We start from the raw sequence: 57,671 nt of genomic DNA, 5'->3' as shown, positions 1-57,671 counted from the left end.
ATACGATTATACTAAATTAAATATAGACATGAAAAATCTTATACTATTCCTAGCTATTTGCTTCTCAATAACGATATACTCTCAGGATTTAGCCAGCAAAGTGCCAAACAACGCTCCTTTTGCCTTGTGCTTTAACGGCAAAAACCTAAACGAGAAAGTAGCCATCAAAACCATTCAGGAATATCCTTGGATGCAGGAATTATTGGAAAAACAATTGAAATTTTTACCCAAAGATTTCAGTCAAACCGGAATTGATCTTACCAACAAACACTATCAATATTACATCAGCAAAGATACAGTGATGAATTATGTAGTGCTGATTCCACTGAATAATGCTTCATTGTTTGAAAAAATGGTTCAAACCAAATACGGAGACAGCCTTAAAGTAAAAAAGCAAGGATCATACAATAGCGTTGCTACTTCAAAAACACATCATTTGGCTTGGAATGACAAATTTGCTGTTTTGGTGAATGCTTCCTATTCCAAACCCAATAAATACAATTACACCGAAGAACCATACGGTGATTTAGCGAGCATGGACACAACTGGCGTTTTGGTAGATACTCTAGCAGTTACCTATGATACCGATGTTCCCGCCTATGTGCCAGAAGAAATAAAGCCAACTCCTGACCCTGATAAAAAGGAAAAAGCAACAAAAGGGAAAAGCAAAAAGGAAAAGAAAACCAAAAAAACAGTAGAAGAACCCAAAATTGTGGAACCAACTGAAGATGAAATTTATGCTGCCCAAGAAAAAGCCAATGCTGAATTGGAAGAAACTAACCGAAAACTTTTGGAACTTGAATTAAGAAAAACCGATTCCATAGAGAGTCTGAAAATCAGACCAGTTGTTGAATCGATTTTCAAGGAAGCTTTCGATTCCAAAACAGAAATAGCCGGTAGCTCTGTTATTTTCAAAAACAACAACTCTAAATCTGACTTTTATATTTTTGCCGATTTGGATGCATTAACACATCAATTGTACTCTAGTTTATCGGGAATTAATTCAGCTTTGGCGGGGATATATAAAAATGGTCTTTTGGACAGTAATTACCACATTAATGGTTATTTTGAAAAAGACAGAATTCGATTGAATCAAGTAATCACTCCCAAAAACGAAGAGACCAAAAAATCGTACCAAGAAATATGTGATTCCAAAATTGATAAAAATCTAATGAATTACATAGGTAACAATGTCTTGGGATATTACTCCATTTCGATGGATACGCAAGCGGTTATGAACTACGAATACAAGATTCTAAAAAACACTTTGAATTCGGTTTACCAATCTTACGCCAAAGAAGCAAGCGGTAACGAAGCTGATGTTTTGATTGATGCTGTTGCACTATTTTTGGACGAAAAAGCCATTGCTGATCTAATTCCCGGCAACGCAATTTTTGTGCTTCATGATCTCAAAAAAGTACAGAGGGATTTCGTGAACATCGATTATGATGAAAATTATCAGCAAATAGAAACCAAAGGCATCAAAGATGAAATACAGCCTGACTTTACTTTTCTTATGAATACCAGAAATGAATCATTCGTAAACAAATTACTGCAACTTCCTTTGAATAAAAGTAAATTTACAGCTACCGATTATCAATTGACTAACGGTTATTACACCATTCATTTTGAAAAGGATAATCTTTTTGAAAACTTATATCTTGGTTTGAAAAATGGTGTGGTGATGTTGACGACTTCAAAAATAAACATAGAAAACCTCATCCAGCAAACCGCAATGCCATTGCACGCTGATTTCAAAAAATCTATTTCTAAAAACAATGCGGCAGCTTGGTTTGACATTCAAAAAATAATTACTGCTTCCAAAACGGAATTGGACAAAGATGCCAAAAGCAATTATTATGACATTGTATTGAAAAACGCAGGCGAAATTACGGTGGAATCCAAATTCAAAAATGGCGCAATCGTTTCGGATGCTTCTTATAGTATCAAAGGAGAACACGCTAACAGTCTGCAATATTTCTTTGATGTAATCAATGAAGTGTACGCGGAAAGCAAAAAAGAAATAATCATTACGGAGTAATCCAAAATGAGTACAAAAAAAAATCTTTACAGAATTGCCATACTCCTTGTTGCCATTGGGAGTATGGCTTTTTTGTATTGGTATGGATTTCATAAAAATTTTGACGAAAAATGTGTTTCTCAAAATGCCGATGCCATTGCGATGGTTGATGTAAAAAAAACACGGAACCATTTTGTTTTTTCGTACCTAAAAAATCCTTCCGAATGGGGAACTACTCCAACAAAAAAGAAAACCGACCTTTCTGATTTTGGAATAAAAACACCTGATTATTTGGCTTTTTTTCACATTGAAAACCAACCTATAGCACAATGGTTTGTTAACCTAAAAATAAAAAACGAGGCTGCATTTGAAAAAGCAATAATCAATTCTCATTTTTCAAAAACAAAACTAAACAGTCACTTTATTGGATATTATTCCAACTCTTTAGGGATTTATATTATTAAGTTTTCCAACCAAATTCTGGTTTCGAACATTGCTGAAAAACAAAAGCAAATTGCCATAAAAACAGCCGAAGATTTGTTCTTGAAAAATCATTTTTTGGATGCCAAAAAAACAGAAAAAATAATCGCCACCTCCAATGCGGTAACGTTTTGGATCAAAAAAAACAATTTGCTGGAAGAAGATGGAATTCTGAACCTGACATTGGAAGAGAACGAAATAACAGTTGGCGGACAATTACATTTCAAATCTAAGTTTCAAAAAGAATGGCAATTTACCCAAAATCCAAATACCTTATTTGCATTGGGTTTTGATTTTGAAATGATTCGGAATCAAAAATTCATTACTGAAAATTCAGTAAAAATCAGCAAAATGATTGGTTTTGATTTGGATTCAATTTTAGCAAACAACCCAAGCAAAACAGAATTATTGCTAAATGAAATAGTTGAAAAGAAAGATTCGGCGATCAGTTACGGCTATGATGATGATTTTAATCCCATAAAAAAAGTAGTTATCCATACTAGCCGTGAACCTTCTTTTTACTTCTCAATGAAAACGACCAATTCGAAAAAGGTTTTTAATTACCTAAAAAGTCAAAATGCCATTGACGGTCATAATGTTTTTGTCAATTTTCCTTTGGCACATACAAAAGCTTTCATCAATAATAATGTTATAAACTTTCAGGCAAATCCTTTAAAAAATAGAGTTTTGAAAAGTTCGATTCCAAAAATTGGCTATTTACAAATTCATTTTGACAAACTTGGCGCTAAAGATTGGCGTTTTATTATTGCTAAAAACAACAATCTGAAGTTTATAAAATCATTCGAAACTCTAACGATTGATCTTACTGAAGAAAACAACTTAGGTCTTTTTGAAGCTCATTTGAAGACAAAAGATGGGAAAAATTTAATGGCAGTTATGGCCAAAATTGGGTTATAATTAATAATCGTAATGATTTAAAAATCAGCACAAAAATAACCCTAACTTTGGTAAAACAAATTCAAAATTATGAATTTACTTTTAAAAGAGTTTGCCAAACACATTACACTCGACCCTGAAGAGCAAGCATATATTTTGACTTTGTTGGAAATCAAAAATTATAAAGCGAAAACTTTTTTATTGAAGGAAGGGGAAACATGTCACTATTTTTATTTTGTAACCAAAGGCGCTTTGTGTGGTTTTTTTTCAGACAATAATAAAATAGAAAAGGTGATTCGATTGGCAACACCCGGTCGTTGGATTACCGACTTTAAAAGTTTTCACAATCAAGTTCCGTCCCATTTTCATTTAAAAACACTCGCTGATTCAGAAATCATGTTATTAAGTATCGAAAACTATGAGAAACTCTTTCGAGCCATTCCAAAATTAGAACGATATTTCCGATTGATGATTTGCGAAGTTTTGGCGGATGCTACAGATCGCATAAAAGACAATTTGTTGCTGACTGCAGAGGAACGTTATGATAAATTTATTACTAGTTTTCCAGATTTGGCTTATCAAATTTCTCAAAAATACATCGCCTCTTACATTACTGTTACCCCAGAGTTTCTAAGCAAAATAAAATCCCGACAGTTTAAAAAGTAACACAGTTCAGTACTGTTTATTAAACCCTAAATCTGATTACTTCTTTACTCTTTAGAATAATCCTAAAATTTTGTCTATTTCTGCCATCGTTAGGGTTGAATATTTCAGACAAACGTGAGTAAATTGGCAAAGCAATTACTCATTAACAAAACCTCCGCTTTCTTCATAAATTCTTTTGTCCTTTCAGAAAAGGAGTTTTTACTTTCATTTTACATAAAGTAGTAATAAACACATTAATTTTAATAAATAATGTATTTTGACGTATTTATTTGTCTTACAACAGATAAAAAAAACTTAATCTAGATTAATAAATGAGCTTTATTGAAGAATTTTTAGCCTAGATCATCTTATTTAAACATTAGATACCTCTACTTTTAATACATCAAATAAGTCTAAAATAAAAACAGGACCAATTTTTGACAATTAAAAAAACAATCAATTAGTTTCTCCCTTCTACCAAAAAGTGTCACTAACAATTAAAATTAAAAAATTATGAAAAAAATTATTTTATCAGCTATAATAGCTTTTAGCATTGTATCATGTTCACATGACAATAATTCTCCTGGAGATACAACAGGTTTAAAAAAAGGCTCAGTAACAGCTAAATTCGATGTAGGCAAAGATGCTTTTCCAACTACAACAAATAAAAATACAAACAGAGGAACCATTCCAACCACCATCAACCGTATTACTGTAGATGTAGTGAATACCAATCCCGGAATACCAGCAAATCAAACCGTATTTGATTTGGTAGCTTCTGGTGGTGAAACAAAATTTTTGATTGACAATGTATCTTCTGGAGCGAATGTTTTTACTGCTAAAGCAACAACAACAGGACTTCCTAAATTAACAGTAGCTCCTTATAACTATACAAATGATGCTACTACTGATGCCATGATAAAAGGAGAAAGAGATGCAGTTCCTTATGCAAAATATGAAGCTATAGTAGGAATGGACATTATATTAGGAACCCCACAAGAAATTATTTTCCCATTACTAACGAATCACGGTAGAATAATTGGTACTGTAGAAACAGAATCATTATTAACGGCTAGTGGTCGTAAGGTTGAAGTAATTGCACAACGATTTGATACTAGTAATGCTTCTCTTGCACCATCGCTAACTATTGATCTTACTGGAAATAAAAGTGTTATAGCTGTATGGAATGATGATAGTGCAGTAAAGGGAAATTACATAAAGTATATTGTAAATATTTATAATAATGCTGCTGGTACCATTTTAGAAAAAACATTTGAAAAAACCATTGCAATACTAGAATCTACAGGAATTACCGCCAAAATAACCATAACTAGTGAAGGATTAACAGAATCCATTAACTATGGTACATTTACCATACCAGCTTGGACAGAAATAAGCAACTAAAAAGTAATACTGATGAGGATTTAACATCCGAAACTACCGCTAACAAAAAGCGGTAGTCTATTACAACTTGAAAAAACAATGAAAAAGATACTGTTGATTACTGTATTTCTGACAGCATTATCATCCTGTTCAATTGAGGATGATATAAATATAGAAACCACTTTGGTATCCATTTCTACTGAAAATGAATTTACCCCTTCTACTACTGGTAAAAATGTGCAAAGAGGTTCTTTGTTTGCCTGGATTAGTGAAATGCAAATTGTGGCAGCCCATAGCGGTGGTTACATAAGCACTACTGATTTTACATTAGTTGCTAATGGAACCACTGGAGCAGACACAAAATTTTTCATGGACGCAGTAATGATCGGAAATAATTCATTTACAGCTTCTTCTAAAACCACAGAAACCGAAAGATTAGAAACGGCTCAAGTTCCCATTTCAGAGTCTTTTACAACAACAATCGCAAATCTAAAAGCTCGTAATCCTTATGCCCTTTATACCAGTACAAATCCGGTAAATTATACTATTTTACCAGGTACAGTCCAAAATGTAAGCATTCCAATGAGAACTTATAATAGCCGTTTTATTGCATTGTTTACTACAGAAGATATTGTCGGGAGTAATTCTGGAAATATAGTTACCATTACAACTTATGTAAATGGAGTATTATATGGCCCAAGCGCCTCTTGCTCTAAAAGTAAAAACGCAACATTCTATTGGTCTAATAAAAACTCAATCGCAGGCAAATCAATTTATTTCAAAATAGTGAATAATGACAGAGGTACTTTGAACACTTATTATACAAACTCAATTGTTTTGAAAGCATCAAACACGGTTAAGATTAGATATACAATAAAAGACACTTCTTTCTCTACAACTCCAATGTAAAAAGGCAAATACACTTTAAACGATACTATCTAATTATCGATACGTCTCTTATTAATATTACAGTTTTTTCTTATTACTCACGTAAAACTACGTGTTTTGTCGCATTTTGTATTCCTCTCATACCGATTTCTATATATTTGCCGTTAGTATTTTGTCATACAAAATAAAACTAAAATCAGAAATCATCTTTTATGGGAAACATTACTCTGACTCGGCGCGCTTTATTTACCAAATTATTGAAAAGGTTATTGGTAAATGCCCAAGAAAAAGATCCTTTATTCGAAAAATACTCGCGCAAAATATACAATGGACGCCGTTATTCCTCTTTGACCAACCCCAAAAAAGAAGTAACTGGAAAACCGGGCTCAGAAACCGAAAGAGTTACGAATGTAACCAGCGGTCTAGCACCTTACACAGGCACATGGTCAACTCCAGAAATCTTGCATTTATTGAGGCGAACCGGTTATGGTTTCAAAAAATCGGATGTAGATATTTTACTGGGGCTTTCAATGACGCAAGCCGTTGATCTCATCTTAAACGTTGACAACACTCCTCCTGCACCTCCAGTAAATCATTATAACAATGAAAAACCAGACGAAAATGGGCTTCCCTACGGTGCCGATTGGACCAATGATGCCTTTGCGACCAATGACTTGGGTGGTGATACCAATAGCAATCGTACTTCGGGTTTAAGTTCATGGTCATTGGGACTTGCCTTTAATCAAGACATCACCATTCGAGAAAAAATGACCCTTTTTTGGTATCATTTCATACCTGTAGATTTTGAATTTGTAAAACAATCTTCCAATGAATTTTGCAATACCAATTCGGCTCGTATTTGTTATAAATACATGAAAATGTTTCGCGATAATGCCACAGGAAATTACAAATCCTTGATTCGCAACATGGCTACCCAACCAGCGATGATGTTTTATTTGAACAATCAAGCCAATACTAAATCGGCACCCGATGAAAATTTTGCCCGAGAAATAATGGAACTTTTCACTTTGGGCAAAGAAGATGGCAGTCAATATGGAGAACCCGATGTTATCCAAGCTGCCAAAGTACTTACCGGATGGAGGGTTCAAAATTTGAATACCACTTCCGAAGCCACCAATTTTGTGGACAGACTGCACGACACAAGCACAAAAAGATTTTCATCATTCTTTAACAATACCGCGATTGCAAATACTGGTGCCGCAGAGTTGGATTTATTTATCGATATGATTTTCTCTAAGTCGAAAGTCGTTTCTGAATACATTTGCCGCAGACTCTATCGTTTCTTTGTTTACTATGATATTGATGCCAATATAGAAGCGAATGTAATAGTTCCTTTGGCACAGCATTTTGTCACCAATAATTGGAATATTTTACCGGTTTTAGACAAACTATTCAAGAGTGAACACTTTTATGACATGGCTAATCGTGGGGTTTACATCAAATCCCCGTTGGATGTTATTGTAGGAACGATGCGGACTTTCAACCTCAACTATAATGTAGCCGATGCATCCAATTATGAAGCCCAATACAATCTTTGGAATACTTTCAATTACGCCATGTACGATATGCAACAAGCTATGGGATCTATTCCAAATGTGGCAGGTTGGCAAGCTTTTTATCAGAAACCTTCTTTTCATGAATATTGGATCAATTCCAATTCAATTCAAAGACGTTATGGATTGATCGAATATCTTTTTTATGGTTTTGATATTGAAAAAAATGGATTAACCACCAGAATGGAAGTTGATGTAGTTGCCTTTGTCAAACAATTTCCAAATGCTACTTGCCAAGACCCTAATTTATTGGTGAGCGAATGCATCAGCTATTTATTGCCTATTGATTTAAGTTTAAATGCCAAAAATGCAATTAAAACACAAACGCTTTTAACTGGTCAGGATTCTGATCATTATTGGTCAAACGCATGGAAATCCTATCAAAGCAATCCCAACGAAATGAGCGAATCCATTGTAAAAACGAGAATAAGAAGTTTACTGCTAACCATTGTTGAGCTTGCCGAATATCAGTTAATGTAGCTCTAAAGTGGCTAAGAATCTAAGTTGCAAATACACTAAGATTCTTAGAAACTCCGAAGCTTAGCAACTTAGAAAATAAAAATAAAAAATGGAAAGAAGAAAATTTATAAAGACAACTGCTATTGCATCATCAATACCCTTGGTATTCAATCATATTCCTGTCATGGCTTCGTCACAAATCGAGAGCGAAAGTTTACAGTTACTCGCCAGCGCTGCTGCTGGTTGCGGAAAAATATTGGTTATTATTCAAATGAATGGTGGAAATGATGGACTAAACACTGTTTTACCTAGGGACAAATGGAGTGAATTGACCAACGCCCGTTCCAATATTTTAATGAAAGAAACCGATGTTTTGCCTTTGCATTACAATGAAACTACAGGTTTACATCCTGCCATGAAAGAAATGCAGCAGCTATACAACAACGGTAAAATGTTGATTGTACAGGGTGTTTCCTATCCCAATCCCAGTTACAGCCATTTTAGAGCCACCGACATTTGGTTCACCGCATCCGATAGTGACAAATCGCTGCAATCGGGCTGGCTAGGAAGGGCACTAGACACTGTGTACCCAAATTTCCCAACAAGTTACCCTAATGCCGATATGCCTGATCCATTGGCAATACAAATAGGTTCGACATTGCCTTTTTCGCTACAGGGTCCCAAAATAAACATGGCTTATAGCGTGCCAAAACCAGAAGATTTATTGAATGTAATCAATGAGACTTCGGATCCTGCACCCAACTCCGATTATGGTCACGAGCTCACTTTTTTGAGATTGATGAAAGACCAGAGCAACGCCTATAGAGAATCGATTCAAAAAGCGTATAATGTCCCGAAACCACAATCTCCAACCTATCCCAACAAAAATGGTTTGGCAGATCAACTGAAAATTGTTGCCAAATTAATCAATGGTGGATTGCAAACCCCTATTTATGTGGTGAATCACCCAAAAGGATTTGACAGTCACGAGAATCAGGTCTTGGATTCGGATAAAACATTAGGCAAGCAAGCCGAAAATCTAAGTATCCTGTCACAAGCTATTGGTGCTTTTCAGGAAGACCTGAAATTAATGGGAAAAGCGGATATCGTTACCGGAATGACTTTTAGCGAATTTGGACGCAGAATCAAGAGTAATGACAGCTCCGGAACCGATCATGGTTCTGCCGCCCCTGTACTCTTTTTTGGCGCAGCCTTGAACACTGGCAGAGGAACAGTTGAAGGAACGCCAAATCCTGTTTCGGGAATGATTGGAACTTCGCCAAATTTACCCCAAACGGCAACTGTCAATGATCAAATCCCTTTTCAGCATGACTTTAGACAGATCTATGCTACCATCATGCAGGATTGGCTGTGTATGACCGAAGCACAATCTGATGCCGTTTTGGGAGGCTCTTTTGAAAAACTGCCCATTTTCAAAACAGACAAATCAATTTATTATCCGAACACCGATTTCGTTAGAATTTTTCCGAATCCTGTAACTACAAGCCAGATCAATCTTCAATTTTATAATTTTATAAATAGCATCGTAACGGTGAATATCTATACCATTTTAGGTTCCAAAATTTTTGGAAGCGCTTATGCTGTTGATGGTGATATTTTGAGTTTTAATACAAATCAAATGTTATCCTCTGGAACTTATATTGTACAAGTGGTTTATAATGACACCAAGTTTAGTGCAAAAATGATTGTACTATGATTCCTTACATGTGATTTTATAAAGAAATCCTCTTTGAATTTAAATCACGATAAAAACAATTTACACTTGAAAGCAATGATAATCAGCAACTTTATAAAAGTTACCAGAAGCATATTCTGAAATATGTTTGTAAAATTCACAGAAAAAACCCTTCTTTTTGTCAAAAATAAAGAAGACACTATAATAAAACCTTAATTTTACGTTGTATTTAAAAACAAAACAAAATTTATGAAAAAACTTATTCTAATGTTTGCCTTTGGTATAATATCGACTGGGGCATTTGCACAAGCTCCGCTTGAACCAGGAGGAACACAATTAAACGCAGGTGTAGGACTTTCAGGCTGGGGAGTTCCTGTCTATATTGGTCTTGATTATGGGATTGCAAAAGATTGGACTCTTGGAGGTCAATTATCTTTTCAAACAGATGATGATCCATATAACAATAATGGAAATTCCTATAACTATGATTCCACTGCAATAGGAATTGGAGCAAACGGTAATTACCATTTCAACAGAATATTACATATGCCAAGCAAATTTGATTTCTATGCTGGAGCTAGTCTTACGTATTACATTTGGAATTATGATGACTACGACAATAATCCACACCCAGACAATACATCTTTGGGGCTTGGACTTCAAGTAGGTGGTCGTTATTTCTTTACCGATAATTTTGGTATTAATCTTGAACTAGGTGGTGGTTCAGCTACAAGTGGTGCAAAATTTGGAGTTACATTTAAACTTTAGTTTTATAAATATAATTTCAAAAAGCCATCTGAGAGATCAGGTGGCTTTTTTTGTTGGATTCCAAATAAATTTATTTGATTCTTTTGAAAGTTACGTTGTATGTTTTGTTATCGGTGCCGTCAACATAAGCTCCTATTAACAAATCTTTTTCAGCAAGATAACGCAATGACAAGCTATAACCGGGATTATCCTCTTGTCTGTAAATGACAAATAGCCGTAAAATATTCGAAGAATTTGTCCAACCCGCTTTTTCAACAAAAATAAATTTCGAATTCAGATAATTCAGTTCCAATGAACCATTATCAAAAAGTTTAGAAATGTGCAATTCAATAGCCGAATCATCCCTTTGCCAATTCCCTTTGATTACATTCTTATCTTGAATTTTTGAATAAGAATTCTTTAAAGGCTCTTTAAAAACAATCGATGAGAACGTTTTTTCTTCTTTTGCCTGAAGCGAAAAAACAAATAAAAACCCACTAATTAAAATAGTAATTTTTTGCATAGATCCATATTTATGTTAAACGATAAATCTGCATTTAGGGCAAATAAAAACAACTAGAAAAGCATTGATTTCCTAACTATAAAGATATTTATTTTTTATTTACATTATTTAAAATTAACATCACTGTATTGATTTACAGTAAAATAAATTTTAAATTTAGTCTAATTATTCAACAATACATTTAAACTAAAGCAAAACTAAAATTCAACAGACCGTAAATCATACAAAGAATATAGCCAAATCATTAACTATATTTGATGTACCAATTGAATTTTAAAATGAAAAAAAGATACTTGATTGTTTTATTGGCTATAATGATTTCGGGCTATGGCCAAAAAAACAAAAGCCAAACAAAAGATATTGCTATCCTCGAACAAAAGATGGCTAGTAAGAAAATGAACTTGAGAGTCAATCCCAACACTCAAAACTATGATGTTACCTACCACAAACTGGAATTTACCGTAGACCCTAGTAATTATTTTATTTCGGGAATGGTGACCACAACCTTCACAGCACTAACTGATCTTACAACAGTTACGTTTGACCTCACCAATCAACTCACGGTAAGCAACGTTACACAAAATGCATTAGGATTGGCATTTACGCAAAACGCTAATAACGAATTGGTCATTACTTTACCAAGCATGCTCACTTCGGGCGCTTCGGCAACTGTCGTAATCTCCTATTCTGGAGCACCTGCAACTGGCGAAGCAGCTTTCACTACTTCTACTCACAATAATTCGCCTGTTTTATATACTCTGTCTGAGCCTTATGGCGCACGTGATTGGTGGCCCTGCAAACAAGATTTGAACGACAAGGTAGATGCCATCGATATTTATATTACAGCCCCCTCACAATATGTAAGTGTTTCTAATGGTATTGAACCTGCCGCACCAGTAATTAATGGCACCGCTAAAACAACCCATTTTCATCATGACTACCCAATTCCAGCATATTTGATTGCCATAGCCGTAACCAATTATAGTGTATACAACCAAACAGGCGGAACTGCTCCCAACCAATATCCAATAATCAACTACATTTATCCCGAGACATTAGCCTCGGTACAAACACAATTGGATCAAACTCCCTTGATTTTGAATTTGTATGAAAACCTATTCGAAATCTATCCTTTCCATACCGAAAAGTATGGTCACGCACAATTTGGCTGGGGTGGCGGAATGGAGCACACCACGGTTTCCTTTATGAATAGTTTTGGCAGAGGATTAATTGCCCACGAAATGGCGCACCAATGGTTTGGAGACAAAATCACTTGTGGTAGCTGGAAAGATATTTGGCTTAACGAAGGATTTGCTACTTATGTTGCTGCTTTAGTAATCGAAAATTTTGATGGCCAATCCGCTTTTGAAACTGAAAAAAACAAAATGATTAACAACATTACTTCCCAAACTAATGGGGCAGTATATTTGACGGATACCGATCTGACCAATGTCAACAGAATTTTCGACTCCCGATTAACGTATAATAAAGGAGCTATGGTCCTGAATATGCTTCGTTTCAAAATGGGGGATGATCTGTTTTTTCAAGCGCTCAAAAATTATTTAAAAGATGTCAATCTAGCCTACAAATACTCCAAAACACCCGATTTACAATCACATTTAGAAGCTGTTTATGACAGTAGTCTAACCGAATTCTTTAACGACTGGATTTACAATCAGGGTTATCCTATTTACAACATAACAGCCCAGAATTTAAGTGGCGGACAAGCTAAATTTACTATCAATCAAACGCAATCAGATGCTTCGGTTTCTTATTTTGAGATGCCGGTGCCCATTCGTGTTTTTGGAACTGGTGGCCAACAATTGGATTTGGTTTTAAACAACACCGTCAATGGGGAAACTTTTACGAAAAACGTTCCTTTCACCATTTCGAGCATTACTTTCGACCCAAATAAAAACATCATTTCAAAAGGAAACTCCGCAACATTAAGTAAAGAAAAATTTGAATTGACAACGGCACAAATATCCTTAAATCAGCAAAACGACATTCTCTCTCTCAATCTACTAAGCGGAATAACTATTGAGAAAACAGTCTTTTACAACATCGCTGGTCAAAGGATAAAAACAACCCGTTCGGCAACTACTTGGGATATTAGTTCCTGGTCGTCTGGTGTTTATTTTATGAGTATACAAACGGATACTGGCTCAAAAAAATTGAAATTTGTGAAGAATTAGAAATAGAATGATTTATTAAACAAGCAAAAAACAATATCGTCTTTATCGAGTTAAAGTAAGAAGTCTTTGTACATCTTAATCCTTCAGTCAGATATAACAAAATTGAATAAACTATTCCCTTTTTATCTCATGCCCTACAAATTCTTCTAAAACAGCAAACATTTCGTCAACGGAAAGCACTTCGAAATCGGGATGTGATTTCAAAAAGTTGGCGTTCAAGGTAACCAGATTTTCTTCGATTTCGAAAAAAGTGTCGTTGATAAGCAAATCTCTTGTGGGATTGACTCCTTCCAATTTCCCTTTCAGGAATTTATTGAGCTTTACACTGCTCATTAATTTTACTTTTTTGGATAGCTGTTGGAATAATTCCAAATGGTTGTAGGCACCAATCAATGCCAAGCCTTCTTCAATCAGTTCATTTAACTCTTTGTTCCAACCGGAATGATGTACAAATTGAGCAAAGTTACCCAAAACATATTGGGAATAATAATAGTCCAAATAATAACTCATCAACGCATCTTCGTGAATTAGATCATCATCAACTTTTTCCTCACGCATTAAATTGATAACCGAAATATTAGAGTTGATAACGTCTTGCGGATTTTCACTGTTAAAAGCCGTTTCTGAAATAATGATTCTGCCGAATTCCATGTGTGTTTGTTTTTTATGTAATGAAATGCAAAATTGCATCAAATAATAATACTGAGGCACTACTGCTTTTGTTTTTTATCAAATAAAACCATTTATTAAACAAAAAAAGATAATTCCCTTCTTTTTAAATAAGTGTTCAAACTACATCTTTTAATAAATTCATTAGTTTTGTTACAATAATTTCTATCAATTTACCGTAAACTAACCTTATGAAAAAAATTCCTTTAGTAATAGCACTTGCCCTTCTTTTTAGCTTGACCTCTGTAACTAAAAACACAAATTCGTCCGAAGATGGCTGGATCAATTTACTGGACAACAACCTTAGTAAATGGGATATGTATCTAAGTTACAAACACCAGAACGGTTATTCCGGCAAAGTCCCAACGGATGCGAACGGGGTCGAAATCCCTCCTATTGGCTACAACAAGAATGTAAACGATATGTTTACCGTAGTGCAGGAAAACAAAGAGCCTGTACTCAAAGTTTCGGGGGAATATTATGGCTGTGTTTTTACCAAAGAAAAATTTAAAAACTACCGCTTGAAACTAAAAGTGAAATTTGGAACCAAAAAATGGGAACCCCGAACCGATAAACTAATGGATGCAGGTGTACTGTATCACTCACAAGGCGAAGCGGGTGTGGATTACTGGCGAGCTTGGATGCTCTCGCAAGAATTTCAAATTATGGAAGGCCATTTTGGAGATTATTGGAATATTGCAAATGCAGCAATCGACATCCGAGCGTATATTCCTGAAGGCAGCATGAATGCCGTGGCTGATGAAAGCCAGCAATTTATTCCGTTTGGAACACATACCGAAAACACAGGGTTTTGCATGCGAAAAATGAGAGCTGAAACCTCTAATAACGGTTGGACAGAAATAGAATTGGTTTGTTTTGAAGGGAAAAGTCTTCATATCATCAATGGAAAAGTGGTAATGGTTTTACAGAATTCCCGCTATTTTGACGGTGAAAAATTCCAGCCATTAGTCGAAGGAAAAATACAATTGCAAAGTGAAGCTGGCGAAGTTTATTATAAAGACATCAAAATAAAACCAATAAATAAAATGCCTGCTGAGTTTGAAAAATTGTTTTAGGTAAAGACAATTTATGCCTTAGTTATTTTTTACTTTGATTATCATTCAAAAAAAAAAACGGAAATAACTTTTAAAAAGTCATTTCCGTTTCATACTACATCCCAAAAGTGCAGATTCTAGTATCAGAACAAATTTATTATCTGATATAGACTGAGATAGCGTTACCTTGTTTCAATTTTAATTCACTAACTGTGAGATTAACAATGTCATATGTTGTCGTTACACCACTTGTAACAATTGTCAATTTACCCCCTGATCTGGTATATGTACCTGATACAGTTGTTAATGCGCATGGACTAACAGCAGAATTATAATCTCCTGAAGTCATTGTATTATCAATTTTTAAATTAATGTAATCATGATCACAGCCACTTTGATTTTGTGGAGGATCAGCCAATGTTTCTACGCCATTATTATCGAAACCAACTTTAACAATACCCCATTTCCCTTCTATAGGTGCTATTGTAGCTCCTTCGTTTTCATCAGTAGAATTACAAGAAGTTGCAAATAATCCGATACTCAACGCTAATGCAAATATTATGCTTTTCCTAGTTTTCATGCTCTATTTATTTAAAATTAATATTGGCTAAATTAACTTTAGAGCGTCTGAAGACTGTTATATAATTACTGATATTCTTTATATTATTATGGATTGGGATTGCAAAAACCCAAACGGGTTATATAGGATCAGATTCGTCACTATTCTTTTTCTGATTCATTTTAGCAACTAAAGCTTTCAAACGTAGTGCTTTTTCTTTTTTTTCTTCTTGAAGTTTAGCCTTTTTTCGATTTAGCAATTTGGTATGTAAAGCCTTATTCTTCGTGTTTTTTTCAGGTCCTTTTGCCATAATTTCTAATCTTTTATAATTAACATGCAAATATAAACAAAGCCAAATTAAAAATAAGAGACAGATCAAATTCCTGAATTCCTAGACTCGATTACTACACATAATTTTATTTCCAGCAGAGTTCAGAGAATATATTTGAAACGGATAGTGGGAAATAGCTTCAAATAAAAATTCTATTGCTTATTTTTGCACAAAATTATTCTCGCAAAGCCGAAAAGTCGCCATTTTATTCTCTTTACGCCTATGCGTCTTTGCGAGAGAAGCAAACTAAATTATTTTATGATACAGAATCCAAAAAGATATACCATTACAGCGGCATTGCCTTATACGAACGGACCCATACATATTGGGCATTTGGCGGGTGTTTACGTGCCTTCGGACATTTATTCCCGTTATTTACGTTTACAGGGAAGAGACGTTTTGTTTGTTTGCGGAAGCGATGAACACGGCGTTGCTATTTCGATGAAAGCTAAAAAAGAAGGTATTACGCCACAGGAAGTAATTGATAAATACGATGGAATTATTAGGAAATCATTCTCAGATTTCGGTATTTCATTCGACAATTACTCCAGGACTTCGGCAAAAATTCATCATGATACCGCTTCGGAATTTTTCAGGAAACTGTATGACAAAGGTGATTTTATTGAAGAAGTAACCGAGCAATTGTATGATGCCAAAGCAGATCAATTTTTGGCAGACCGTTTTGTAGTTGGAACTTGCCCGAAATGTGGCAATGAAGAAGCTTATGGTGATCAATGCGAAAAATGTGGTTCTACGCTAAACGCAACCGATTTAATCAACCCTAAATCGACCATTACGGGAGAAACTCCTATTTTGAAATCTACGAAACACTGGTTTTTGCCTTTGGATCGTTATTCAGATTTTTTGAATGAATGGATTCTTGTTGGGCATAAAAATGATTGGAAACCGAATGTTTATGGACAAGTAAAATCTTGGATCGACGGCGGATTGGAGCCTCGTGCTGTAACTCGTGACTTGGATTGGGGAATTGATGTTCCCGTAGAAGGTGCCGAAGGAAAAAAATTATATGTATGGTTTGATGCACCAATTGGATACATTTCGTCTACCAAAGAATGGGCTTTACGCGAAGGAAAAGATTGGGAGCCGTACTGGAAAGATCAGGACACCAAGCTGGTTCACTTCATTGGGAAAGACAATATTGTTTTTCACTGCGTAATTTTCCCTGCTATGCTAAAAGCCGAAGGAAGCTATATTTTGCCGGATAATGTGCCTGCAAATGAGTTCTTAAACTTAGAAGGAAACAAATTGTCGACTTCTAAAAACTGGGCTGTTTGGTTGCACGAATACTTGGAAGAATTTCCAAACCAACAGGATGTTTTGCGTTATGCTTTAACATCAAACGCACCCGAAACCAAAGACAATGATTTTACCTGGAAAGATTTTCAGGCAAGAAACAACAACGAATTGGTAGCGATTTATGGAAATTTCATTAATCGTGTTGTTGTTTTAACTAATAAATATTACAATGGTCTTGTACCTCAACCAAATGAATTGTCAGAAGTTGACGAAGCGACTTTGACCGAATTGAAGGCGTATCCAGCCGTGATTTCGAGTTCATTGGAGAGATATAGATTTAGAGAAGCTCTTGGTGAAATGATGAATGTCGCCAGACTTGGAAACAAATATTTAGCTGACGAAGAGCCTTGGAAAATGGTAAAAACCGATCCGGCCCGTGTACAAACACAAATGTATGTAGCCTTGCAAATTGCGGCTGCTTTGAGTTCGCTTTGTGAGCCTTTCTTGCCGTTTACAGCCACAAAACTGTCTCGAATCTTGAAGATTGAATCTGCTTTAAACTGGAAAACCATAACTGATAGTTCTGATTTATTGACAGCTGGTCATCAAATTGGTGAAGCTGAATTGCTTTTCGCAAAAATTGAAGATGAAGAAATTCAAAAACAAATAGACAAATTGGAAGCAACTAAAACAGCTAACAAAGCTGAGAATAAAGTAGCGGAGCCTCAAAAAGACTTAATCCAATTTGAAGATTTTGCCAAAATGGATATCCGTGTGGGAACAATCCTTGAAGCTGAAAAAATGCCGAAAGCCAACAAACTTTTGATTTTGAAAGTAGATACCGGAATTGATGTTCGCACAATCGTTTCGGGAATTGCAGAGAGTTTTAAACCGGAAGATATTGTTGGAAAACGTGTTACGGTTCTCGTGAATCTAGCACCAAGAAACCTTCGCGGCGTAGAAAGTCAAGGAATGATTTTGATGACTACCAATGCCGAAGAAAAATTGGTTTTCGTGAATCCGGATGCTGATGGCGTTGGGAATGGGGAAACTATAAATTAAAAAATTCAACCGCAGATTCGCAGATTAATAAACATAATCAGCGAATCTGCGGTAAAATAAATAAAACCATGAACCTAAAAGTAATTGCCTTCGATGCCGATGATACCTTATGGATCAACGAAACCTATTTTGATGAAACCGAGAAAAAATTCTGTGGTTTGATGGAAGATTATTTGTCTCATCAGGGGATTTCGAAGGAGTTGTTCAAAATTGAAATCGATAATCTTAAATTGTACGGTTACGGAATCAAAGGCTATATTCTTTCGATGATTGAAGCGGCGATGCGAATTTCGAACAACACCATTCCGATTGAAATTATTGAAAAAATCATTCAATACGGGAAAGAATTGCTTGAAAAGCCAGTCGTTTTACTTGATGGTGTCGAGGAAACTTTGCAGGCTTTGCACGGAAAATACAAATTGGTGGTTGCCACCAAAGGCGACTTATTGGATCAACGCCGAAAACTGCACAATTCGGGGTTGGGACATTATTTTCACCATATTGAAGTGATGTCAGACAAACAAGAAGTAGATTATTCGGACTTGCTTAAGCGCTTGGAGATACAACCCGAGGAATTTTTTATGATTGGAAACTCCTTAAAATCGGATGTATTGCCGGTTTTAGCAATTGGCGGACACGCCGTTCACATTCCTTTTCACACGACTTGGGCACATGAAAAAATTGACCATAAGGTAGAACACAAAAATTTTAGAACATTTGAAAAAATAACAGAAGTTTTAAAAAGACTACAGTAAGATATTTTCTAACATAATCGAAAAAAAATAAAGATTATTTGACCACAAAAAACGATTACTAAAAATAGTTTCTAAATAAAAAACAGAGGTTTAAAACAAAACCTCTGTTTTTTTATGGAAAAAATCCTATAAAAAAGACACTAATTGTTATTATTTACATAACTAAAACGGATCTTTTCATAATTCACGGGTTAAAATTTTTCAACATACTTTCTAATGTACGTTTGTCGCGAATTTAAATTATGAAATTATGAAAAAAATTATATTTACGTTGGTTTTTGCTTCTGGTATAGCAACTTTGAGTGCTCAAACAGAAGCTGAAAAAAGTCCAAAAATTGACTTCAATAAATGGTCCATTGAACTAGGAGCTGGTGTTAACAAACCACAAAGACCTATGACTTTAGGCTATTCGACATCGACTCCCAGTCCACTTGTTGCTGATTTTGGTGTTCGATACATGTTTAATAACAAATTCGGTCTGAAAGCTGATTTTGGTTATAATAGTTTTAAAGAAAGAGACAATTCTGCAGATTTTGACACTAAATATTACAGAGTAGCTTTGCAAGGGGTTGCCAATTTAGGGAGAATTATGAGTTTTGAAACTTGGACAAAAACTATCGGGTTATTAGGGCACGCTGGCTTTGGTGTAGCGCAATTAGAAGATCAGAATTCCTCATTCAAAGACAGAACAGGTAACTTTTTAGCTGGTGTAACAGGACAAATCAAATTATCTGAACATATAGCGCTAACAGGTGATTTCACGACCATTCTTAGTGCAGGTCATGACGGAACTTTTGATGCAGCAAGTCAAACGCCTAACAGAGGTTTTTCAGGAATTCTTTTCAATGGTACAGTAGGTTTGACCGTGTATTTGGGATCTAATGCAAAACATGCTGACTGGATTGTTGATAATGAAAATGAATTTGACATGATCAATAAAAGACTAAACGATATTGATACCAAAATGCAAGATACAGATCGCGATGGAGTAGTTGATTATCTTGATACGGAACCAAACACTATTTCGGGTGTAATGGTAGATAACAAAGGTAGAGCCATTGATTTGAATAATAATAATATCCCAGATGAAATAGAACGTTACTTTGAGAAAACGTATGGCAAAAAAGCGGATCAAACTGTTTTATTGAGCAATAACGAATTGATTCGTAACTTAATCAACGAAGGATATGTTACAACTTATTTTGACTTTGCAAAGTCAAAACCTACCAATGTTTCTACAGAAGGAATTGACTTTATTCTAACTTATTTAAGAAACAATCCATCGGCTTCCGTTGATATTATTGGTCACGCTGATGAAATTGGAAAATCGGATTATAACGATAAATTATCAAACGCAAGAGCAAACAGCGTTAAAGATATTCTTGTAAAAGCTAAAATTGATTCTTCCAGATTAAATATTGTTGCTGCTGGTGAAGATTCTTCTGTTGAAAAAGATTCAGATGGTGCGCGAAAACTGGTTAGAAGAGTTACTTTCAAAGTAAAATAAACAAATCAAATTAGTACTAAAAGCCTCAAAGGAAATTTCTTTTGAGGCTTTTTTATTTTATTAAAAATGCTTTTTATTTAGTATTTTAGCTAGGTTTTAAAATTAAACCCACTACCTCAAAACGTTCACGACACTAAAGATCTGGAACATCCTAAACACTAAAAAAAATGAAAACGCTTTTAGACCTAGACAGTTGGAATAGAAAAGAACATTTCCTTTTCTTTAAACAAATGCAAGAACCTTTTTTTGGAGTTAACGTGACCATAGAGTGCACAAAAGCTTATGAAACTTCAAAAACACTAAACACTTCCTTTTTTATTTATTATTTACACAAAACTTTGATGGCAGTAAATGCTTTTGAAAATTTTAAATATCGAATCGAGAACACCCATATTTACGTTCATGACCGAATCGATGGCTCGGCAACGATAAGCCGTGCTGATGGTACTTTTGGATTTTCTTTAATAGAATACCATCCCGATTATTCTATTTTTGAACAAACTGCAAAGGTGGAAATTGAACGAATTCAAAACACAACAGGGCTGTTTACAAGGGAATTTAAAGACGATAATGTCATTCATTTTTCGGCAATCCCATGGCTGGATTTTACTTCGCTTTCGCATGCACGCAACATGACTTTTCCTGATAGTTGTCCCAAAATTTCTTTTGGAAAAATGACGGTGTCCAAAAAAGGAAAAAGGAAAATGTCAATGTCAATACATGCACATCACGGATTGATGGATGCCATGCACGTAGGCCAAATGGTGGATTATTTCCAAGCAATAATGAATCAGTAAATTGTAAAATAAAAAACGGAACAATTTTTGCTAATTTATCCAAAAAACAATCTGATACTCTATACCTAACATGAAAAAATTCATTCTTTTGTTTATACTAATACAAGGTCATTTCCTTTTTAGCCAAACCGTATTAGCAACATTTCCATTAGAGCTCAAAAAATCTAAAGAATATAGACAAATTGTAAATGCAGAAAACATTGACACTCATGACGTATTTGCATTTATTTCCGACAAAGAAACGCTTACAATACTAAAATACAATAGTGCATTATTCCTGACCAATCAATATTCTCTGCCAAGACCCGATATTGCCTACAGACAATTGGCAGGATATAGTTTTGATGACGAAGGAAACCCGACTCTTTATTGGTCTACCACCGATTTAAACAAAGTATTGGCTGTTCAATACAATTTGAACACCAAAACCACTATGGCAGTTTTTAGTTATGAATTGCCTTTTTTCAATCAAACCGTTATTACACAATTTCAGGAGAACAACACATTTTATATTCTTGCTGAGAAACACTTTGAACAAAAATTGATTTTATATGTTTTAAAAAACGGTAAAAAAGAAGAAAAAACACTGGATTTCAGTTCGTTTAAATTTCAAAACAGCAAAAAACAAGCTTTAGCGTTCAGCCAAATTCTGGAAGTTTGTCCCATTCAAAAAATAGAGACCAATAAGTTCAATCCTTTATTCAAAGGCACGCAGAAAACAAAACTGTACGCTATCAAAAACCGATTACTTCTCACATTAGACCATAACGATAATGAGACTCAAGCTTTTGAAATTGACCTTATCACTTTTGAAATTCAAGAAAAAAACTTTCCAAAGGCGTCAACCAAAAATTATGTTAGCCTCTCCAACTCCTATTACCATGAGGGCAAAATATACCAATTCAAAATCAACGCTGAAGAATTGTTGTTTGAAATAAAAGATTACAAAACAGCTGACACCATAAAAAGCATTGCGGTTGCGCAAACCGAAACCATTCCTTTTAAAAGTTCTCCTTTGTGGTTACAATTGGCAGGACAAAAGGCAAAAGAAATAAAAAGCACTTCCAATTTTTTGGATCAGCTAGTTTATTTGGAAGTGGGATTAACGGTTTACAAAACGCCCAAAGCTATTTTGCTCACATTTGGAGGAACAGGTAATATTCAATTTACAGACGTTATCAATTCATTTACAGGCAACGATATTGGTGATTTACTGTATCGTTACGTTCCAACAACTTTGTATTTCGAAAGTATCTACGATAAAAAATTAGACCGCACCAAACAGGATCAGGAACCACTTGCCATCGACTTTATTTCCGGCTTTCAGCAGGAACATTCCGAAGTAACCTTACCTAGCATTATGCGATACAAAAACTACTATATTTTGGGATATTATGATGCTTATGCTAAACAATATGCCATGCGTAAGTTTATTGATGGATTTGAGCGTAATTTTTAGATCAAATCCATCAGTAATCATTAAATCATAATCGCAAAAAAAAATTAATTTTCGCAAAAAGACCCAATTTGCTGCAAATGCCTTTCTGTTTGGTATTTGTTAAAGTTATCCCATTTTGGAGGAAAATTTGTTTTTTGTCCGCACATGGAATTCAAACAAACATTATTGTCTTTGTATTTATCATGCAGAACAGCCAGAATTTTGAAGAAAAAGGCATCAAGCATTATGATACTTTCAAATTCGGATTTTAGGGTGTTATAATCAGAATCTGACGGATTCAATAACTGTAATAAATTCAGAACTTCGTTCTTCTCGGCTTCGTTGATTTCGGTTAAATAACCATTCTTTAAAGTTTTAAAAACTAAATTATTCCAAGCCGTACTATCATGCCCCCATTGAACATCTGGCAGGTTTAAAGAATGCTCACAGATCAGAATAATCGAAAAAAGAACATCATTTAAATACTCTGCCGGAAACTCATCAAAGCTTCTAAATTCAAAACCGCTTTGGTACATTTTCTCCTGATTAAAATCAAGACCCACTTCCGAAAGCATTTCATATTCCATATCCGCTTCAATCTGATCTCTCCACCAAACATTTTCTTCTTTTTCGAACTTTAATAATTTTCTAAAATCATCTACATTATAGGTTAGAATTTTACCTTTTGGCATTGCTTTATTATATGTTCCAACACCAATATAACGAGACATTGCATTCCGCATAGAACCCAAAGTGAATTTTTTGTCCAAACTGTATTTATCACTTATCACACCCATAATGTCAGGGCTTCCAAGAGTTGCTATAAAAAAAGGTTCAAACCACTGCAGTAAATAAATAGCATTGGCATGTGTTTTTTCAAACTCATTATAATCTACAATTCTGCTGTCTTCCGTTAAGGAAGGCAAAGTAATGTGAAAATGATACGTTCCATTGTTAAACAAAACCAAGTTTTCCTGATTGGTCATGAACATATTAAGGCCGTTATTGTAATCGGGAAAATTAAGTTTACCGTTCAAAACAGCTGATTCATTTATTTTATCAAGGAACAATTTTTTGGTCGCTTTTAGTTCTTTACAGGAATCGGCTATTGTTCGGTTTTCAAAATATTTGGTTACAAATTCGATAGAATCACCATCAAAATGTACCGAACCCATTGTTTTATTTCTTTGGGTAATCATACTCTGAATATTGTACGGCTGTTCCTCTAGGAAAAGTTCCATGATGGATTTCCCAAGATACTCGGGATTTTCAAGTGGTTGTGGATTCGCCTCCGCAGTTTCTGTGGCTCCTGCTAATGACTTTACTGCCGATAATGTTTTGTGCTGATAGTTTACATCTAGTTTTTCTAGCGAATGACTGTTAATCATTCGGCTTACTTTGTAGTTTTCCTTTAAGCCAAAAGCTTTTTTCAAAATTGGAGTTAAACTTTCCGGTTTATAGCATTTTCTATAATCAATACTGTATTTCTCAAAACCAATTTTTTCTTGTATAAACTCACCAGAAACTATTAGGGATTCTTCAAATTGCATGTAGGTTTCGTTTTCCAATCCTATTCCCCAATAATATTTTTTTGCCTGATTGTCTTTCATTTATACTAATTTTCTTTTTATGGTTAATTGAACTTTTTAAAGTCTTTATTTTTATTCGGAAATAAGAATCTTTTATCTGTTAAATGAAGAACAGAGACGATTCTTCTAAGGGATTAAACAAATTGTTAAATCCATTATATTATTTTTTAATTTATAGGAATTTATATTTCTTCCGAAATAATATTCAAAATTTGGTTGTCACCCCAATAATTATCGGGAGCTTTTTTCTTTTTATTGGAAGAAAATTTCTTCTTTGCGATTTCAGTCTCAGAAATTTTGCACTTGTATCGGCTGAATGTTTGTGAAAAAAGTAAAATTTTACAATGGGGTTATAAAATCACTATTACTATTAATCACTTTTATATCAATAATTTACGAAGATGAATAGCGCTATTGTAACTTTTGCTACCCTCATTTTTTCTGAGTTGCAAAAGTAGCGCATTATTACCATATTTCCAAGAAGTTAATTCATTGAAAATCAACAACAAAACAAAATTGTCAAATTGTAAGATTTATGGCTTAGATTTATTCATGATAATAGAACACATGAGAAGAATATAATTCATCATTCCACCAATCTTTCCTAACCTCCGAAAAGTAGTTGTAATTCTCCTTTCCTGCTTGTGATTGCAGTGGATAAACGACAAGTCCATTCTCTCGATATGCTTGATGCAAATCCGTTTCGGGAACAACAGGAACGATATGTCCAGAAAGTCCTTTTATTTTTCTTTTGGCGCAAATGATTCCAACTCCGCCATTCTCGTTCACTTGAGATTGCATTTCATCGACCGAAAACATTCTTTTCCAACCAAAGCTTTCACCCCATTCTAAGAACCAATCGTGTATGGCACTGGAATAAATTCGGTCAACGGTTTCTTCAAAAACAGCTTCTACTTCCTGTCCATCCAACACTTTTTCTAGTGCTTCTTCTTTCCACCAAACCGTTGGCAAATACACTTTACAGAAATGGCAATAATCATACGAATACACATTACAATAAGTGTCTTCTATTGTTCTTTGGTATCTGATACTCGTTTCAACATCGAGTTTATCAATAAGTTGATGTATGCTTTCACGTTTACTTTCAGGGCTTGTCAAGTCTCTAAACGGAATATTGGAATTCAAAATAGGCTTTTCTTTATTTTCCATAGAATCCAAACGCGATTCCGGATCGGGTAATAAATCTGCTTTCTTTATTTGACTATGCGGATTAAAATCCTCAATTGTTGGCATTGAATATGTCGAATGGGTATCTTTCTTCATTTTGATTGATTTGAATCAATTGTTGTGAGTCTGTGGCTGCTTAAAACCACTAGTACATCCTTACTCTGAAAATCTTTTTCTAAAAATTTAAATGTAATCAAAAAACCCACAATAGGAAATTTAATTTCACTGCAAATCTCCGATAAATATTTCAGCTAACTCCATAAAAAGCAATGGATTATTTTTTCCGCTTGATTTAGTTTTCATTAACGGCCTTTAAATATCTTTCTTATCAATCCATTTCCCAACAGTTGGCGGAATGTAATTTTCCATTTTATCCAAAAGATCATCAATAGTATCACTAACCAAAAGCATTTCTTGATTTACTTCTTTCAAAAGACCTTTGTCCGTCATATTTTGTATAAAAAGAATTAAAGAGTCATAATAACCATTTACGTTCAAAATGGCAATCGGTTTTTTATGCAATCCGAGCTGTCCCCAAGTCAGCATTTCAAAAAGCTCATCCAACGTTCCAAAACCACCCGGCAATGCGATTACCCCGTCGCAAAGATCATTCATTTTGGTCTTTCTTTCGTGCATGGTATCAACCAAAATCAATTCTGTTAGCTGTTTGTGGGCGATTTCTTTTGATCTCAAAAAATTGGGCAAAACACCGATTGCTTTTCCGCCATTATTCAAAACGCCGTTGGCAACAGCTCCCATAAGTCCAACGTTGGCACCGCCATAGACTAATTCGATATTTCGTTTGGCGAATGTTTCTCCAAGCAAAGTTGCCTGCAAGGTGTAAATTTCTTCTGTTCCTGAACTTGAACCACAGAATACGGTTATTCTTTTCATCCTTTTTATTTTAGAATTAAATTCATTTGTAAAAAGTTATACATGTTATAAAACTCATATATTCTTAAATCCAAATATAAACATTAACCATCAGAATAAGCAACAGTATTATTGCTCTTAAAACCTAATATTTCTCATTATCTTCTGATAAAAAACGATTTGTTTGGTTTCAAAAACTTAATTTTGCCTTTCCATAATACCTAAAAATAAAATTTATGTCTTTTGAACCTGTATTTGCCGAGTTTTGGGGAAAAGTAAAACAAAGTATCGCTGATAAAACCTACGCCAAATTGACTTTGGCCAAAACCATAGGCGACACTGATTTGAAGAACATCTATGTTCGTCCCGTTTTGAATGACGGAGTTTTTAGTCTTTCGGTTACGGCACGATACAAAACGGAGGAAATTGAAAGTTTTCATACGCTTGATGAAGCCTTTATTGTTTTGGCTCCTTATATGAACAATCCGTTCCTGACGGCACTTTTGTTCACCACTGAAAATGACATTACCTTCAAACTGAACAAAAAACGTGTGGGAAGTATTATCGAACAAGCACCTACTTTTAAGAATGCTTCGGATGTGATTCTGGAAATGAAAGAGAAAGGCCTTTAAAATAAGTGATCAGTGGTCATTTTTTTAGTAATCAGTTTCATACTGAACACTCAAAAACTGACTACTGCCAACTACAATTCACCGTCCCATTCGGCATAAAACTGAGCCAAAAATCCCTGCATATACTGATGTCTTTGTTCAGCAATTTCTTTACCCGTTTGAGTATTCATTTTGTCTTTTAGTAACAACAACTTTTCATAAAAATGGTTGATTGTCGGAGCTTGACTTTTTTTGTATTCTTCTTTACTCATCTGTAAATTTGGTGCAATTTGAGGATCATACATAGATCTGTTTTTGAATCCCCCATAATTAAACGCTCTGGCAATCCCAATGGCTCCTATAGCGTCCAAACGGTCTGCATCCTGAACGATATCCAATTCTATTGACGAGAAGGTCTTTTCAGTTTTTCCTCCTTTAAAAGAGATATTATCTATTATTTGGATAACATGTGAAATTATAGTTTCCGAAACACCTTCACTTTCCAAAAACTCACGAGCCACTTTTGGCCCTACTGTTTCGTCACCAGCATGAAATTTACTGTCGGCTATATCATGTAGCAAAGCACCAAGTTTAACAACGGTTTCGTCGCAGTTTTCTCCTCTCGCAATTAACAATGCATTCTTATACACCCTTTGAATATGAAACCAATCGTGACCTCCTTCGGCATTGGCTAATTGTTCTTTTACAAAAAGGATGGTTTTGTTTATCAAATCTAGGTTACTCATTTGCTGTTCTTGTTTATAAAAAATGCTGATTTTTAAAGTCTAAACCTCAAAAATCAGCAATGTTGTTTCAATTTCAATTGCAAAAATCAATTACAATGGCAATGTCAAAAAATCTTAATTCTTAATTGCTATGCCAGTTCGCTATCGCTCGGGTCTGCAATCTTAATACTTAATTCTACAATCTTAAATCTATAATCTCGCCGGTTCTACCCATTTGAATTGAAATGACTCACTAGGAATAACCAATCGTTCAGAGATTCTAGCCATTCTAGCCGGTAACTTCATCAGGTAATCACGGGCTTTTTCAGCTTCGTCTGTTAAACCAGCCAGCTTATCAATTTCCCATTTATCAATCAATTTTTGCATGATTTCAACATAATCGTTTGCGGTATAAACCCCAATACGTTGTGCTGAATCTGAAAAATGTTCGAAAGCCGAACTAATTTTATTCCCGGACTCTCTCAAGAAATGAGCTGGCATCACGATTTTGGCTTTCATCATGTATTGAAAAGCAAGCAACATCTCGCTTGGATCTACTTTGAAAATTTCAGTAACAAAATGACTATACGCATGATGATGGCGCATTTCGTCGCCTGCAATCATTTTACACATTTTTGATAATTTCTTATCTCCATAACTTTTTGCCAATTGTGACACTCTGTTGTGAGAAACATAAGTAGCTAACTCCTGGAAACTCGTATAAACAAAATTTTTATACGGATCTCTTCCTGTTCCAATATCAAAACCATCATTGATTAAATGTTGTGTGGTCATTTCGATTTCACGCATGTTTACACGACCTGACAAATACAAGTATTTATTCAGCAAATCTCCGTGACGATTCTCTTCTCCTGTCCATTGACGAACCCATTGAGCCCAACCATTTCTCTCCAGATTATCTACCCCTTCCACTTCCATCAACCAATTTTCGTAAGTTGGCAAAGCTTCTTCTGTGATCATATCTCCTACCATGGCTACCCAAAAATCATAAGGCAAATCTTTGGAGATTTCTCTAAGTTCTTTTACTTCTTCCAAAAAATTATCACTTTCGGAATTAGGTAAAAAATCAGAAGGCTGCCATATACTTTCTACAGGTATCAGATACTGCTCCATAAATCCTTCTACCTTGTTTTCTAGAAATTGCATAACTTCTAGACGAATATTTTTTATAGACATTATATATAAATTTTTAAATTTTTATTCCGTTTACGACTGCTGATTCAGTCTTTTGCATGATATCCTTAAACTCAAAATCTTTTACAGCGAATGCTTCATGCACTACAAAGGTAATATGATTTCCTAAACCATATGGAAAAGTTCCGTATTTTAAGAGTTTCCACGAATTATTGATACTGATGGGAACAATATAAGCCGATGGTGCATTCTTGCATAAAATTTTCAAACCCGTTTGCGCAAATTCTTTTGGTACTCCATTGCGACTGCGTGTCCCTTCTGGAAAAATCACCGCTGAACGCTTATGCTTTTCAATGTAATCCGCCATTTTTTTGATGGCAGGTATGGCTTGCTTTGGGTCTTTTCTGTCTATAACTACCGATCCTCCATGTCTTAAATTATAAGAAACACTTGGAATTCCTTTTGCTAATTCTTTTTTACTGACGAATTTGGGATGAGATCTTCTCAAAAACCAAATCATCGCGATAATATCATACAAACTCTGATGGTTCGCAACAAAAATCACCGGAACTCCTTTTGGTATTATTTCTGTATTTTCGAAACTAAAAGTCGTTCCTAAAATGATAACGATTTTCAGTAATATAAAATTCAAGTAATCAACACTTTTTTTATGCGCTTGGTAACCAAATACGTGTAAACAAATCCATTGAATTGGGTGAAACACTACCAAAGTCAACAGTACTAACACTAAAACAATAAAAGATAAGGGATACGAAATTAACTTTTGCATACTTTTAAATTTGCCACAAAAGTAAGAAATATATCTTTAGCACTATTTATAACTCCAGCAATTAATCAATTCAAACATATTTGTTTGCGAAACAGAAAGTTACAAAAAATTTATCATTTATAATTCTAATAAAATCGAAACTTTTGACTCTATTCTATACCCAACAGCTTTCCAAATGGTCTGTTGCATGACTGTACATTAATTGTACCTTTGCGCCTAATATAACTCAGCGTATTTAATAAAATGAACTTCACCTATCCCAAAAACGAAAAACTCAAAAGCAAAATAGCTATTGGATTACTATTTACCGAAGGCAAATCGGTTTCTAAATATCCTTTGCGATTGGTTTACAATCCGGGAACTTTTGGCGAAGGCGAAAAAATAAAAATAGGAGTTTCGGTTTCTAAAAAATATTTCAAAAAAGCGGTTGACCGTAATTATTTCAAACGCCTATTACGTGAAACCTACAGACTCAACAAGCATTTGCTCCTGAACAATCTGGATCAACCCTATTCGATTATGTTTTTCTACCAAAGCAAAGACCGATTGTCTTATGAGGAAATCAACACCAAAACCATTCAGTTGTTTGAAAAATTTTTGTTGCAGATAAAAAAAGAAGAATAACTGTCCAATAAATATTCATTTTATACAGCAGCCTTACCGCTTAGCTGAAATCTAAATTAATTTTGTATTTTTAAAAATAAATTAGCCCTATGAAATCAAAATTAATTGTCGTCCTTTTATTTTTAACGTTTTTAAGCTGTAAAAAAGCTGATGCCGCAGCTGAAGAAATATCAGTAGAGGCAGTAAAATTATCGTCAAAAAAAATGATTTCTGAAGCAGGCAACGGTTCTGGAGCTCCAAATGCCGAAAACAAAATCATTGAACAAAAAATAATCAGGACTGGTAATCTTAGATTTGAAACCGATAATTTAGAAACCACATATGAACAAATAAAGATTGCTGTAAAAAAAGGAAAAGCCTTCATACAAAATGATAGTGAAGGAAAAGAATACGCTTCCATTTACAGAAGAATAACGGTTCGCATCCCAAGTGAAAATTTTGATTCTTTCATAAAAAACATTTCAACTGGGGTCACTTATTTTGACAATAAAGAGATTAGTTCACAAGATGTAACCGAAGAATACATTGACATTGATGCCCGATTGAAAGCCAAAAAGAAACTGGAAAACAGGTATCTTGAACTTTTGGCAAAAGCAACAAAAATGTCTGAAATGTTAGCTATTGAAGCACAACTTTCGGCTATTCGAGAAGAAATTGAAGCCAAAGAAGGCCAATTGAGATACATGCAAAACCAAGTCTCTTTGAGCACAATTACGATAGAGTTTTATAAAACAATTGCAGAAGAAAGCGGCGTTACTATTTCCTATGGAGCTAAAGTATGGAACGCCTTTAAATCCGGATTTTATGGTATTTCAAGCTTCTTTTTAGGATTACTGGAAATTTGGCCTTTTATTATTATAGCAATGGCTCTATTTTATTTTATAAGAAAACGTTTCAAGAAAAAAAACATATAATCATGGGTACCTTTTTCCAAAAAAAAATCATTATTCCAGTTGTTGCCTCTGTCTTTTTGTTTGTTGGGGTAAGCTTCAAAGACGACTATTTTGAGATTGCCAAACAATTGGAAATTTTCACGACGCTATTCAAGGAATTGAACAAAAATTATGTCGACGAAACTACCCCTGCAGAGTTGATGAACAATGCCGTCAAAGGAATGCTGGCTTCGCTTGACCCTTACACCGTTTATTTTAACGAACAGGAAGTACTCAAATTCAAAATCAACAATACGGGTGAATATACCGGAATTGGAGCATTGATAACCCGAAAAGACGACAAACTAATCATAAAAGAGCCTTATAAAAATTTTCCAGCCGATAAAGCGGGACTCAAAGCTGGCGACGAAATCATTCAAATAGGCGACACACCTTTGGCCGATTTCAAAGATGATGCTTCCCAATTATTGAAAGGTTCCAAAAACACCAAGATCGACATCAAATACATCCGTCAGGGTAAAACCAATACCACTGTAATTGTATTGGACGAAGTGGAAATCAAATCAGTTCCTTATTTTGCCAAAATTGATGATAAAACCGGCTATATCGTATTGGATCATTTCAACAGAAAAGCCTCAACTGAAACCAGAGAAGCTTTGGAACAATTAAAAAAAGAAGGTGCCGAAAGAATTGTCTTGGATCTAAGAGGAAATCCAGGTGGATTATTGAATGAAGCCGTAAATATTTGCAATCTATTTGTTCCAAAAAATGAGATTATTGTAACAACTAAGTCAAAAATAGAAAAACACAACAACACCTATAAAACATCCAAAGAACCTATAGACACTACTATTCCATTGGTGATTTTGATTAACGGCCGAAGCGCTTCCGCTTCCGAAATTGTTTCGGGAGCCTTGCAGGATTTGGATCGTGCTGTTGTTTTAGGAAGTCGTAGTTTTGGAAAAGGTTTGGTACAAAGACCTGTGGAATTAACTTATGGAACACAACTAAAAGTGACGATTTCACGTTATTACACTCCTTCGGGAAGATGCATCCAAGCATTGGATTATGCACATAAAGACAAAAACGGCGTGGCTACCCGAACCGATGCAAAAAACTACAACACCTTTAAAACCAGAAAAGGAAGAACCGTTTATGATGGTGGAGGTGTTTTGCCAGACATCGAAATGGAAGAAACCAAAACTAGTCCGATTGCGAATGCCTTATTAAAAAACGATGGTATTTTTAATTTTGCCACTTCCTACTATTACAAAAATCCAAATTTAGGCACAAAAATTCCAGTAATCACTGATGCCGATTATGCCGATTTCAAACAGTATCTGAAAATCCAAAAAATAACTTTTGACACAGAGACCGAAGTGGCCCTAAAAAACACTTTGGCGACTGCCAAAAAAGAAAAACTGGACGAATCAATTGCTGTAGAATATCAACAATTGCTTTCAGCACTTCAGAAGTCAGAAAATGCATTATTGGATAAAAACCAAAAAGAGATTAAAGGTTTATTACTGGATGAAATTATCAAACGTTATCAATATCAAGAAGGTCTTTATGATTATTACATCAAAAATAATCCTGAAATTAAGAAAGCGGTCAGCATTTTAAACGCTGCAGCGGAGTATAATTCAATTTTGAAAATCTGAGATAACCATCAATTGATGAAATAAAATTGGGTTATTTTTGGTTATAACTAATCCAAAAATAACCCAATTTAATATTTATATAACTGCTAAAAAGTGACGCAAATTACTCTTTAATCATTTCAATATGCGGGATATCATCCTCCAGATACATTTCGCTGGATTGAACAAAACCAAGACTTTCATAGAATTTTTTGAGATACAATTGCGCTCCAATGGTAATTTGTCTTTCGCCAAAGTGTTCCAAAATACCAGCAATAGCTTCTTTCATTAATGCTTGCCCCCATTTTCGGTCTCTGTAGTCTGGATCGACCGTTACCCTTCCTATAGATGCATTATCAAAAGAAATTCCAGATTTGAAAAGTCGCGCGTGAGCCACAATTTTACCATCAAAAGTTCCAAAAAGATGCAAAGCGACTTTATCCTTGCCATCAAGATCAAGATAAACGCAATTTTGCTCCACTACAAAGATCCTACTTCGTAATTGGAGTATATCATACAATTCGTTTACTGATAGCGCCTCAAAAGGCTTTATTTTCCATTCTATAGTCATTCTTGGAATCTTTATTATTTTCTGATTTTAAGCTTGCAAATATAAAGCTCAAAACAATTACTATTCAAAAACAAATCAATTTATCCTTGTCTCTTTTAAAATAGTTTCTAATTCATGCATGAAATCTCGTCTATCTTTGGAAGGAACATAACAAAATCCAACGAGGTAAGTCATTCTGTTCTTCTTAGGATCAACTATAAGATAACTTACAAAAGGACCAAACATAAAACTATCTTTCAAACGCCATGTCCCTCTTGTTTCATATGTCATTTTCCCATCCAAAGTAGTTTTCGAAAGATAAAGTGGATAAGATGTATCAACATACATGTTTGAGAAAGGTTCTTCTCCTTTAACGTAGGCTGCACCAATAGAATCTTGAATTTTTACAACCTGATTCAAAACATTCCCCTCAAGATTAACTTTGCTAATGGGAAATTGTGTAACCAGAATACAAGAGCTTCCACTGGAAAACTCTCTTTTTAGCCAAACGAAATTACTGTTTTTAATACTAAAAGAAAAGCTCTTTGGAACTTTCAGATCAAGTTGAAATTGGTTTTGAAGTGTTTTTGGAATTACAACAGAGTCTTTCAGCAATTCCCAGTGAGCAGCTATTTCTCCTTTTTTGATACTTTGGATTATATCTGGAGTTTTCTTTTCAATTAATTCCAAAAGTGCTGCAACTGATTTACCAGTAATATGAAATACATTTTGTGGAGTAGCGTATTGGTTTTTCTTCACTACAAAACGATTCTCAGTACCTTTCTTTATGACAATAATAACTCTACTTTTGGTTACAAAACCCTCCATTACATTTGTTGGGTATTGATTGATATCAAAAATAGGCTCCTCTTTTGGCATGCCTTCAACAGGACTTGCAAATTTATTCCTAATACTATCTCCAACAACACCATTCCATAATTGATTATCAATCACAATAGAAATGGAATTAATCTTGCCTGTAGAATGTCTGGAACTATCTTCTTTTTTCTTAGAGCAAGAAAAAAAAATCACAACAACAAATAGAAATAATATAGCAGTTTTATTCATATTAAAAAGTCTGAATAGACTTCAAATATACTGCAGTTTATTCAATTATCCTTTTATTTTCAATCCCATTCCCGGTTTTAAGTCATCACCGGTAATATTGTTCCATTTTTTCAAATCGGATACCGTAACTCCAGGGTATTTTTTAGAAATACTAAACAAGGAATCTCCTTTTTGAACTAAATAATTGCTGTCGTCATTTTTAGAAGAAGCAGTAGTGATGTCTTTTTTCTTAAAAGAATCTACAGTAGCATTGTTAGTGTTGATTGCAATTTCGTTTTTAGCAACTACCAATGAATTACCAACAACTATGTTATTTGAGTGCAAATTATTCCATTGCTTCAGATCGGTTAAAGATGAACCAAACTTCTTAGCAATACTTCCAAGATTATCTCCTTTTTGAACTTCGTATTGAATATCTTTAAGTTCAGGAGTCACTGCTGCTACTGCAACAGTCGTTTCATTAGGAACCGGTACAATATTACTAACTTGCAATGAAGCACCTAATTTTATATTTTGCGAAGTAAGATGGTTCCATTCTTTAATCTCTGCTACTGTCGTATTGTGTTTTTTGGCAATAGTATTTAAATTATCTCCTTTTTGAACAGTATAGAAATTTGTTGCATTGACAACAAGTGTATCTTTTTTATCTACAGTTGCTTTATTTTCCTTGCTTGCAATACTCGTATTATCTTTTACTATTAGAGCTTTATTTTTTTCATTGTTTGAAGCCAATAGAACACTGCTTGAATCCGAATCTTTTACTATGATTATCTTCAATGATTTACCTGCGGCAACTGAATTTCCTTTGAGGCGGTTCCATTTTTTTAAATCCGATACTGCTACATCATTCCGTTTTGCAATATCACCAAGATTATCACCACGCTTCACTTTATAATATTTGACTTTGGTATTAGATGCTAATGCAGTAGCTGTAGAATCTTTGATAAAATTAGACTTTCTTCCCTCATTGATCTTCTCTCTTTTGTCCATTTCATTTTGAACATAAGCATAAATTTTATCTTCATTGGAAGTAAAGACTGCAACTTTGCAAGAAGGTAAAGTCAGATAATGGCTTTTACCAGCATAATTAGGAATTACATTGCGTTTATAGGAAGGATTTAGTGCTTGTAATTGCTCAATTGGTATGTCTAATAAATTGGAAATTTGAGCAAAAGACATTTCTTTTTTCACCATTACCGTATCGGTAGCAAAATGTCTAACTAAAGCTTTTTTGGGAACAATACCGTGTTCTTTGTGGTATTCGTAAATGTACATTGTGGCAAGAAAAGCGGGAACATATCCTTGGGTTTCTTGTGGAAGGTATTTTTTGATGTTCCAAAAATTTTGCTGACCTCCAGAACGACGAATCGCTTTGGTTACATTTCCTGGTCCCGAATTATAAGAAGCCAAAACCAAATCCCAATCGTTAAAAATAGTGTACATGTTAGTCATATACTGAGCTGCAGCAGCAGAAGATTTTAAAGGATCAGACCTTTCATCAACGTAAGTATCAATATCCAACTTGTATTGTTTACCGGTGTGATACATGAACTGCCACAATCCTGTAGCTCCCATTTTTGAAACCGCTTTTGGATTAAGAGCCGATTCTACTACGGCTAAATATTTAATTTCCAAAGGGACGTTTAGTTTGGCCAATGCCTCTTCAAAAAGAGGGAAATAATACTCGGCAACAGCCATTTGATTGGCAAATGCTTTTCTTCTATTTTTAAGGAAGGACTTTATTAAATTTTCTAACCCTTGATTGTATTCGATGTTAAAAGGAGATTTAGCATCCATCACTGCCAGTCGTTCTTTCAACAATTCCGTAGGCAACTCTTTGTCGATATCTTTATCAATATTAACCGTATTGATTTCTGTTTCTAAATCATTGTATATGTCTAGAGTACTACCAATTTGATTCATCCACAGACTATCCGTTTTAACAGTACGATCGTATTTTACAAATGAATTTTTGATAGAATCTAAAAAGGAAATAGGTTTCTCGACATTAACCATGTCGGTTTTCTCTACAGAATTCTGTGAAAATACTGCAAAAGAAAGCAAAAGAAAAAAAGATAGGGTGGTATTTTTTATCGTCATAACTGTAATTTCAATTCGCTATTATTCAAACGATTACAAATCATTTATTGCAAACTTAGAATGTATTTTCCAATTTGAATCATAAATAATGTTAAAAATACAAAAAAATTCGACATTTAACCTAGTTTTTTAAATTTTGTAAGCAAATAAGTTCAAAAATGTAAAAAATTTAATTTAAAAATCAACACAAACAACTCATTAAAAACTAAATCAAAAACTTAAAAGCCAAATTTTGAAATTAAAAACAATTAAAATAAGGGGAGTTATTTAAAAAAATTGAAGCTTAGAAATTCAGCTACATTATTAAGTTTGCATTTATTTACTAACGTAAAGTATTGTATTCTAGTATACTATCCAAAAACAAAAAACCTTTAGTCGCAAATAAAGCAACTAAAGGTTAAATTGATTTTTAAAATGTATAACTAACAATTTAAAAATTCAAGAGATAAGCATCGATGACAACATCAATACTTTTAGTCTAATATTGCAGCAATTCCTGGTAAGATTCTACCCTCTAACATTTCCAACATAGCACCACCTCCAGTAGAAACATAACTCACTTTCTCTTCAAAACCGAATTGTTTTACAGCAGCAACAGAATCTCCACCTCCCACAAGAGAGAAAGCACCGTTAGCAGTAGAAGCAGCAATAAAATTACCTAATGCAATTGTTCCTTTGGCAAATGTTTCCATTTCAAAAACACCCAACGGACCGTTCCAAAGAATAGTTTTAGATTGCATAATGACTTTTTCAAAGTTTTCCAATGATTTTGGTCCCGCGTCAAGACCTTGCCATCCGTCTGGAATTTCTCTTACATCCACAATTTGCGTATTTGCTGTATTCGAAAAGTCATCGGCTGCAACAACATCCACTGGAATGTGAATTTGAACACCTTTTTCTTTAGCCAATCTTAAAATTTCTAGTGCCAATTCTTGTTTATCATCTTCACAAATAGAATCACCCACTTTTCCACCCAATGCTTTTACAAATGTAAATGTCATTCCACCACCAATAATCATGTGATCTACTTTGTCCAGAATATTTTCAATTACCGTAATTTTTGAAGAAACTTTAGAACCACCAAGAACAGCAGTAACCGGTTTTTCACTATTTTTTAAAACTTTATTTAAACTTTCAATTTCTTTAGCCAATAACAATCCGAAACACTTACTAGTTGGGAAAAACTGAGCAATAATAGTTGTCGAAGCGTGTGCTCTGTGTGCAGTACCGAAAGCATCGTTTACATAAATATCTCCAAGTGAAGCTAATTCTTTTGCAAAAGCAACATCTCCAGCCTCTTCCTCGTCATGAAAACGCAAATTTTCCAATAATAATACTTGTCCTGCTTTCAAGTTTTTAGCAGCATCCTGAGCTTCTGCACCAACACAATTGGCAGCAAATTGAACAGGAACTCCCAAAATTTCTGAAGTTGTTTTTAGAATATGCTTTAAAGAATATTTGTCTTGTGCTCCTTTAGGTCTCCCTAAATGCGACATTAAAATCACACTTCCTCCTTGTGACAAGATAGTGTCTATAGTAGGTTTTGCAGCTTCAATACGGGTAACATCGGTTACATTAAAATTTTCGTCCAAAGGAACATTAAAATCTACTCTTATTATTGCCCTTTTATTATTAAAATCAAAGTTATTCAAAGTCTTCATGGTTCTTTTTTTTAGTTGTTTTTGAAAGAATAACAAAGATATAACTTTTAAATAAGTATTAAATTTCAAAATTCTAAAAAAATTATGAATTTACTAACGAAATCGATGTAAATTCAAAATAAACTCAAAACAATTTACAGTTACTAAACTTAATACGAATTAACCAAATAAAGTCTTGCGGTAAAACACACATACGTAACTTCTATTAGAAACAGAGCAAAAAAAAAACACAAATCATTTCCAGTAAACCAGAACTAATTTGTGTTTTTATGTATTTAAAAAATTATTACCTATTCATGTACCGGGCTTTGTGTACAAGGGCAATTACTAATCCCTTGCAAGAATCTAAATCCTATCGTTAAGGAATGCGTCCCCGAATTATAAGCTACTAAATCATTTAGTGTCACTTGGTATGAATAACCCATAGAGAAAACCCCTTTTGTAAATCCTACCATAGGACCAACGCCTAATGGCTTACCAATTTGATCGTTCAGAAAACGATAGGTAGCCCCTATCCAATAATAATCTTCATATCTATTGAACTTTCTATATTTTAAGTTTAAATCCGTACTAGAACGACCATCACTTTGAAATAATTGATAAAAGCCAGAAGGCTCTAACTCTGCTCTATTACCAATATCGATAACATAACCTGTATACAATTGGTAATTGGTAAGCAAATTCGGTTCAAGCTTAGTGGTTGTAAAATCAAGGTTTTTTTGCAAAATATTGGTCGCTGTTGCACTCGCATAGAAACCCTTGTTTCGATAAAGAAAGCCTACTTCAAAGTTATTATTGGCAGTTGATCGATCATCAGTGATGTCCGGATCAGGATTTCCAGGAGTTAAATTCCCAACATCAATTCGAAAAGAATTATAGATATACGAAAGACCAAACGAAAGGTATTGTTTCGAATAATAATCTAAAATAATGTGGTGTGCAAAGGTAAGTTTTCCTCCTGTTTGTTTGGTGTTTCCATTGGAGTCATTGTACAAAGTCAAACCCACACCCGATTGGTCTAAAACTCTAAAATCGGCATACAAAGCCTGACTTTCTGGAGCGTCGGTAACACCAACCCATTGTTTATAACCATTGAGATTAATTCTAAAGTTATCTCCAATACCAGCATAACTAGGTGAAATAACATAAGGATTATCAGCCAAATACTGTGTCGCTACAGGTACATTCAACTCTTGACTGTAACTTGCTGTTACAGTCAAAAGGAAAATGCTGATTAAGATCTTTTTCATTTTAATTTTTTTCATTTTTGGATAACTCCTCACTCTTCTTATCTGTATAGGGTAAAATGACCTACAAATTCACGTTCATCCTGATTGTGTTTCAATTTCAACACATACCAATAATCACCCATTGGCAACTCAGTTCCATTGTATTTACCGTCCCAAAATTGCCCCGCTCCAAAAGTACCTACTTCACGTCCATAACGATCATAAACTACAAATTTAATATTTGGGTAGTTCTCGGTATTCGTTGGTTTCCAGCTGTCATTAGTACCACTTCCATTTGGTGTAAAGACATTTGGTATTTTAATATCAATAAATTCAAAATACTTAGTTGCAGATACAGAGCAACCATTACTGTCGGTAACAGTAACCGTGTAGTCTCCAGATCTAAAATAAATATATTTATTGTCTGATCCTATATCCTGACCATTAACAGAGTAACGATACACCCCAGAACCACCAGTAACAGTAGCGACAATCTCATTTAGTCCACCAAGATCTATCGAAATGGTTAGTGGATCTATTCTGTCAATTGTGAATGTATCTGTTGCATCAATACAACCATTTTTATGATGTACCATTATAAAATGATCCCCAGGCGTTAGATTGGTAAACACATTGCTGTCTTGCTCGACTCCAGTACTGTCTAAAGAGTACTTCACATCGGTAGAAACATTACTAGGATCAATAGTTACAGTAACTTTATTGGCTGGTAAATCATTCACACATTCATTAGATACTGTTGCAATTGGGTTTAAAGTAACCGCAGCGTCTAAAGCCACTTCCATTTCAAAAGTACACGTATTCGCATCTTGAATATACACCGTATGGTTTCCTCCAGAAAGTCCAGTGAATAGTAATTGATTCGGAACATAAACTCCATTCGGATTATCAATACTTGTACTATATGGAGCGGTTCCTCCTGTAATAGTGATAGCAAATTCACCTGTTTTCTCACCTGCACATAATTCTTGTTGAATAGAGCCTGGAACTACATTAGCAACAATTGAAGTTGGCTCGACAATTGTATGCTGATCTAAAATAAAACAACCATTTTGATCCTGAGTAATAATATCATAAACACCAGGTTTCAAATTAATAAAGGTACCCGATACGAAAAACTGATTCAGATTAGGTGAAATAGCATATTTGATTATTCCCGTTCCACCAGAAGCATTGATTTCAATTTTTCCGTCTCCATTTCCATTACAGCTTACAGGAGTTACAACAACTGGAGCAATTAATGGTAAAATAGGCTCATTAATTTGTATTACACTAGTGGTAGTGTTACAATCACCACTAACTACGTTAACTTTATAATTACCAGCAACTAATTGAGTAAAATTACCCGGTGTCGTTTGAACAGCACCAGCAATTGGCAAGTTTGTAGCATCATCAAGTAAGGTATATACATAATTACCTAAACCACCATTTGCAACTGCAACTATAACACCAGTTGCATCATCTTTACAATTGATAACTGAATTAGTAACATCTAAATTAATAGTTAATGGCACCAATGCATCAATCTTAATGTCATTAGAAACAATACTCGTACAACCATTCACATCACGTACATAGTAACGATAAGTTCCTACAGGCACTTGGAAAGTAGCGCTATTTCCAACCATAGCTATACTAGATACAAAGTTTGGAGTAGTACTGTAAGTATATGGTGCCGTTCCTCCTGCTGCACTTAATGTTAAAGCAGTTTGAGTTAAACAAGTTTGAGTACTTGCAACTACCAAACTAGCTGAAACAATAGTTGGCTCTGCTATAGTTATAGGGGCAGAAGTAGTTCCACAACCCCATCCATCAGTTACTGTTACTGTATATGTTCCTGCGCCTAAATTGGCAAATACATTTCCAGCTTGAGGACCATTAGAAATTATTGGACTAGCCGAAGTTGTATTCAAAGTAAACAAGTAATTAGAACCTTGACCTCCTGTTGGGGCACTTACAGTAATTGTTGCACTAGTATCGCCTTTGCAAGCTAACATTGAAATACTAGGTACTGCCGTGAAAGTTATTGGTAAAGGATTACTCAACACAACCGTTTGAGGGGCTACACAACCTTTAGAATCCCTAACATTAATGGTATAAGTATCAGCCGTTAAATTAGACCAATTGTTATTTGCTCCGTAAGCTTGTACTTCGGTGGCACCTTTTAATAACTGGAACTCGTATCCTCCTGGCCATCCACCAGTTGCAGTTGCAGAAATAGTTCCATCATTGTTACCCGTAACACAAGTTATTGCAGTATGAGTTTCACCTAATGTCAATGCAGCTGTAGGCCCATTAACAGTAAAGTTTTTGCTTACGACACAGTAAGGCGTATTGGTTAATGTAGCGGTAATCGTATAGGTTCCCGCAGCTAAGTTGGTCAATGCTACTGTTCCTGCAGCAGTTGAAGTACCACTTGGCAATGAAACACCTAATGCATCTACTAGAGTATAGCTAAACGGTCCAGCTTGATTTGGACTATTTGCAGTAATCACTCTATCAATCAAAGTCACATTAGCGCTTCCATTTGTACCTCCAAAACAAGTGACATCTACAACATTGTCTATGGTCAAATCGAAAGTATTTGGCTCATTTACATAATGTACCCCTTGGATTTCACATTGTGTATCTAAGTTTCTAACCGTGATTAAGTAATTACCAATTGGTAAATCAATAAAAGTAGCAGTATTTCCAACAACTGAAGTTGGAGCTAAATTATAACCAACCCCTAAATTAGCAGTTGGAGGTGTAGTACTATTATCATAAGTTACATCCTGAACTGTAAACTGTAAATTAGTAGCTGGTCCACCAATAGTAATCGCTGTAACTGTGATGTTTTCTAAGTTATTACATGTTATAGCTTGATTAACGGTTACGTCTACTTTATCCAAAGCAATGTAAGGTGCAATAGTGATTGGAGCTGTACTTGTTCCAATACAATTTTTGCTGTCATAAACATTGACAATATAAGAACCACCGGTTAAGTTAGCTTCGGTGTACACATTGCTAGAGCCAAACTGTACCTGTGTATTTGGTGTTCCTACTTTGATGAACTCATAGTTCAAATAAGAATTAGAACCACCTGTAACACCTACAACTGTAATAGTAGCTAAGTTACTCACATTTCCAGAAGTACAACCGAATGGAACTAAAGTAGGAGCTGGCACGTTAATTAGCGCTGGTTCAGCTACTGTGATCGTCTCAGAATCAATACAATTTCTTTCAGAAGTTACCACTACTGTATAAGTTCCTGCTGATAATCCACTGAATAAGTTAGAAGCTTGAGGTGTACCACCATTTAAGCTATACATATAGACAGGATTATCATTTATTCCCGGAGCTGGTGTAGCCATTGTAGCGATAATCGTTCCATCGGTACCTCCGTTACAAGTTACATCTGTCTTAGCTAAAGCAAAACCAGTAATTAGAGTTGCTGCTTGTAAATTAACAGTAGCAAATACTTCACACAAAGTAGTAGTATCACGAACTCCAATTATATGAGATCCAGATGCAACATTAGGGAATGAAGCTACTAAAGCAAAAGCACCTCCATCAATATTATAAATATAATTACCTGAACCGCCCGTTGTGCTCACCGATACTACCCCGTCATTCGTTGCACAAGATACTGGCGTAGTAACCGTTGGGGTTAAAATAAGCGGATCTAAAATCGTAACAGATGTTCCAGCAGAAATACAACCATTTGCATCTTTTACCGTAATGTTATATGTACCTGGCGCGTTCACCTTGATTACATTACCCGTTTGATAATTAGAACCATCGGCACTATATTGTAAAGCTGTACTGAATCCAGAAGCCGTTACTGTAATATCATAAGTACCTGTAGCGCTCACACACGGCGTATGAATTGCTGATGTAATTACTGGATTTGCATCGGTTAGAATGGTTACAGATTTGAAAGTAACACAACCATTTGCATCCATTACATACACATCCCAAGTCATGTTTGCTCCTGAATTCGTATCTACGGTAAGTAAGTTACCCAATCCATATGCACTTACTACAGGTGCTATTGCTGTTGTTGGAACTACTGCATATTTGTAATCTGCTGTTCCACCAAATGCCGCAACTGTAATGGTGGCATTATCATTATTACAATTGATGTTTGTAGCTGTGGTGTTAAAATCTAATGCCAAAGCTGGTTGGCTAACTACAAAATTCGTAATTGTAGCAATACAATCAGAAACATCATCAGTTACAGTGAAAGTATAACTACCTGCTGATAAATCAGTGTAGCGAATTACATCACCTGTTACAGTTGGAGGAACTGTCGGAACTGGAAGCAAATTATAAGAATAATTCCCCGCTGTAATATAATTAGAAACTGTAAATTCAATTACTCCAGTGCTATCACCATTACAATACACATTATTGATTAATTGAGGAATAACCGCAATTTTATCTGCTTCCTCTACTATAATAGATTTAATGGTACTACAACCATTGGCATCCGTTACTTTGATAGTGTAAGTAGCTGGAGCCAAATTAGCAAAACTAAATGGCACTGCACTTGGTGCGCTTGGTACCGTCGCTGCTAATGCAGGCGATATGATTTCAAAAACATAAGGACTTACTCCACCAGACACACTATTAACCGTAACTGTAGCCACTGTTCCTGGTGTATTACAATAAATTGGACTAGCCGTAATATCCATGTCCGTTGGTGGAGAATATGGATCAACAACAGCTGAACCTGAAACACTACAACCGTTAGCATCACGAACCACATAATTGATAGTTTGAGCACTGTTTACAGAGAATGAAGAAGAAGCTTGCCAATTGGTACCATTATCAAAACTATAGGTATATCCTGGAGTTCCTCCGCCTGCAGTAATAGTAACTATTGCATCTTGTGGAGCATTCGCAGTATCACAACCAAATGGCGTTACCACTTCAGCTATTACTGTAACCGCTGTTGGCTGTCCAATAGTTTCTGAAATAGGTGCAGAAATACACATTTTCGCATCTCTAACTAATATTGTATATGTACCAATTCCAAGACCATCAAAAACATTTGAGTCTTGATAAGTCGTTCCGCCATCAATACTGTATTGGTAAGGAATAATTCCTCCTGATGGAGTTAACGTAATCGTTCCATCTGTATCACCAATACAACTAACCATAGTTGGAGCAGTCAATGCTGCTGGAGTTGTATTTGGAGTTACAATGACATCTTGTGACTCTGCTTGACAACCTTGCGTATCGGTTACTCTAAATTTGTAAGTACCAGCAGTATTAGTTATAAATGGATTTGCAGATGCAACATATCCAGTACCATCATTTACCTCATAACTCACATAAGGGGTTTCCCCTCCTGCAGCTGTTAGAGTTACGCTTGCATTAATTGCACAAGTCAAATCTTGTGTCATATCGGCTTGTAAAGTCAATTGTGGTTGAATAGTATAATTTACAAAAGCTGCACAACCATTGTCGTCTTTAATTCCTAATATATATGTGCCTGGCACAGTGAATGTAGCTATTGAAGTCGCTATTGCTGTACCATTTACTGTATACGCTTTATTTCCGTTAAATGTTGTGGTTACTAAGTCCAAATCTGTAGTTAATGCAGTACCTACATAACATTGACCCACTGGAGGTACAATCGTTGGTGTAGCATCAAATGCAACACTCACATCTAATTTAAACGTACAACCGTTGGCGTCTTTTACCCAAACATCATAATCATTAGGACTAGGTAAAGTAACGGCAAGTGTGCCATTGTCACTTGCTGTATAATCAATAGCTAGAGGCGTTATTCCATTATCTACAAAAGCATACGTATAATTAAGTGTTCCACCAGTTCCTTGAACCTTAACTACAGCACCTGAATTACAATTCGCATTCAAGTTGCTTACTAATGTTAATCCTAAAGCTGTTGGCTCTGCAATAACAAAAGATACATCGGCTGTACAATCCGTTGTTGCATCCGTTACTTGCAAGGTATAATTACCAGGAGCTAAACCAGTCAAAGTCACTATATCAGCTGTAATTACAGGTGTTCCCGTTCCAACTGTTAAACTCGCAGTATAGCTTGTGAAATCCGTTACTTTGAAAGTAGCCGAACCATCATTAGCACCAAAACAAGTCACATCCGTTTTAGCAGTTGTTGCCAAAGTAATGTTTGTCACTGGAGTTACTGTATACGACTCTTGATAGGTACAACCGAAAGAATCGGTTACTTGGAACATATAATCACCTGCTGGTAAATTGTTGAATACTGTTGGCACAGCAAAACCTGTAGTAATTTGTGGCGGATAAAGTGCTGTAGCAGCACCATTAAATTGAACAATTTCGAAAGTTAATGCACCCACTCCATTAGTAGCACTTACCGTAATACCTGATGTAGGTACTGGACAAGTTGGTGCTGTTGATAGCGTAAAATCCAAATCAGTAGGTTTGTTTAACGGATCAACATCAATAGTTTGAAGTGCCGTTTCACAACCATTTGCGTCTTTTACTCTATAACTTATCGTTTGGACACTTCCATTGTCATCTACGGTATAAGTTGGATCAGATGTATAACCCAATCCGTTAAAATTGTATAAATAGCCTGAACCAGTACCACCACCAGCTGTAACAGTAACTACAGTAGCTGTGTTACAAGTAGTATTGGCTGGGAAAGCCGCACTAGCTGTTAATGGCGTTGCTGGAGCAACAATTACATTAGTATCATCTGTTGAACAACCTCTTCCAGAATTTACTCTTACCGTATAAGTTCCTGGTAGTAATCCTAAGAATATGTTTGAAGATTGAGCAACTGCCAATTGAGGTCCTGCAATAATTTCGTAGGTATAACTAGGATTATCATTGCCCGCTAAAAGTGTCACAGTTATACTACCGTTACTATCGCCAACACACAAAGCTGGAGTAGTTGCAGTGTTATATGTTACTGGTGTTGGAGCTCCTAAAGTAACAACCGCAGTTGTGGTACAATTAGTTGGAATAGCGGTATCTGTCATAGTCACCGTGTACGTTCCTGCTGGTAATCCCGAAATAACTCCTGTTGTATTATTTATGGCAACACTTGGAAAGGTTGGCGCAATAGTATAGGTATAAGTACCCGCAACAGGACCACCTGTTCCAGACATTGTAATCACACCATCATTATCAGCACAAGTTGGTAATGCAGTAATAGCAGGTGTAGCTACCAATGGTACATCAATAGTTATTGTTTCAGTATAAGTACAACCATTAGCATCTTTGATAATGATAGTATGCAATCCAGAATTTAATCCGGTTACAGTATAAGGTAAATATGGCAGAGGTAAATTAGTATAAGTACTTCCATCGATACTAATTGAAAGAGCTCCTGTTCCCATTCCTGTCTCTGGTGGTGTTACTGTTGGAACTGCGCTAACAATGATGCCGAAATTACCTTCAGTCACACATTTGTTAACCACAGCCAAGCCAATTTTAGGACTTTGGTCAAGTAAAACAGTTACTGGCTTCCCTATAATACAATCTCTACTATCTTTAACCCAAACAATGTAATTTCCTGATTCTACATTAAACGTACTTGGGATATGAGTAGGTGACACAAAAGAGATAATAGTAGGTTGTGTATCTGCAGCATCAATACCAATTACACCATTATCAGCTACTATTTGATATAAAAATGGGCCAGTACCTCCACTACGTATTGCTATAACTTGACCAGCATTAGCATTACAATTGTCATTTCTAGTTGAGGAAACACTTAAGTCCAAAAGCACTGGAGATTCAATAATTGAAAAAATAGTTGATGCACTAGTACAGCCTGGAAATGAACCACCCACTTCTGTAAACTTAACATAGTAATTACCAGGAATAAGACCTGGAGGTGTTGTAACTGTGGTAGGTGCGGCTGTTACTATAGATCCTGAAATTCCTGTTGAAATATTGGTTTGATCAGAAAATATTTCCCAATTCACAGATGTTGCATCATAATTACTAAGAGTAAAGGTAACACTACCTGTAGCGGTTCCTGTACAAGTAACATTATTAGCCACTGGAGCACTTGAAGTCATCCCTGTCAAAGGAGGTATTGGTCCAGAAGCTTTTTCAAAATAATAACAACCTGTTATATTATCCCTAACCACAAATGTATAAACAACTCCTGGTATTAGGTTTGTAAATGTTCTTTGTCTATTCGCAGGCGAAGCTGCTCCATCTGGTGCTAAGAAACTAGTACTAAATGGCGCCACAGCTAAATCATAAATTCCAAACTCATAATCTGGTATTGGTGGTATAACTATAGGATTAACACTAACAATTATAGTAGCCCCATTTGTACAGTCAGCTGTTGTTGAAAGATTTATAACTAAATCATCTGGTGGAGCAAGTACTTGTATATTACTCACAGTTTTTGAACAACCTGTAGCATCCGTTACTATTACTTCAAAATTACCAAAACTCAAATTAGCAAATGTAAAACTAGCCCCAGTAGGATCAGGATGAGTTATTACTGCACCAGTTGTAAGGTTTCTTAAAAGATAATTAAAAGGAGCAACTCCATTTGTTATTGCACTAACCGTAACTGAACCTGCTATAATTGCAGCACTACAAGTCATATTAACTGGTGTAGCTGTAAAAAGAATTTCTGTAGGTTGATTCACAATTGCAAATCCTGGAAATTCACAACCTTTACTATCTCTTACAATGTAAGGATAACCCGGGCCTGTAGAGACCGCTAAGTTAGAATAAGAGGAAACTGCTGAAAAACCTGAACCATTAAAACTATATTCAAATGGTGCTACACCTGCAGTAGGATTTATGGTTACCACACCATTACCTGATTGATAACATGTCAAATCTGTTACAGTTGTTGTAGCTGTAACAGGTGTTGGTGTATTGGTATTAACAGTATTAGTTACTCTAATACAACCATTAGCATCCGTAATTTCAAATTGATATGATTTTCCAATAACAATTCCTGTATCGGTGTAATTCAATGTTGTTCCTGCAATTGGGAAAGGAATAACAGCACCTGAAAAACCAGCACCATCAATATTTACTCTATATCCAAAAGGTGCTAATCCACCCAAAACATCCACTTTCATTGTAGCTTCTTCAGATGTAGAACAAGTAATATCTTTGGTTACCAATGCCGTTGCGGTTAACGCTTGGTTAACGGTAACGGTTGTAGTAGTTAGACAACCATTAGCATCTGTTGCTGTTATAGTATAAGATCCTGCTGCCACTGTAAAGGTATTAGCTGGACTTGGCGCTACACCTGTATTTATAGTATACGTATAAGGCGCTAAACCACCAGCACCTACAGCTATAATTTGGAAAGCACTTCCAGTAGCTGAACATTGATTAAAAACAGATGCTGTAACTGTTGGGGAACCATTATTGATAATTGTAACCGGAGTTTGTGCTATACATCCTTTCGCATCCTTAACATAAACATCCCAAACTAAATTAGCTCCAGTATTGGTATCTACTGTAATAACATTCGAAGTTCCAAAAACAGTAGGAACTGGATCACCTGAAACAACTGCTGCATAACCATAATTAGTGGTTCCTCCTGTAGCGGTTACTGTAATTTGTGAATTGTCATTACTACAGAACACATTAGTTGCAGTTGCAGAAGTAATAGTTAAAGCCGCAGTTGGTTCTATAATGGTTACGGATTTACTATCGGTACAACCCGTTGTGATGTCCGTAACACTAAAAGAATACGTTCCGTCTGCAAGACCTGTAATGGTATAAACATCACCTGCAATTGCAATTTGTGCTGGTGGAATCACTGGTGAAGTAACCACAGTATAATTTAGAGAACTACTAAATCCAGTAACTGTAAAACGTGCACTACCTGTTGTATCGTTTTTGCAATCCACATCAGATAATTTGGTTGCCGTTACAGCAATTGGAGTTACAGGCGCAATAGTATGTGATTCAGTGTAGTAACACCCGTTGGCATCTGTTACTTTGAAAGTATAATTTCCGGCAGTTAATCCTGAGAAGACTCCACTTGAAACTCCTGTTGCATTAATCACTGGACCCGAAGTAATAACATAGGTTAATGGTGCAACTCCTGTACCAGCAGTTACTGGTACAGTTACTGTACTGGTAGTACTCGCTACAGGTGCACAATAAATTGGCGTATTGGTAATGGTGGCAATCGTTGGTGGATTAAGTCTAAATAGTGTTCCTAAACCCGAAATAGTACATCCATTGGCATCTTGTACACTATAGGTATATGGCTGATCTGAACCATTATCATTTACTGTAAACAAGTTATTGTTTCCAAAAGCGCCTCCGTTGAAACTGTATTTATAAGGCGAAGTACCTGTTCCAGCAGTAGTGTTGATGGTAACAGTACCCGCCACTTTTGTATTTGTAGGTGAACATGTAAAAGTAACTTCTGTAACAGTGGCTGCTAAAGCAGTAGGCTCAGTAATAGTAACTGCAATCGAACCTATACACCCTTTACTGTCTTTTACATAAAAGGTATATGGTGTAGCTGAAGCCGTTAATCCTGAGAACAAACTTGTTGGAACAAAAGTAATATTATCATCACTATACGTGTATCCGCCAGAACCTCCTGAACCTGCTAATTGTACAGCCCCGTTGTTTCCTCCATTACAAGTTACATGGGTTGGAGTAGCACTTACAGTAGGATTAGTTATTGGATCTACTGTTGCTGTACTTGTTGCAGTACAGCCAGGTGTGTTAGCATCTGTAACTGTTACAGTATAAGTATCTGCCGCAGCTCCAGTATAAGTAATAGTTGGCCCAGTAACCCCGGTAGCCGAAGCCACTGAAGTACCCCCACTATTAGTAATTGAATAGCTATAATTCGCTTTACCACCTGTTATTGTTGCAGTTATCGTTGCATTTGGTCCTGCTGTATTACAATCCAATGTCTTAGTAACTTGAGCCAATACAGCTAATTGTGGATAAACCGTTGTTGGAGCTGGTGCTGCTACAATACAACCATTTTTATCTTTGATGTAAACGGTATAAGTACCTGCTGCTACGTTAAAAATTGGACTCGCTTGAAAAGCGCCAGTTGGACCTGCAATTCCATAAGTTAATGGTGTTAAACTTGCGGCCGAAGGTGTAGCGGTAATGGTAAAAGTACTTCCTGAGGCTGTACATTGTCCACCAACTACCACACTGGTAATCGCTGGCAAAGCATCACTAATAACTGTAACAGTCGTTTTTGTGGTACAATCATTGGCATCTTTTACATAGACATCCCAAGATAATACTGTACCTGAATTAGTATCTACAGTTAATACATTATTTGTAACGAATGTAGGTGCAGCTAAACTACCCGCTGGTAATACTGCATACATATAATTTGGTGTTCCATTTGCGGCAACAACCGTAATTTGAGAATTATCGTTATTACAATTTACATTGGTTCCTGTAGCACTTGTAATTGCTAATGCTGCCGTTGGCTGTGTAAGTGTAAGCGTGTAATCATCAGTACATTTTGTGGTTCTATCTGTAATTACTATTGTATAACTACTAGCTGGTAAATTATTTAAAGAAATTGTAGGTGCCGATTGATTATTCTTACTATCAATTATAGTTCCTAAAGTATTTGTAACAACATAATCATATCTATGAGTATTCAATCCTGATACAGTAAACTGAATATTACCATTACCTCCAAAACATTTAATTGGACTGATTACACTTCCACCCGCCACAACATCAGGAGTTCCGCTAACTGTATAAGATCTTGTTATGGTACAATTGGTTTTAGTATCCCTAGCTTGGAAAACATAAGCTCCTGGGGCTAATCCTTTAAATTCTCCATCTGAATTCTCAGTTGAATCAAAACCTGCTGGACCAGAAATAATGCTATATCTTTTTGGAGATGAAACACCAATACCTGCAATATTAACATGACCACCAGCGGGTGTAGTCGCACAATCCCATCCAGAATCAGTAATAGTAATGCTTGTAAATTGTTCTGGAGCTGCTATAACTATTGATAATGGCCCTATTTGGCAATTATTGGCATCTTTAACATAAGCCGTTACCGTTCCAGCTGTTGCTGTGGTATAGGTATTAGATGTGGTAAAATTAGAGTTTCCATTGAAACTATACTGTAAAGTTCCTGTACCTCCAGAACCCGTAACTGTAACGACTGCTGGCACGGTTCCTGTCGGGCTACAGCCAATATCAGTAGCACTAATATTTCCTGTAACCACGCCTGGATTCACGATAGTAACATTACTTACTGCAGACTCACAACCTTTACTGTCAATAACTTTTACATTATAAGTACCCGCCGGCAAAGCCGTAAATTGGTTTGAAGTTTGTGTTGTATAAGTCGCTGAAGCACTTAACTTAATAGCATAAGTATAGCTAGTAGTAAATCCACCAGAAGCAGTTACAGTTATACTACCGTCATTGGCATTATTACAGGTAATGTCGGTTTTTGTTGTGGTAATGGCTGGAGTAGTTTTGGCCGTAACAGTAATTGTATTACTTGCAGCTGGACAACCTCTACTATCAGTAACTGTAAACACATAAGTCCCTGAAAGAGTTGCAGTGAATGGGAAAGCTGCCACTGTAGTTGGCGTTCCTCCGTTATGAGATACTGTATAAGTATAAGGTGCACCATTACCATTGGTAACATTTGGATTACCAATAGATGCATCTACCAAACATGTTAAATCATTCAATAAAGATACATTAAACCCTATTTGTGGTGCAATTACAATACTTGAAATAGTGGCTGTACAATTGTTGCTGTCCGTCACTACAATTGTATGCGTTCCTGGCGCTACATTAGCAAATGAAAAAGTAGTCAATGCAGAACTAACCGCTGCATTACTGTTTAATTTATAAGTAAATGGACCAACTCCACCTGTAAGGCCTACTACAAGAGTAGCTGGATTAGCTGTAGTATAACAGTAGTCGGTCGTAGTATCTAAAGTAGCAGTCAGTGCCGGTGGAGCCGTTACTGTGATAGAATATCCCGTAGCATTACTACATCCATTAGCATCTCTAACAAATACAGTATAACTACCAGCTGGAACATTTGTAAAATTAGCATTGTTATTGAAAGCTGTAATTACCGTCGTTCCATTAGACTGACGCAACTCGTATTGGTAAGCTGGCGTCCCTCCACCTCCTACTGCAGTAATCGTAGCACCTGTAGTACAAGTGGCTTGTACAGTAATAGAAGCAGAAGCGGTTACTGCTGCTGGCGTATTTATAGTTACATCAAACGGTTTAGAACAAGATGCCGCTGAAGATGCGTCAGGGCGAACGATTACTTTATACAAAGCTCCCGCTAATCCAGTTATAATCACTGGCGATGAAGTAGCTGTTTGCCATGTTACACCATTGTCTTTAGAATATTGAAATCCAGCAGCTTCAAAATTTTGAGCGGCTATTGTTATTTCTCCATTATTTGCTCCTGCGCAGGTTACGTTTTTAGTTCCAGCAATTTGGGCGCTAAAGGCATTCCCTGTTGGCACAATTATAGTAAAATCTTTGGTTGACAGACAAGACTTAGGCAATTGATATACACGAACATCATCAATAACAACATCATTACCGCTATACAAAATACTTCCAGAACGAATCACAAATCTTAGATTAGTATTATTCCCTGGATTTAATGTTAAAGAAATAGGCACCCATTTGTTTCGATTAGCATCTCCTGGTAACTCTGCAATTTTACCTGAATATTGTTGTGCTACTACAGTCCCTGATCCATCTACTAATTGCACCAAAATATCTGGAGCTGCTCCATTAATTCCAGCACGCAATAAATTAGCAACTGCAAAATCAACTTTTACCGGTTGATTGGGGATAACATCAATAATTGGTTTACTGTACAAAACACCGTTTGGACCAGCTGCTGAGCCAATATTTACTAGCAAGAAACGTCCTCTAGGGTCTCCAACACCAGCAAGATTATTAGGGTTAGTAGTATGATCTTTAAAATGATACCAAGCCCCAACATTTGTTCCCGAAGGATCATCACTTCTCCAGAAGTCATAAGTTACCGAGTATTGATTATCCTCTACAGAACGGGTACCACACAAATATGGAGCACTTACTCTCAAGTCATTAAAACAGTAGGCTGCTGCAATTCCTGGAGCAGTTGTTGAATTTCCAGTTCCAAAATTTTCATTTAATAAATTACTAAAAGTTGGAACTGAATTTAATTTGTATTCTACTTTAATAGCATGTGTACCAGGAGCAACATTTAGGAACACATTATTAGGAGTGTTGGTATTTTTTACCCCATCCAAATAATAATCATACGTATAAGTAACACCCCCTGGATTGGCAACGGTTACCGTACTGGTCGCAGTACCATCACAATTAAAATCAACCGGAGTTGCCACATCAATTTGTGGTTCGACTGGTTCTGGATCAAGCGTTATTGGCGCACTAAAAATACAACCATTAGCATCTCTAACATATAAGTTATAAGTTCCAGGAGCTTTAAAAGCATCATTGGTTGTGGTCCAAGTGGCTTGGTTATCAAAACTGTACTCATAAGGTGACACTCCTCCTTGTGGGTTGGTGATACGTACTTTACCATAGTTTTTAGGCGTAGGAGCTATACCACATCCTGCTAACTCCGATACACCAGCAGAAGCTGTTACAGCTGAAGCTGGTTCTGTAATAGTAATGGCGGGTTGGGGATCGAAACAATCTACTCCGTTTAAACTATATCTTAAAATTGGCGTATAAGTACCTGCAACTAAATTTGAAAAAGTACCATTGGCTACATATGTAACACCATTATCTATACTATAGGCAAGTGTATACCCATTCGCATTGGTTACATTAAATTGTATAACCCCCGTATTTGCTCCATAACATAAAACATTAGTCGGCGCTACAGTAAATACTGGTTTAGCAAGCGGAGTAACAATTAATGGCGGAATTTTATAAGTACAGTTATTACTATCTACTACATCAATATTATATATTCCACCTGCTGGCAACGGTAAAGTAACAGCAATTTCTGGCACGGTTTGAAAAACTGTTGCGCTATTTACAAAATAAAAATACGGAGCAGTTCCTCCAACTGGAGTAACTGTAATTTCTCCGTCAGAACATGTTAATGGAGTTGTAAGTGCTGCAGTTGCAGTCAATACAGGAGGATCAACTATAGTTACAGAACCTGTAAAAGCACAATTATCGGTTGAAGGATTTGTTGAAACATTTACTGTATAGACACCTGAATTAAGATCCGTAAAAGTATGAACATTTGATGCAATTGGACCAACACTGTTTACTAATGTTGCCCCTTGATAGATACTAAAATAATATTGTGGATTTACATCATTGGCTACCAGTTGTACGGTTCCTTTTCCTCCATAACAAAGCGGATTAGTATTTGAAACATCAACTGTAAAAGCTCTCTCTCTTATTAAAATATCGGGTACTGTAAAAATACAAGGGCTTGAAGTCACACCCACTTGTCTAATATATGCAGTATAAGAATTAGCCGTATTTACTGAAAAAACATTACTTGATTGATAAGTAACTCCGTCCAAACTATATTCATATCCAGCTGGTACACCACCAATCGTTATTCTGCCTGAAGTACTACAAACAATATCACTAGTAGTAACTGTTGGGCTTAATAAATTTTGATATACATTAAAATAAAAACGATTAAAACATCCACCTGGATAATTAAAAGTAACTCTAAACTGCCCTGAAGTGTTAGCCAAATAACTAGGCCCTGATCCTACATTTGACCAAGTACACGAAGAACTTTCGTTGGCACAATTACTATTTGCAACAGCACTACAACTTGCTTCATTTAGTCTTTCCCAAACAATTGTAGATCCATCGGATATGTTTGTATTTATTAATCTACTTGAATTGGCTCCACTTGATCCAATTGAATTGGTTCCACACAAAAAGATGTTAGGCAAGATTTTACCATCGTTGGGACAAGTCACTTCTTCGTCAGCAAAAGCGCTAACTGGATTTATGGCTATGCCCCCAAAACGTTCAACTGTAATTTCTTCATTATAATCGGTACAAGGTTTATTACCAACACCAAAAACTTTATAAACACCCGGTACTGTAACCGTAACCGTTTGGCCTGTAGCTGTGAAATTACCCGGACCTGTCCATGTATAACTGGCATATCCATTAGAAGCAGTTACTGTAGAACTGTTCCCACACAGAACTGCTTTATTAGTAAACAAACAATCTTTAACTCCAACTAGAAAATTGGTTGCTTGTGGTGTTCCTAAATTACAAGAAGTATAAGAAGACAAACTTGGATCGTCTGTAATTTGTGCAGTATTAATAACTCCTCTATAAGTTGCATAAGCAGTATTCTGGATTCTATTCTCACAGGCATCACTCAATTCATTACAAGTAGGTACCACTTTAACTTTTAAAACGATATCATAATGAACGAAAGGACCTCCAGGCACTAACGTCTTTTGCACCAAATTATTTGGAATAGTAAAAATGATAGTTCTTGTTGCAGCATTATACGTATGTGTTACCCCCGCCGGAACCGAAACAATATCTGCTGGATAGTTAAAATTTACATTAATTGGTAAAATATCTTTTATAGTAAATGAAGTGGCATCATCATTACCTTGATTTTCGAAACCAATAGTATAATTTAAACTTTGACCAAGGGTTACATCCAAATTACTCGCATCATTCCCTGCATCATCTTTTACAATCTTTGTAAGTAAAATAGTAGGTTCAATTATGTCGACTGCAAATGTTGTAACAAATGCACCATAACCATCACCGCTTGTGGTCAGTTTTAAATCTCCTGCCGTTGAATTATTAGGAATAACAGATCGACTTGGATTAGGTATTATAACATTATCAACATCAAAACCTAACGTATTTGTACTTGCAGGATTTCGGTCAATAACATTAACTCCGTTATTGGATATAGTCGAATTAAAAAAATTGTTAGCAGGATTTACTGCATCACTAATATTGGTGAAAACTGCCGAACTACTGGCTTTAAATTGAAATCTGTCATCTGATATTCCTCGGTCTCCCTCCAAAGCTGCTACTCCAATTTTAGCGTTAACCGGTAATGGTGATGGTAATGTTCTATAACCGCTCACAGGAATATCAAGCGTAGCACCACCTTGAACACCCGCATATCCGTCAAAAACGGATATAAATTTACTCGGCACTGTAGGGCTTTCGTAGATAACAACCAAAGTCCATCCGCCACCGCTACCTCCTTGTCTTAACCCTCGTGTCGCTCTTAAATTAGCAACCGTATACGTTCCATCAGCATCAGTCAATCCTTTCAATAAATTCGTTACATTCTTATAGCAGATTATTGGAGAATCTTTAAAAGATTGGGCATCTGCAGGTGCACTTGTGCCGTAATACTGGTAACCGTCAAAAATAATATTGTCTTCTTCACCAACAAGATCAGGATTATTATCCGCAACCAAATCAACATAAGCACCTGTAGGCAATTTAAATTTTACCTGATTCCAATCATTGAGTCGAGGAGTTCCTTGGAAAAATTTGGTAACATCTGTTCCTACTTCATTGGGGTAACAAGACGCCCAATACAAACCCGCAAAAACAATATTCTTACAAGAATTGTTAATTTTTAAATCCGCTGTACTTGAACTAAAAGTATCTGTGTCCCCATCCACATCAATATAAACAGCTTCATATGAATTGTTATTACCACCTCCTGTATAAGGTAATGCTAACCCTTTCCCACTAACAACACTATTACCAATCAATACTACATCTCCCTTTACTTTGATATTACCACCAGAAAGTCTTGGGGTAAATGGAACTGCAAGTTGAGAAAAAACTGTAGTGCTATTTAACAATATCAAAACAACTACTACATTGAATACTGCTTTACTTTTTCCCAATAATGAGTTCCTTTTATAAAAAAGTGATTGCATCAAATTTTGCAATTCTTTCGCTGTAGAAGCACAAAAGAGAAAACCCTTTTTTAAAAAGTTTTCAAACAGAGAAAATACAGAAAAAAATAATTTTGAAAAAGTAGGTTTTTTCATAATAAATATATTTTTGAAGTATTTCTTTAAAAA

At 35.5% G+C, this 57,671-nt stretch carries 36 protein-coding genes (1 of these 36 running past the window's edge); 20 read left to right on the top strand and 16 right to left on the bottom strand.

All coding sequences use genetic code 11. From position 1 onward, the window contains the following. From B0E44_RS18045 to B0E44_RS18005, 9 genes are all read left to right on the top strand, one after another. Positions 1-20 carry the final stretch of a hypothetical protein gene (locus B0E44_RS18045; protein WP_077378680.1) on the top strand. Its footprint begins 640 nt before the window's first position, so the window shows 20 of its 660 coding nt (coding positions 641-660); its start codon lies beyond the left edge, outside the window; its stop codon occupies positions 18-20. Positions 21-28: 8 nt separating this feature from the next. Further along, positions 29-2,041 (top strand): hypothetical protein, encoded by a 2,013-nt coding sequence (locus B0E44_RS18040; protein WP_124019374.1) that lies wholly within the window; start codon positions 29-31, stop codon positions 2,039-2,041. A 6-nt stretch (positions 2,042-2,047) separates the two neighbouring features. Next, the gene (locus B0E44_RS18035; protein WP_077378674.1) at positions 2,048-3,418 is read left to right on the top strand and encodes a hypothetical protein; all 1,371 of its coding nucleotides are present in this window, start codon (positions 2,048-2,050) and stop codon (positions 3,416-3,418) included. 69 nt (positions 3,419-3,487) lie between these two features. Then, positions 3,488-4,063, top strand: coding sequence for a Crp/Fnr family transcriptional regulator (locus B0E44_RS18030; RefSeq protein ID WP_077378671.1), 576 nt, complete (start codon positions 3,488-3,490; stop codon positions 4,061-4,063). Positions 4,064-4,555: 492 nt separating this feature from the next. Next, positions 4,556-5,446 carry a hypothetical protein gene (locus B0E44_RS18025; RefSeq protein WP_077378668.1) on the top strand — a complete coding sequence of 297 codons (891 nt, stop codon included), beginning with the start codon at positions 4,556-4,558 and terminating at the stop codon, positions 5,444-5,446. 78 nt (positions 5,447-5,524) lie between these two features. Continuing rightward, positions 5,525-6,334, top strand: a complete 810-nt coding sequence (locus B0E44_RS18020; RefSeq protein ID WP_077378665.1) for a lipoprotein — start codon at positions 5,525-5,527, stop codon at positions 6,332-6,334. 191 nt (positions 6,335-6,525) lie between these two features. Then, complete coding sequence (locus B0E44_RS18015) at positions 6,526-8,367, top strand: DUF1800 family protein (protein ID WP_077378663.1); 1,842 nt, start codon at positions 6,526-6,528, stop codon at positions 8,365-8,367. A gap of 88 nt (positions 8,368-8,455) precedes the next feature. Beyond that, entirely contained in the window at positions 8,456-10,063 is a 1,608-nt protein-coding gene (locus B0E44_RS18010) for a DUF1501 domain-containing protein (RefSeq protein ID WP_077378660.1), read from the top strand. A 228-nt stretch (positions 10,064-10,291) separates the two neighbouring features. Beyond that, positions 10,292-10,810 carry an outer membrane beta-barrel protein gene (locus B0E44_RS18005; RefSeq protein WP_077378657.1) on the top strand — a complete coding sequence of 173 codons (519 nt, stop codon included), beginning with the start codon at positions 10,292-10,294 and terminating at the stop codon, positions 10,808-10,810. A gap of 70 nt (positions 10,811-10,880) precedes the next feature. Here B0E44_RS18005 and B0E44_RS18000 read toward each other — a convergent pair whose 3' ends face one another. Next, a complete protein-coding gene (locus B0E44_RS18000; protein WP_077378654.1) occupies positions 10,881-11,312 on the bottom strand; it encodes a hypothetical protein in 432 nt (143 codons plus the stop codon). A 278-nt stretch (positions 11,313-11,590) separates the two neighbouring features. Between B0E44_RS18000 and B0E44_RS17995 the strand changes: the two genes are divergently transcribed. Next, on the top strand, positions 11,591-13,507 hold the full coding sequence (locus tag B0E44_RS17995; RefSeq protein WP_077378651.1) for a M1 family aminopeptidase: 1,917 nt from the start codon (positions 11,591-11,593) through the stop codon (positions 13,505-13,507). Positions 13,508-13,618: 111 nt separating this feature from the next. Here B0E44_RS17995 and B0E44_RS17990 read toward each other — a convergent pair whose 3' ends face one another. Further along, a complete protein-coding gene (locus B0E44_RS17990; RefSeq protein ID WP_077378648.1) occupies positions 13,619-14,158 on the bottom strand; it encodes a hypothetical protein in 540 nt (179 codons plus the stop codon). A 209-nt stretch (positions 14,159-14,367) separates the two neighbouring features. Between B0E44_RS17990 and B0E44_RS17985 the strand changes: the two genes are divergently transcribed. Further along, positions 14,368-15,252 (top strand): DUF1080 domain-containing protein, encoded by an 885-nt coding sequence (locus B0E44_RS17985; RefSeq protein ID WP_077378645.1) that lies wholly within the window; start codon positions 14,368-14,370, stop codon positions 15,250-15,252. Positions 15,253-15,388: 136 nt separating this feature from the next. Here the strand turns inward: B0E44_RS17985 and B0E44_RS17980 are convergent, their stop codons facing one another. Both B0E44_RS17980 and B0E44_RS18905 read right to left on the bottom strand, forming a co-directional pair. After that, positions 15,389-15,811, bottom strand: a complete 423-nt coding sequence (locus B0E44_RS17980; RefSeq protein WP_077378642.1) for a lipocalin family protein — start codon at positions 15,809-15,811, stop codon at positions 15,389-15,391. Positions 15,812-15,929: 118 nt separating this feature from the next. Further along, positions 15,930-16,100, bottom strand: a complete 171-nt coding sequence (locus tag B0E44_RS18905; protein ID WP_165688828.1) for a hypothetical protein — start codon at positions 16,098-16,100, stop codon at positions 15,930-15,932. A 279-nt stretch (positions 16,101-16,379) separates the two neighbouring features. Between B0E44_RS18905 and metG the strand changes: the two genes are divergently transcribed. From metG to B0E44_RS17955, 5 genes are all read left to right on the top strand, one after another. After that, positions 16,380-18,440 (top strand): methionine--tRNA ligase, encoded by a 2,061-nt coding sequence (metG, locus tag B0E44_RS17975; RefSeq protein WP_077378639.1) that lies wholly within the window; start codon positions 16,380-16,382, stop codon positions 18,438-18,440. Positions 18,441-18,508: 68 nt separating this feature from the next. Beyond that, a complete protein-coding gene (locus B0E44_RS17970) occupies positions 18,509-19,195 on the top strand; it encodes an HAD family hydrolase (protein WP_077378636.1) in 687 nt (228 codons plus the stop codon). Positions 19,196-19,445: 250 nt separating this feature from the next. After that, on the top strand, positions 19,446-20,702 hold the full coding sequence (locus B0E44_RS17965; RefSeq protein ID WP_077378633.1) for an OmpA family protein: 1,257 nt from the start codon (positions 19,446-19,448) through the stop codon (positions 20,700-20,702). A gap of 167 nt (positions 20,703-20,869) precedes the next feature. Next, positions 20,870-21,499 carry a chloramphenicol acetyltransferase gene (locus B0E44_RS17960; RefSeq protein ID WP_077378630.1) on the top strand — a complete coding sequence of 210 codons (630 nt, stop codon included), beginning with the start codon at positions 20,870-20,872 and terminating at the stop codon, positions 21,497-21,499. 70 nt (positions 21,500-21,569) lie between these two features. Then, a complete protein-coding gene (locus tag B0E44_RS17955) occupies positions 21,570-22,958 on the top strand; it encodes a hypothetical protein (protein WP_077378627.1) in 1,389 nt (462 codons plus the stop codon). A gap of 44 nt (positions 22,959-23,002) precedes the next feature. Here the strand turns inward: B0E44_RS17955 and B0E44_RS17950 are convergent, their stop codons facing one another. The 3 genes from B0E44_RS17950 to B0E44_RS17935 form a co-directional block, all read right to left on the bottom strand. Further along, positions 23,003-24,547, bottom strand: coding sequence for a hypothetical protein (locus tag B0E44_RS17950; protein WP_077378623.1), 1,545 nt, complete (start codon positions 24,545-24,547; stop codon positions 23,003-23,005). A gap of 525 nt (positions 24,548-25,072) precedes the next feature. Next, complete coding sequence (locus B0E44_RS17940; protein ID WP_077378617.1) at positions 25,073-25,810, bottom strand: hypothetical protein; 738 nt, start codon at positions 25,808-25,810, stop codon at positions 25,073-25,075. 216 nt (positions 25,811-26,026) lie between these two features. Beyond that, a complete protein-coding gene (locus B0E44_RS17935; RefSeq protein ID WP_077378614.1) occupies positions 26,027-26,608 on the bottom strand; it encodes a TIGR00730 family Rossman fold protein in 582 nt (193 codons plus the stop codon). A gap of 215 nt (positions 26,609-26,823) precedes the next feature. Here B0E44_RS17935 and B0E44_RS17930 point away from each other — a divergent pair, with 215 nt between their 5' ends. Further along, a complete protein-coding gene (locus tag B0E44_RS17930) occupies positions 26,824-27,219 on the top strand; it encodes a hypothetical protein (RefSeq protein WP_077378611.1) in 396 nt (131 codons plus the stop codon). Between the two features lie 71 nt (positions 27,220-27,290). On the opposite strand, the gene B0E44_RS17925 is transcribed toward B0E44_RS17930, so the two are convergent. The 3 genes from B0E44_RS17925 to B0E44_RS17915 form a co-directional block, all read right to left on the bottom strand. Continuing rightward, complete coding sequence (locus B0E44_RS17925; protein WP_077378607.1) at positions 27,291-27,944, bottom strand: HD domain-containing protein; 654 nt, start codon at positions 27,942-27,944, stop codon at positions 27,291-27,293. Positions 27,945-28,133: 189 nt separating this feature from the next. Further along, on the bottom strand, positions 28,134-29,120 hold the full coding sequence (locus tag B0E44_RS17920) for an acyl-ACP desaturase (RefSeq protein ID WP_077378604.1): 987 nt from the start codon (positions 29,118-29,120) through the stop codon (positions 28,134-28,136). Positions 29,121-29,133: 13 nt separating this feature from the next. After that, positions 29,134-29,868, bottom strand: a complete 735-nt coding sequence (locus tag B0E44_RS17915; protein ID WP_077378601.1) for a 1-acyl-sn-glycerol-3-phosphate acyltransferase — start codon at positions 29,866-29,868, stop codon at positions 29,134-29,136. A gap of 243 nt (positions 29,869-30,111) precedes the next feature. On the opposite strand from B0E44_RS17915, the gene rnpA reads away from it, so the two are divergent. The 3 genes from rnpA to B0E44_RS17900 all read left to right on the top strand — a co-directional run bounded on the left by rnpA (position 30,112) and on the right by B0E44_RS17900 (position 33,046). Beyond that, on the top strand, positions 30,112-30,492 hold the full coding sequence (gene rnpA, locus B0E44_RS17910; protein ID WP_077378598.1) for a ribonuclease P protein component: 381 nt from the start codon (positions 30,112-30,114) through the stop codon (positions 30,490-30,492). An 89-nt stretch (positions 30,493-30,581) separates the two neighbouring features. Then, the gene (locus B0E44_RS17905) at positions 30,582-31,406 is read left to right on the top strand and encodes a DUF4349 domain-containing protein (protein WP_077378595.1); all 825 of its coding nucleotides are present in this window, start codon (positions 30,582-30,584) and stop codon (positions 31,404-31,406) included. A 2-nt stretch (positions 31,407-31,408) separates the two neighbouring features. Continuing rightward, positions 31,409-33,046, top strand: coding sequence for a S41 family peptidase (locus B0E44_RS17900; protein ID WP_077378782.1), 1,638 nt, complete (start codon positions 31,409-31,411; stop codon positions 33,044-33,046). 103 nt (positions 33,047-33,149) lie between these two features. Here the strand turns inward: B0E44_RS17900 and B0E44_RS17895 are convergent, their stop codons facing one another. The 6 genes from B0E44_RS17895 to B0E44_RS17870 form a co-directional block, all read right to left on the bottom strand. Beyond that, positions 33,150-33,596 carry a GNAT family N-acetyltransferase gene (locus B0E44_RS17895; protein ID WP_077378592.1) on the bottom strand — a complete coding sequence of 149 codons (447 nt, stop codon included), beginning with the start codon at positions 33,594-33,596 and terminating at the stop codon, positions 33,150-33,152. A 75-nt stretch (positions 33,597-33,671) separates the two neighbouring features. Next, the gene (locus B0E44_RS17890; RefSeq protein WP_077378589.1) at positions 33,672-34,643 is read right to left on the bottom strand and encodes a DUF4837 family protein; all 972 of its coding nucleotides are present in this window, start codon (positions 34,641-34,643) and stop codon (positions 33,672-33,674) included. Between the two features lie 45 nt (positions 34,644-34,688). Beyond that, positions 34,689-36,743, bottom strand: coding sequence for a LysM peptidoglycan-binding domain-containing protein (locus tag B0E44_RS17885; RefSeq protein ID WP_077378586.1), 2,055 nt, complete (start codon positions 36,741-36,743; stop codon positions 34,689-34,691). Positions 36,744-37,216: 473 nt separating this feature from the next. Next, positions 37,217-38,404 (bottom strand): phosphoglycerate kinase, encoded by a 1,188-nt coding sequence (pgk, locus tag B0E44_RS17880; RefSeq protein ID WP_077378583.1) that lies wholly within the window; start codon positions 38,402-38,404, stop codon positions 37,217-37,219. A gap of 290 nt (positions 38,405-38,694) precedes the next feature. Continuing rightward, positions 38,695-39,654: a type IX secretion system membrane protein PorP/SprF gene (locus B0E44_RS17875; RefSeq protein ID WP_077378779.1), complete on the bottom strand. Its 960-nt coding sequence runs from the start codon at positions 39,652-39,654 to the stop codon at positions 38,695-38,697. A 38-nt stretch (positions 39,655-39,692) separates the two neighbouring features. Further along, positions 39,693-57,491 (bottom strand): T9SS type B sorting domain-containing protein, encoded by a 17,799-nt coding sequence (locus B0E44_RS17870; protein ID WP_165688827.1) that lies wholly within the window; start codon positions 57,489-57,491, stop codon positions 39,693-39,695. Between the last annotated feature and the right edge of the window lie 180 nt (positions 57,492-57,671).

Source organism: Flavobacterium sp. A45, assembly GCF_002001005.1.
Classification (GTDB): domain Bacteria; phylum Bacteroidota; class Bacteroidia; order Flavobacteriales; family Flavobacteriaceae; genus Flavobacterium.
This window is presented reverse-complemented; position numbering and strand designations above follow the sequence as displayed.

Bases quoted from the DNA above. Each gene is read 5' to 3' on its own strand.
- B0E44_RS18040 (WP_124019374.1), top strand. From the start codon at position 29: ATGAAAAATCTTATACTATTCCTAGCTATTTGCTTCTCAATAACGATA.
- B0E44_RS18035 (WP_077378674.1), top strand. From the start codon at position 2,048: ATGAGTACAAAAAAAAATCTTTACAGAATTGCCATACTCCTTGTTGCC.
- B0E44_RS18030 (WP_077378671.1), top strand. From the start codon at position 3,488: ATGAATTTACTTTTAAAAGAGTTTGCCAAACACATTACACTCGACCCT.
- B0E44_RS18025 (WP_077378668.1), top strand. From the start codon at position 4,556: ATGAAAAAAATTATTTTATCAGCTATAATAGCTTTTAGCATTGTATCA.
- B0E44_RS18020 (WP_077378665.1), top strand. From the start codon at position 5,525: ATGAAAAAGATACTGTTGATTACTGTATTTCTGACAGCATTATCATCC.
- B0E44_RS18015 (WP_077378663.1), top strand. From the start codon at position 6,526: ATGGGAAACATTACTCTGACTCGGCGCGCTTTATTTACCAAATTATTG.
- B0E44_RS18010 (WP_077378660.1), top strand. From the start codon at position 8,456: ATGGAAAGAAGAAAATTTATAAAGACAACTGCTATTGCATCATCAATA.
- B0E44_RS18005 (WP_077378657.1), top strand. From the start codon at position 10,292: ATGAAAAAACTTATTCTAATGTTTGCCTTTGGTATAATATCGACTGGG.
- B0E44_RS18000 (WP_077378654.1), bottom strand. From the start codon at position 11,312: ATGCAAAAAATTACTATTTTAATTAGTGGGTTTTTATTTGTTTTTTCG.
- B0E44_RS17995 (WP_077378651.1), top strand. From the start codon at position 11,591: ATGAAAAAAAGATACTTGATTGTTTTATTGGCTATAATGATTTCGGGC.
- B0E44_RS17990 (WP_077378648.1), bottom strand. From the start codon at position 14,158: ATGGAATTCGGCAGAATCATTATTTCAGAAACGGCTTTTAACAGTGAA.
- B0E44_RS17985 (WP_077378645.1), top strand. From the start codon at position 14,368: ATGAAAAAAATTCCTTTAGTAATAGCACTTGCCCTTCTTTTTAGCTTG.
- B0E44_RS17980 (WP_077378642.1), bottom strand. From the start codon at position 15,811: ATGAAAACTAGGAAAAGCATAATATTTGCATTAGCGTTGAGTATCGGA.
- B0E44_RS18905 (WP_165688828.1), bottom strand. From the start codon at position 16,100: ATGGCAAAAGGACCTGAAAAAAACACGAAGAATAAGGCTTTACATACC.
- metG (WP_077378639.1), top strand. From the start codon at position 16,380: ATGATACAGAATCCAAAAAGATATACCATTACAGCGGCATTGCCTTAT.
- B0E44_RS17970 (WP_077378636.1), top strand. From the start codon at position 18,509: ATGAACCTAAAAGTAATTGCCTTCGATGCCGATGATACCTTATGGATC.
- B0E44_RS17965 (WP_077378633.1), top strand. From the start codon at position 19,446: ATGAAAAAAATTATATTTACGTTGGTTTTTGCTTCTGGTATAGCAACT.
- B0E44_RS17960 (WP_077378630.1), top strand. From the start codon at position 20,870: ATGAAAACGCTTTTAGACCTAGACAGTTGGAATAGAAAAGAACATTTC.
- B0E44_RS17955 (WP_077378627.1), top strand. From the start codon at position 21,570: ATGAAAAAATTCATTCTTTTGTTTATACTAATACAAGGTCATTTCCTT.
- B0E44_RS17950 (WP_077378623.1), bottom strand. From the start codon at position 24,547: ATGAAAGACAATCAGGCAAAAAAATATTATTGGGGAATAGGATTGGAA.
- B0E44_RS17940 (WP_077378617.1), bottom strand. From the start codon at position 25,810: ATGAAGAAAGATACCCATTCGACATATTCAATGCCAACAATTGAGGAT.
- B0E44_RS17935 (WP_077378614.1), bottom strand. From the start codon at position 26,608: ATGAAAAGAATAACCGTATTCTGTGGTTCAAGTTCAGGAACAGAAGAA.
- B0E44_RS17930 (WP_077378611.1), top strand. From the start codon at position 26,824: ATGTCTTTTGAACCTGTATTTGCCGAGTTTTGGGGAAAAGTAAAACAA.
- B0E44_RS17925 (WP_077378607.1), bottom strand. From the start codon at position 27,944: ATGAGTAACCTAGATTTGATAAACAAAACCATCCTTTTTGTAAAAGAA.
- B0E44_RS17920 (WP_077378604.1), bottom strand. From the start codon at position 29,120: ATGTCTATAAAAAATATTCGTCTAGAAGTTATGCAATTTCTAGAAAAC.
- B0E44_RS17915 (WP_077378601.1), bottom strand. From the start codon at position 29,868: ATGCAAAAGTTAATTTCGTATCCCTTATCTTTTATTGTTTTAGTGTTA.
- rnpA (WP_077378598.1), top strand. From the start codon at position 30,112: ATGAACTTCACCTATCCCAAAAACGAAAAACTCAAAAGCAAAATAGCT.
- B0E44_RS17905 (WP_077378595.1), top strand. From the start codon at position 30,582: ATGAAATCAAAATTAATTGTCGTCCTTTTATTTTTAACGTTTTTAAGC.
- B0E44_RS17900 (WP_077378782.1), top strand. From the start codon at position 31,409: ATGGGTACCTTTTTCCAAAAAAAAATCATTATTCCAGTTGTTGCCTCT.
- B0E44_RS17895 (WP_077378592.1), bottom strand. From the start codon at position 33,596: ATGACTATAGAATGGAAAATAAAGCCTTTTGAGGCGCTATCAGTAAAC.
- B0E44_RS17890 (WP_077378589.1), bottom strand. From the start codon at position 34,643: ATGAATAAAACTGCTATATTATTTCTATTTGTTGTTGTGATTTTTTTT.
- B0E44_RS17885 (WP_077378586.1), bottom strand. From the start codon at position 36,743: ATGACGATAAAAAATACCACCCTATCTTTTTTTCTTTTGCTTTCTTTT.
- pgk (WP_077378583.1), bottom strand. From the start codon at position 38,404: ATGAAGACTTTGAATAACTTTGATTTTAATAATAAAAGGGCAATAATA.
- B0E44_RS17875 (WP_077378779.1), bottom strand. From the start codon at position 39,654: ATGAAAAAGATCTTAATCAGCATTTTCCTTTTGACTGTAACAGCAAGT.